General features: G+C 47.7%; 45 protein-coding genes and 1 tRNA gene. 19 read left to right on the top strand and 27 right to left on the bottom strand.

Annotated elements, in window-relative coordinates:
- Window positions 1–4 precede the first annotated feature (4 nt).
- From HMPREF3091_RS16445 to tssB, 9 genes are all read right to left on the bottom strand, one after another.
- Entirely contained in the window at window positions 5–2,254 is a 2,250-nt protein-coding gene (locus HMPREF3091_RS16445; protein ID WP_070717115.1) for an ATPase, read from the bottom strand.
- Between the two features lie 17 nt (window positions 2,255–2,271).
- Complete coding sequence (locus HMPREF3091_RS16440; protein ID WP_070717112.1) at window positions 2,272–4,800, bottom strand: type VI secretion system Vgr family protein; 2,529 nt, start codon at window positions 4,798–4,800, stop codon at window positions 2,272–2,274.
- Window positions 4,794–7,496 carry a type VI secretion system ATPase TssH gene (gene tssH / locus HMPREF3091_RS16435; RefSeq protein ID WP_070717109.1) on the bottom strand — a complete coding sequence of 901 codons (2,703 nt, stop codon included), beginning with the start codon at window positions 7,494–7,496 and terminating at the stop codon, window positions 4,794–4,796. The genes HMPREF3091_RS16440 and tssH overlap by 7 nt, the downstream gene beginning before the upstream one ends.
- 207 nt (window positions 7,497–7,703) lie before the next feature.
- Window positions 7,704–8,195, bottom strand: a complete 492-nt coding sequence (locus HMPREF3091_RS16430; protein WP_004095601.1) for an Hcp family type VI secretion system effector — start codon at window positions 8,193–8,195, stop codon at window positions 7,704–7,706.
- A gap of 88 nt (window positions 8,196–8,283) precedes the next feature.
- Window positions 8,284–9,978, bottom strand: coding sequence for an OmpA family protein (locus tag HMPREF3091_RS16425; RefSeq protein WP_070717106.1), 1,695 nt, complete (start codon window positions 9,976–9,978; stop codon window positions 8,284–8,286).
- A 12-nt stretch (window positions 9,979–9,990) separates the two neighbouring features.
- On the bottom strand, window positions 9,991–10,650 hold the full coding sequence (gene tssL, locus HMPREF3091_RS16420; RefSeq protein WP_004095603.1) for a type VI secretion system protein TssL, short form: 660 nt from the start codon (window positions 10,648–10,650) through the stop codon (window positions 9,991–9,993).
- Window positions 10,647–11,996 (bottom strand): type VI secretion system baseplate subunit TssK, encoded by a 1,350-nt coding sequence (gene tssK, locus HMPREF3091_RS16415; RefSeq protein WP_070717104.1) that lies wholly within the window; start codon window positions 11,994–11,996, stop codon window positions 10,647–10,649. The genes tssL and tssK overlap by 4 nt, the downstream gene beginning before the upstream one ends.
- A 17-nt stretch (window positions 11,997–12,013) precedes the next feature.
- Complete coding sequence (gene tssC, locus HMPREF3091_RS16410) at window positions 12,014–13,567, bottom strand: type VI secretion system contractile sheath large subunit (protein ID WP_004095605.1); 1,554 nt, start codon at window positions 13,565–13,567, stop codon at window positions 12,014–12,016.
- Window positions 13,568–13,592: 25 nt separating this feature from the next.
- Complete coding sequence (tssB, locus tag HMPREF3091_RS16405; protein ID WP_004095606.1) at window positions 13,593–14,093, bottom strand: type VI secretion system contractile sheath small subunit; 501 nt, start codon at window positions 14,091–14,093, stop codon at window positions 13,593–13,595.
- 1,216 nt (window positions 14,094–15,309) lie between these two features.
- Here tssB and HMPREF3091_RS16400 point away from each other — a divergent pair.
- On the top strand, window positions 15,310–16,050 hold the full coding sequence (locus tag HMPREF3091_RS16400) for a helix-turn-helix transcriptional regulator (protein WP_004095613.1): 741 nt from the start codon (window positions 15,310–15,312) through the stop codon (window positions 16,048–16,050).
- On the opposite strand, the gene HMPREF3091_RS16395 is transcribed toward HMPREF3091_RS16400, so the two are convergent.
- From HMPREF3091_RS16395 to HMPREF3091_RS16385, 3 genes are all read right to left on the bottom strand, one after another.
- The gene (locus HMPREF3091_RS16395) at window positions 16,031–16,681 is read right to left on the bottom strand and encodes an acyl-homoserine-lactone synthase (RefSeq protein WP_004095615.1); all 651 of its coding nucleotides are present in this window, start codon (window positions 16,679–16,681) and stop codon (window positions 16,031–16,033) included. The genes HMPREF3091_RS16400 and HMPREF3091_RS16395 overlap by 20 nt on opposite strands.
- A 520-nt stretch (window positions 16,682–17,201) precedes the next feature.
- Window positions 17,202–18,044 (bottom strand): FG-GAP repeat protein, encoded by an 843-nt coding sequence (locus HMPREF3091_RS16390; protein ID WP_139146222.1) that lies wholly within the window; start codon window positions 18,042–18,044, stop codon window positions 17,202–17,204.
- 543 nt (window positions 18,045–18,587) lie between these two features.
- A tRNA-Ser gene (locus tag HMPREF3091_RS16385) sits at window positions 18,588–18,675 on the bottom strand.
- 270 nt (window positions 18,676–18,945) lie between these two features.
- On the opposite strand from HMPREF3091_RS16385, the gene yccA reads away from it, so the two are divergent.
- Window positions 18,946–19,608: an FtsH protease modulator YccA gene (gene yccA, locus HMPREF3091_RS16380; RefSeq protein ID WP_008813056.1), complete on the top strand. Its 663-nt coding sequence runs from the start codon at window positions 18,946–18,948 to the stop codon at window positions 19,606–19,608.
- Window positions 19,609–19,780: 172 nt separating this feature from the next.
- Window positions 19,781–20,110: a sulfurtransferase TusE gene (tusE, locus tag HMPREF3091_RS16375; RefSeq protein ID WP_008813055.1), complete on the top strand. Its 330-nt coding sequence runs from the start codon at window positions 19,781–19,783 to the stop codon at window positions 20,108–20,110.
- On the opposite strand, the gene yccX is transcribed toward tusE, so the two are convergent.
- Window positions 20,111–20,389 (bottom strand): acylphosphatase, encoded by a 279-nt coding sequence (gene yccX / locus HMPREF3091_RS16370; RefSeq protein ID WP_070717098.1) that lies wholly within the window; start codon window positions 20,387–20,389, stop codon window positions 20,111–20,113.
- Window positions 20,390–20,498: 109 nt separating this feature from the next.
- Between yccX and rlmI the strand changes: the two genes are divergently transcribed.
- On the top strand, window positions 20,499–21,692 hold the full coding sequence (gene rlmI, locus HMPREF3091_RS16365) for a 23S rRNA (cytosine(1962)-C(5))-methyltransferase RlmI (protein ID WP_070717095.1): 1,194 nt from the start codon (window positions 20,499–20,501) through the stop codon (window positions 21,690–21,692).
- Between the two features lie 168 nt (window positions 21,693–21,860).
- The gene (hspQ, locus tag HMPREF3091_RS16360; RefSeq protein WP_035504032.1) at window positions 21,861–22,181 is read left to right on the top strand and encodes a heat shock protein HspQ; all 321 of its coding nucleotides are present in this window, start codon (window positions 21,861–21,863) and stop codon (window positions 22,179–22,181) included.
- Window positions 22,182–22,250: 69 nt separating this feature from the next.
- Here hspQ and HMPREF3091_RS16355 read toward each other — a convergent pair whose 3' ends face one another.
- Window positions 22,251–22,667: a CoA-binding protein gene (locus HMPREF3091_RS16355; protein WP_004095632.1), complete on the bottom strand. Its 417-nt coding sequence runs from the start codon at window positions 22,665–22,667 to the stop codon at window positions 22,251–22,253.
- Window positions 22,668–22,857: 190 nt separating this feature from the next.
- Here HMPREF3091_RS16355 and HMPREF3091_RS16350 point away from each other — a divergent pair, with 190 nt between their 5' ends.
- Both HMPREF3091_RS16350 and HMPREF3091_RS16345 read left to right on the top strand, forming a co-directional pair.
- Window positions 22,858–23,367, top strand: a complete 510-nt coding sequence (locus HMPREF3091_RS16350; protein WP_070717203.1) for a YccT family protein — start codon at window positions 22,858–22,860, stop codon at window positions 23,365–23,367.
- Window positions 23,368–23,471: 104 nt separating this feature from the next.
- The gene (locus HMPREF3091_RS16345; RefSeq protein WP_004095643.1) at window positions 23,472–23,930 is read left to right on the top strand and encodes a methylglyoxal synthase; all 459 of its coding nucleotides are present in this window, start codon (window positions 23,472–23,474) and stop codon (window positions 23,928–23,930) included.
- 94 nt (window positions 23,931–24,024) lie between these two features.
- Here HMPREF3091_RS16345 and helD read toward each other — a convergent pair whose 3' ends face one another.
- Window positions 24,025–26,079 carry a DNA helicase IV gene (gene helD / locus HMPREF3091_RS16340; RefSeq protein WP_070717093.1) on the bottom strand — a complete coding sequence of 685 codons (2,055 nt, stop codon included), beginning with the start codon at window positions 26,077–26,079 and terminating at the stop codon, window positions 24,025–24,027.
- A gap of 307 nt (window positions 26,080–26,386) precedes the next feature.
- Here helD and HMPREF3091_RS16335 point away from each other — a divergent pair, with 307 nt between their 5' ends.
- Together HMPREF3091_RS16335 and yccS are read left to right on the top strand one after the other, a co-directional pair.
- A complete protein-coding gene (locus HMPREF3091_RS16335; RefSeq protein WP_004095646.1) occupies window positions 26,387–26,833 on the top strand; it encodes a YccF domain-containing protein in 447 nt (148 codons plus the stop codon).
- Between the two features lie 11 nt (window positions 26,834–26,844).
- A complete protein-coding gene (gene yccS / locus HMPREF3091_RS16330) occupies window positions 26,845–28,980 on the top strand; it encodes a YccS family putative transporter (protein WP_070717089.1) in 2,136 nt (711 codons plus the stop codon).
- A gap of 60 nt (window positions 28,981–29,040) precedes the next feature.
- On the opposite strand, the gene HMPREF3091_RS16325 is transcribed toward yccS, so the two are convergent.
- A complete protein-coding gene (locus HMPREF3091_RS16325) occupies window positions 29,041–29,661 on the bottom strand; it encodes a TfoX/Sxy family protein (protein ID WP_004095650.1) in 621 nt (206 codons plus the stop codon).
- A gap of 222 nt (window positions 29,662–29,883) precedes the next feature.
- Between HMPREF3091_RS16325 and sulA the strand changes: the two genes are divergently transcribed.
- Both sulA and ompA read left to right on the top strand, forming a co-directional pair.
- Window positions 29,884–30,390 (top strand): SOS-induced cell division inhibitor SulA, encoded by a 507-nt coding sequence (gene sulA, locus HMPREF3091_RS16320; protein ID WP_070717087.1) that lies wholly within the window; start codon window positions 29,884–29,886, stop codon window positions 30,388–30,390.
- A 357-nt stretch (window positions 30,391–30,747) separates the two neighbouring features.
- Window positions 30,748–31,803, top strand: coding sequence for a porin OmpA (gene ompA, locus HMPREF3091_RS16315; RefSeq protein ID WP_035504036.1), 1,056 nt, complete (start codon window positions 30,748–30,750; stop codon window positions 31,801–31,803).
- A gap of 118 nt (window positions 31,804–31,921) precedes the next feature.
- Here ompA and matP read toward each other — a convergent pair whose 3' ends face one another.
- On the bottom strand, window positions 31,922–32,380 hold the full coding sequence (matP, locus tag HMPREF3091_RS16310) for a macrodomain Ter protein MatP (RefSeq protein WP_035504134.1): 459 nt from the start codon (window positions 32,378–32,380) through the stop codon (window positions 31,922–31,924).
- 208 nt (window positions 32,381–32,588) lie between these two features.
- On the opposite strand from matP, the gene HMPREF3091_RS16305 reads away from it, so the two are divergent.
- Both HMPREF3091_RS16305 and fabA read left to right on the top strand, forming a co-directional pair.
- Window positions 32,589–34,334: an AAA family ATPase gene (locus HMPREF3091_RS16305; RefSeq protein ID WP_210403566.1), complete on the top strand. Its 1,746-nt coding sequence runs from the start codon at window positions 32,589–32,591 to the stop codon at window positions 34,332–34,334.
- Window positions 34,335–34,402: 68 nt separating this feature from the next.
- Entirely contained in the window at window positions 34,403–34,921 is a 519-nt protein-coding gene (gene fabA / locus HMPREF3091_RS16300; RefSeq protein ID WP_004095655.1) for a bifunctional 3-hydroxydecanoyl-ACP dehydratase/trans-2-decenoyl-ACP isomerase, read from the top strand.
- A 74-nt stretch (window positions 34,922–34,995) separates the two neighbouring features.
- Here fabA and HMPREF3091_RS16295 read toward each other — a convergent pair whose 3' ends face one another.
- From HMPREF3091_RS16295 to rlmKL, 7 genes are all read right to left on the bottom strand, one after another.
- Window positions 34,996–35,937 carry a LysR family transcriptional regulator gene (locus tag HMPREF3091_RS16295; protein WP_004095657.1) on the bottom strand — a complete coding sequence of 314 codons (942 nt, stop codon included), beginning with the start codon at window positions 35,935–35,937 and terminating at the stop codon, window positions 34,996–34,998.
- A 318-nt stretch (window positions 35,938–36,255) separates the two neighbouring features.
- The gene (gene rmf, locus HMPREF3091_RS16290; RefSeq protein ID WP_004095659.1) at window positions 36,256–36,423 is read right to left on the bottom strand and encodes a ribosome modulation factor; all 168 of its coding nucleotides are present in this window, start codon (window positions 36,421–36,423) and stop codon (window positions 36,256–36,258) included.
- Between the two features lie 258 nt (window positions 36,424–36,681).
- Window positions 36,682–37,242 carry a membrane integrity-associated transporter subunit PqiC gene (gene pqiC / locus HMPREF3091_RS16285; RefSeq protein ID WP_070717084.1) on the bottom strand — a complete coding sequence of 187 codons (561 nt, stop codon included), beginning with the start codon at window positions 37,240–37,242 and terminating at the stop codon, window positions 36,682–36,684.
- Window positions 37,242–38,882: an intermembrane transport protein PqiB gene (pqiB, locus tag HMPREF3091_RS16280; protein ID WP_070717081.1), complete on the bottom strand. Its 1,641-nt coding sequence runs from the start codon at window positions 38,880–38,882 to the stop codon at window positions 37,242–37,244. The genes pqiC and pqiB overlap by 1 nt, the downstream gene beginning before the upstream one ends.
- Window positions 38,875–40,143, bottom strand: a complete 1,269-nt coding sequence (gene pqiA / locus HMPREF3091_RS16275; protein WP_083321448.1) for a membrane integrity-associated transporter subunit PqiA — start codon at window positions 40,141–40,143, stop codon at window positions 38,875–38,877. The genes pqiB and pqiA overlap by 8 nt, the downstream gene beginning before the upstream one ends.
- A gap of 103 nt (window positions 40,144–40,246) precedes the next feature.
- On the bottom strand, window positions 40,247–42,154 hold the full coding sequence (locus HMPREF3091_RS16270) for an ABC transporter ATP-binding protein (protein ID WP_004095666.1): 1,908 nt from the start codon (window positions 42,152–42,154) through the stop codon (window positions 40,247–40,249).
- Window positions 42,155–42,157: 3 nt separating this feature from the next.
- The gene (gene rlmKL, locus HMPREF3091_RS16265; protein WP_004095668.1) at window positions 42,158–44,284 is read right to left on the bottom strand and encodes a bifunctional 23S rRNA (guanine(2069)-N(7))-methyltransferase RlmK/23S rRNA (guanine(2445)-N(2))-methyltransferase RlmL; all 2,127 of its coding nucleotides are present in this window, start codon (window positions 44,282–44,284) and stop codon (window positions 42,158–42,160) included.
- Between the two features lie 470 nt (window positions 44,285–44,754).
- Between rlmKL and ydfZ the strand changes: the two genes are divergently transcribed.
- A complete protein-coding gene (gene ydfZ, locus HMPREF3091_RS16260; protein WP_035504135.1) occupies window positions 44,755–44,958 on the top strand; it encodes a putative selenium delivery protein YdfZ in 204 nt (67 codons plus the stop codon).
- 169 nt (window positions 44,959–45,127) lie between these two features.
- Entirely contained in the window at window positions 45,128–46,231 is a 1,104-nt protein-coding gene (locus HMPREF3091_RS16255; protein ID WP_070717078.1) for a YcbX family protein, read from the top strand.
- A gap of 99 nt (window positions 46,232–46,330) precedes the next feature.
- On the opposite strand, the gene HMPREF3091_RS16250 is transcribed toward HMPREF3091_RS16255, so the two are convergent.
- From HMPREF3091_RS16250 to pepN, 3 genes are all read right to left on the bottom strand, one after another.
- A complete protein-coding gene (locus HMPREF3091_RS16250) occupies window positions 46,331–46,879 on the bottom strand; it encodes a cell division protein ZapC (RefSeq protein WP_008813034.1) in 549 nt (182 codons plus the stop codon).
- 187 nt (window positions 46,880–47,066) lie between these two features.
- Window positions 47,067–48,077, bottom strand: a complete 1,011-nt coding sequence (gene pyrD / locus HMPREF3091_RS16245) for a quinone-dependent dihydroorotate dehydrogenase (protein ID WP_004095679.1) — start codon at window positions 48,075–48,077, stop codon at window positions 47,067–47,069.
- Window positions 48,078–48,405: 328 nt separating this feature from the next.
- Window positions 48,406–51,024 (bottom strand): aminopeptidase N, encoded by a 2,619-nt coding sequence (pepN, locus tag HMPREF3091_RS16240; RefSeq protein ID WP_004095682.1) that lies wholly within the window; start codon window positions 51,022–51,024, stop codon window positions 48,406–48,408.
- Between the two features lie 443 nt (window positions 51,025–51,467).
- On the opposite strand from pepN, the gene HMPREF3091_RS16235 reads away from it, so the two are divergent.
- The 4 genes from HMPREF3091_RS16235 to ompC all read left to right on the top strand — a co-directional run.
- Window positions 51,468–53,201, top strand: coding sequence for a GGDEF domain-containing protein (locus tag HMPREF3091_RS16235; protein WP_070717077.1), 1,734 nt, complete (start codon window positions 51,468–51,470; stop codon window positions 53,199–53,201).
- A gap of 216 nt (window positions 53,202–53,417) precedes the next feature.
- Window positions 53,418–54,623, top strand: a complete 1,206-nt coding sequence (gene pncB, locus HMPREF3091_RS16230) for a nicotinate phosphoribosyltransferase (protein WP_004095685.1) — start codon at window positions 53,418–53,420, stop codon at window positions 54,621–54,623.
- A 273-nt stretch (window positions 54,624–54,896) separates the two neighbouring features.
- Entirely contained in the window at window positions 54,897–56,297 is a 1,401-nt protein-coding gene (gene asnS / locus HMPREF3091_RS16225) for an asparagine--tRNA ligase (RefSeq protein ID WP_004095687.1), read from the top strand.
- A 329-nt stretch (window positions 56,298–56,626) separates the two neighbouring features.
- The coding region (gene ompC, locus HMPREF3091_RS16220; protein WP_246839999.1) for a porin OmpC at window positions 56,627–57,671 on the top strand (1,045 nt) is incomplete at its 3' end.

Raw genomic sequence — 57,671 nt, 5'->3', positions numbered from 1 at the left:
TCAACTAAGCTGTCATTTCTGGAAATTCACTGGATGGTGAAAACATAGCAGACTTGGAGTATAAAGGATTAATCCCATTATAGAGTCGGTACGCTTCGCTGTTATTCCATGCCAATGGATACCCCCATGCAGGGATCACTCTAAGACGTCTGTAAATCGTCTCCATTTCATGATCCCTATTCATACCTTCTTGTAGAAAATCTCTCAGGTTATTCATTTGTTTTTGAGATACCATATACTTTAATGCAGGATTCCCTACCGATAAGGAGCTTCCATCCGCGGTGCAATGACTAAACACCTCAAACCATTCTTTTTGAGTCTGAATACTTTCTAAAATTATTATTATGGCATCCTTTCTGTCACTGTAGATATCAGGAATAATCTTATTCCCTCGGTTATCAGTGTCGATATGATCTGCTATCCCATGACGAGTGAGCAGGTAAATAAGTATACCTTTAGCTTCAGGGGGATAACTAAGTAGCTTCTCTTTGCAAGAAATAATGTTTAATGCCAATTGATTTCTTTTTTTCGATTCTTTTAAACCATTCTCAATTGATTCCACAAACAATGTGAAGCTAGCATCTATCGTTTCCACTGTAGCTTCAAGATTTTTGAGCGATTTCTCTATAACAGCCTTTTTATCTGTGAACATCATGACGCACACCTTGCTAAAGGTACTAAACGCTCGCTCAGTCACCAACTCAAAAAACGCATAGTCCAATCCATACAGTTGATAAATCAGCCACCCGCCAAAATCGGACAATTTGTCATAATCCACCGCGGCCTCAAAACTGCCTTTTGCACCCACGCCCACACACAGACTGGCGGCTATTTTGAAACAAAAACGGCCATTAACAAAATCACATTTAAAAGTACCACCAATTCCAAGCCCAGCCATGCCCACTAAGCTCTCAGAGATTGAGCAGAAATCGACAAACTCAGCCGCCGCTTTAGCCTTCTCACCCGTTTTTCCCTGATACTCAGTCAAAGCTTTCGGCTGTAGCCACTGCACCCCACCAGCAAGTTTAAGTGTGGCTTTCGCGCCACCAAATATTTCGGCAGATGCTGTCAGCCCTTCATCTTCATTCTCACCTTTGCGTGCATTATGAAACTGTGCACCAGTCGCGCGACGCTGACGAAAACGAGGAAGCTGTGGCTCACGAATACCCATAACGACCTGCTTCGTTCCAATGGTTGTTACTTGTATTTGCGATTCAACCTGCGCCGAAGCGCCAGCAAAGCCAATCAGCGACGTTTCAAAATAAACCCGTAGCATCCCCATATCCAGTGGTTTTACTCTATCTTCCGCAGCATACTTCAAAGGCCACCCTATTCTATCTGGCATATAGAATTTCGCACTTACGGTACCCGAGGCAATCGAAAGCACAGAACTGTGTTCAACTTTGAAACTGAGTTTACCATCATAGGGATCCCATTCGCCGGATGCGCCCGAATTAGAGGTAAAACGAAGAAATTGAGCGCCAGCAGATACATCTATATTTGCATTTACTTCAGTTTCGTTAGCCCTCGCCAAACTAGTATTCCAGCTATCAGCCCAGTCTGTTAAGGTTTTATCTACTTTACCTATATCCTCAGCAGAGAAATATTTAATCCCAGTATTATCAGAGTCGAGTTCTTTAAGCTGATTCTTTATTTTTTGTGTATTAATTCCTTTAATATTTTTGTTACCGTCGCGAGTAAAAATGCTTTCTGATGCCGACGCTTTATCTTTACCTGTGATTTTAACTTTATGCCGCACACCTACGCCTAATTTCTCGATGTAGCCTTTCTTGACGAAAGCATAACGACTTCCTACTCCACGCTTGCTACCTGGTTTCTTTTTTGTTGCGATAGGAATGAGCTCAACTACCTCTTTATAACCGGTGCCTGTGGCTTCAAAATCACCTAACGTACTTTGCAGTGCATCCTTTTTCTCTTGCAATATTTTTTCTGCGGCAACTACTTCGTTTTCAAGATTAGCTAGCTCCGCCGACTTTTCTGGTTGTGAGTAAACCTTGCCATAGTTCTCCAACGCCGCCGAATAATTCTCGCTGGCTTTGTGGTGTTCATCCACGCAGGTCATGATTTCGCGTGCATGTTCATCTAATTGTTTTGATGCCTCTGCGGTGAGCAATATCAGCTCTTGAGTGCCGGTAATAAAATAGGTATCTACAGACTCATGTTCCACTGTAATAATGTTATTTTCTTTTTTATCCAGTTGTGCCTGAGAAACCGGCTTATTATTCTCACTCATGCTCGTTATCCTCCCTGTTATTCGAAGAACAGCTTAATGTTTTGTGGGTCAATGCCATAATGGCTCTGGGTAAACCCATTCTTATCAGTAACACCGCGTAACACGCTTCCATCGTCGGTCTCAATGCGGTATGGGATATAGGCCTTAGGCTCGCTAGTCGTTTTATCAATAACCTGAAAACCACCCTGCATTGGATATTTATATGCGGGATCTTCAACAGACATGGGTTGCAACGCTGCACTTAAGGAGGCTGTTCCACCCCAGCTAATATTGTCATTTTTGAGTTTTATTGTGCCAGGTGCACCAATCTCTATAGAGCCATCTTTAATTTTGATATAGGCACCTTTGCTGACTAAGGTGATCCCCTGAGCGGCGTTAACGACGATTTCACCACTGACGCTATTGATACTCATCATTTGATCTGACTGAAGGGTCATTGCGTCTGTTTGTGCCTGAATTGAAATTGGCCCTCGCGCAGCAAATAATTTCATCCCCATTTTTTGGGCAAACAGACTGATTGCTTCCCCCGCAGCAACGGTAAAACGTTTAAAAATACTAAAATCGATATTTTCACCCGCAGTCGTGGTGACAGTCTTACCTGCTGACATCTGAATATTTTTAGGGGTGGTATAGGCCATCCCTGCAGGGGCCGACACTAATAAACCTGAGCTGCTCAGTTGGTTAATTACGCTGCTTAACTTTTGCTGCGAGGCAATATCTGCATCCAGTGCGCCTGAAACTTTTGCACTCTGAGCAAGCGCAGTCACTAGTTCTAGTGCGCTTTGTAACTGGCCTATTGCCGCCCCCATCTCCAACACCTTCCCACCCGCCTTCGGCTGACCGTCGGCGCTGATGAAAATCCCCTTGCCCGCCCTTATCGCGCCCCAGTCGTCGGTGCGCAGTTCGAAGCCTTCGCCGCGTTGCTGTTTTTGGCTATCGACCAAATGCCCGAGGTTGAGCTGGGTTTTGCCGCCGTATTCGGTGCTGAGTTTGATGTGCTCTTTGCCACGTTCGTCGTCGAGGCGTAGTTTGTTGTTGGCGGGGGTACGCAGCACGTTGCGTTTGTAGTTTTGCAGCGTGACGTGGTCGCCGTGTTTGGAGTCGTGCAGCGCGTAGGCGATGTACGGTCGGTCAGGGTTGCCCTCTTCGAAGGCAATCGCCACTTCGGTACCCGCCAGCAACGGAGCGTGTAAGCCGTAGGTGTCACCGGCATACGGGCGCGCTTGGCGTACCCATAGGCTTTCGCAGCCGGCCTGCCATTCGTCACGGTCAAAATCAAACGACACGCGGTAGCGGCCATCTTTGTCGATGTGGCTATAGGTGTCGTTCACCACGGTGCTGGTGACGCGCGCCGGAATCGTGCCCGCCATCACCGGTTTGGCGGTGGGTTCTGGGCGGAAGCAGACGTTTTCAGAATATGGGATGGCGGTGAATTCTACTTCATAACTTTGGTCGCGACGCGCCTTACTGCTGATACCAATAATGACCGCACCTTGGCGGAACGCCTCAGGCGCGTCACCGTCAACTTTGAGCTCTTGCCCCGGCGACAGCGCCGCTGAGGTGGTGAAGCCATGTAACAGGGTCTGCTGGTTAAGATAACGTTCATGGCGTAGGCGGGCATAGAAGACACCGCTCTCCGTCTCAGGCTGCGGGCTGTTTTTATCGCCTGCCGACAGATAATTATCGGCGTAGTGATAGGCTTCGCCGTAGGTGGTTTTGTCTCCGCGGGTGACGTCAACGTCGCCGTCCATCCACGATTGAGCTTGGCGATAGTTGTAGTCTCGGGTGGTGACGCGGTTTTCCACCACCTGATGAGCGCTGGTTAAGCCCCACACTGATTCGACGCCAACGTCATTCATGCCCGACGGATTACGCAGCGGTAGGCTGGTGCCAAACTGGTAGTGTTGCTGATCGTCATAGAATTCAACAACGTCGATGTTAAGTTTGGGATCGGCCGTGAAGCGGAACCAGATGCCAATTTCAGCCAGCAGGCGGCTGATAAACTGCAGATCATTTTCCCCGTACTGCATCACCAGTTCACGTTTGGGATAGGTGTGCGCCAGCGTGAACAGGAAATCTTGCCCTTTGAAGCCGTGGCGATCTCGCAAGATCTTTTCTACAATTTCCGGCACCGAAAGGTTTTGATAAATCGCATGCTGATGGCTTTTCGCCAACAACGCTAAACGTGGTACGAGGGTGACTTCGTAGCGGCTTTCGTCCCGCGAAGTAGAAAGACGCTTAAAACTCTGGATCACCCCGTGCACCGTGCGCAGCGCCTGCATAATCGGCGGCGTCATCGACAACGCGGCACCTAAGGAGGCCAACGCATTCGGCGTAGCGTTCAGGGTGAATGTGGCGTCCTGCATCAGCATCTGCGCGGGCTGGATGTCTTTGGCCGAGCTGGTGAATTCGATGGTGTAGCGATAAGGCTGGCTGAGATGCTCTTCAGCGGTAAACGCCAACACATCTAGCGGAGCCGTGTTGTCCCAAACTTTCAGCACATGGTGGCTGTGATCGAACATCAGTTGAGCAGCAGTATTTAACATATCACCCTCGCTTCCGTCGTAACCGAGCAATCCGTATCAGCTTCACCGTTGTGTTCATCACCGAAATCCAGCGTAATACCTTCCTCGTCGTTGAAACCCAGCGTCAGACTGTTGGGTTTTCGCTGCTGAGCTAAACGCTGTAATAGCTGCTGAGAAAGCACCGGTAAGATCTGTTGATTGAGCAAGCTGTCGATGTTGCGCGCGCCGGTATCCGGCAGCAGGCAGGCCGCCACCAGCGTATCCATCAAACTCTCTTCAATATGGCAAGTCAGTCCATAGTGACGCTGAAGGCGTTTCGCCACCTGCCCTAATTTGATTGCCACAATGCGGCGGAGCGCCACGGCGTCTAGCGGGCGATAGATTAACGTTTGGAAACGCGCCAGTAAGGCAGGCTGGAAGTGATCGCGCAGGATCGGACGCAGCAGCTCGTGCAGCATGCTATCCGTGGCCTCCGGCTGCTGCTCTAACAACGCCATCAGCTCATCGCTGCCGAGGTTGGCGGTCATTAAAATCACGGTATTGCGGAAATCGATCTCGCGCCCTTCGCCGTCGCGCATAAAGCCACGGTCGAATACCTGATAGAACAGGTTTAAAACGTCGCGATGTGCCTTCTCAACTTCGTCGAGCAGCACCACGCTGTACGGGCGCTTGCGTACCGCCTCGGTCAAAATCCCGCCCTGACCATAACCCACGTAGCCCGGAGGCGAGCCTTTAAGCTGAGAAACGGTATGCGCTTCTTGGTACTCGGACATATTAATCGTGATCAGCGATTTTTCGCCGCCGAACAGGTCATCGGCCAGCGCTAATGCGCTCTCTGTTTTCCCTACACCGCTTGGGCCGACCAGCAGAAATACGCCGAGCGGGCCGTTTTCTGAGGTTAAACCGGTTTTAGCCGCTCGTAGACGTTGAGCCAAGGCACCTAACGCCGCCTGTTGGCCGATAACCCGCTCGCCGAGCTGATGCTCAAGCTGAAGCAGGCTGGTCTGTTCGTCTTTGAGCAGGCTACCTAACGGAACACCTGTCCAGTCAGCAATCACATTGGCTACGGTACGCACGTCAACGTCGAGAGAAAGCAGTGGATGGTTGCCCTGTAGTTCGCTGAGCTGTTGCTGAATCGCGGCGCGTTCGGACTGACGGCTGATGTCTTGACGCACTTCGAGCAATTGCTGAGTAAGTTCGCGCTCTTGTTGATATTGAGCATCGAGCGCCGCTTGCTGACGTTGCAATTCCACGCTGAGCTTATCAATGGCACTCAGGCGCTCAATATCTGCACCGCTGCTGAACACCAGATCCTGTTCAATCGCTTGTTTTTCCATCTCTAGCGCCGCGAGTTGTGCATTCATCTGCGTGAGCTGTTCTGGCACGGTGTCTAAGCTCATACGTACACGCGCGCTGGCGGTGTCGAGTAGATCAACGGCTTTGTCCGGCAGTTGTCGTCCGGTGATATACCGGCGCGACAGCGTGACTGCCGCTTTCACCGCAGCGTCCTGAATATGCACGCCGTGATGGGTGGCGTAGCGCTCTTTCAAGCCACGCAGCATCAGGCACGCCATCTCATCGTCGGGCTCGTCCACTTTAACCATCTGGAAACGGCGTTCTAACGCGGCGTCGCGTTCGAAATACTGTTTGTATTCAGACCACGTGGTGGCGGCAATGGTGCGTAATTCGCCGCGTGCCAGCGCCGGTTTCAGCAGGTTAGCCGCATCGGCACCACCGGCCTGATTGCCCGCACCAATGATGGTGTGCGCTTCATCGATAAACAGTAAGACAGGCTCTGGCGACTGCTGTACGGCCTCGATGACGTTTTTCAGACGCTGTTCGAACTCGCCCTTCACGCCCGCGCCCGCCTGTAACAAACCGAGATCTAATGTGCGTACGCTAACGGTTTTTAAGCTATCAGGGACGTTGCCTTCGGCAATGCGTAGCGCCAATCCTTCTACCAGTGCGGTTTTACCTACACCCGGCTCACCAACCAGAATCGGATTATTTTTGCGGCGGCGAGAAAGAATATCCACCATCTGGCGGATTTCCATATCGCGCCCAAAGACGGGATCGATGCTACCGGATCGCGCTTTTTCGGTCACATCGAGGGTAAACTTGTTGAGCACCGCCAAATGCGCTTCCTGCATCGGCGAAACACCGCTGGTGCTCGGTTCATTAGAAGCCGATTCGGTATTAGCTGCGGATGACTGTTGAGGATGTTGCAGCCCAGTTTGCAATTCAGGGCGCTCTTCTGACTGGGCGTCTAGCAGCGGTAACAAACGGGAAAGCTGTGTGGTGCTAATACTCAGCAGCGGCCAAACGGCATCCGTCGCCAGTAAGTTAGGCTTACTGATTAACGCGGCAAGCAGATGTGCGGAACGCACGGCGTCGGTATTCTCCTGCAACGATGCATCTAGCCACGCATGTTTGATCAGTTGCTGAAGTTTGTCGGAAAGCTGCGGTTTTCCCTGAATGGTATGTGGAAGACGCTCTAAATGATCCAGCAATCCCTGCCATAGGCCGTCCATATCCCATTCATAGCGGCGAGCGATCACCGTAATATCACCTTCGCCCTGCTCTAACAGCTTTAGTAGCCAGTGTTCTACCGTGATTTCCGCATGGGCACGGGTCTGGCATAAGGTTGCGGCGGCAGCCAGTGCCTGAGCACAATATGGATTTAACCGACGCAGTAAGCTTGCTGAATTATTTCCCATCACATTCTCTCTCCCATTTAAGCCCGTAGCCCTCATTAGGCACGCTACCGCCCATAGCCGTTTTCCGTGCTAGGAAACCAAGGCCCATAAGGTCATCAAATTAAATTGTTTAAATCCGTTCGTTGTTGTGCTCAGAGCCCGAACGATGCCGCTTTGGCGCTGAGCAGAAAAACGAAAAGGCAGACGGTTTCCCGCCTGCCTGAGGTATTACGCTGAAGCGCGCTCATTCCAAGAATCTGAATGGATGATGTTGCCGTCTTTGAAGGTCCAAGTGATCTTCTCGTAACGGAACTCAACCTCTTCCAGATGGTTGTGTTTCTCTTTAGAAGGATCTTTGATATCCCACATTTTTGGCGCAACTTTTACGACTTTGACGTTCTCCAGTTTGGTATTGAAGTATTCCACTTCTTGACCAGCGTCATCGATCTTGTACCATTTGATTTCGGCAGACTTCAGGGTCTGGCCGGAAGTCACGGCTTTGTACAGGTAAGGACTTGATGCATCGACTTCTTTGGTGAACACCAGAGGAGTGTGGATACGTGTACCGGTCAGTTTGCCGGTGTTGTTATCCGTTGGGATGTATAGAGAGTGTTCCAGCGCCACCATCTCGATGCTGCCTTCACGCTTTTGTACGTCTACTGAACCCTTAATGTCTGCGCCGCCGTCGTCTTTCAGCCACAGATATGCTGGAATTGCCATGTAAAACTCCTTGTTACTGGGGAGGTACTTATCCGTACTTGGGGTGCTGATAAGTACACTGTTGTAAGCCGCCGAACTTGGCGGCTGGTTAAAAATCTGATGCCTTGGCGGGCAGCTTGCAGGCTCCCGCCTCTGGCACCAGACGAATATCTACCCGACGATTAGCCGCTCGGCCCGCGTCGGTTTCATTACTGGCAATAGGCTGGCTGGCACCATAGCCTTGCACCGCAAAACAGGTCACCGGAATATCTCCCATGCTGCGCATCCAATCGCGCACCGCCTCGGCTCGCGCCTGAGATAACGCCAGATTGCGCTGGGCATTGCCGGTAGAGTCTGTGTGCCCAGCAATCACGATCAGCCAGCCCGGCTGGGCTTTTATATCCACCAGCGCCGTTACCAGCACTTTGGTCGAACCCGATTTCAGCTGCGCACTATTGGTATCAAATAGAGACAGGCTGTCTAAACGCACGGCCTTCGGTATAACGACCTTGGCTTTTTGTTCGACTTTCTCCGGCGGCGGAGGCACATAGGTGGCAATCGTCGTCAGTAGCGGTTGGCGCAAGCGCTCACCGGGGTACAGCCCGAGCCCCATCCGTAGCGGCACGCCCTGCCGATAGTGGTTATCCAACTGGATTTCGTCCTGAATCAAAACATCAACGGCCTGTTTTTTCGGGATAAAATCGGTCATACGAATAGCGTTATAGCGCTGAATATCATCACTGACCTGACGCAGTAGCTGGCGGTTATGCCATGCTGAACTCCCCAACGCAGCAATCGCGGCCAAGGTAAATAACCCAATACCGATCGCCTGCGCACGATGCAGCGGCGTAAAACCAGACTGCTGGGGCAGCAAACGGAATAGCCTGTCTGGAAACGCTAACGTTGCCGCAGACGCCGAACTCACGCCGACAACATCGGTTAACGTGGTTTTGCTTGCCAGCCATTGTTGCCAGAGCGAATGCTCCGCCATGCCTAAAGCGGAAACTGGGGATAACGCAACCGCAACGGGACGACAAGCCGCAGCCGAATGCTCTTGGCGCCTGCAGTGCGGTAAGACAAACTCAGACATCCACGCGCGCCAGCTTTTTACCGTTACCGCACACTGGAAGCGTTCAGCTTGCTGGGCTTCTCCCTCATCGCTGCGATGAGCTGCCAGCCAATCAATCAGCGAGCGCGGAGCAAAACGACCAATACCGACGCTGCACTCAGTCTCTCCCGCCACCCACTCGAACCAACACTCATCAGGAACATGAGATTTTGGCAGTGCCAAATAGCTGGTCAGCAGCACGGACGTCTGGCTGCCACACAGTTTGCTCACGCGGGATACCTGATAACAGAACTCGCGCATCTGCCCCGCCAATACCGCGGCATCAACCTGTTGCTGGGGATTAATCACTCGCATTACGCTGATTTGCTCACTCCAGCCCGCGCGTTGTGCCAGCACAGAGTCCACAAAATCGGCTAACCGTAGATCTACGGGTAAACGTAAATAACAGCCTCGCGGCGTTTCGCGCATTTGCGTGGAACCAAACAGCGCATCAAGGTTATCGCCACACACCACCACTACCGGATGCCGAAAATGTTCAGGTGGCAAATCGGTTAACACGTCAAGCACATGGGCATCAATACGCGCCGCACGCTTCCATCCGAATGCCACGATCAGTAACACCACCACAATGGTGATAATCAGCCCTAACAGCGTGAGCGGTAGCCAAAATAGACACAGTAACAGCGCGAGCAATCCGCCCCATGCCCAAAGGGCGCGCTTGTAGGTGGTACTCATGTCATCAATCCCTTATGGCTTACTGGGTAACAGCGTCGTGACCAGCGCCGTTAGATAACTGTGGAATCCCCACCAAACAGCGGCCAAAACCACCACAGCAGCGGCAACGTGAACCCAACGCGAATGCAGCCAGCGGTAGCGACGCGAAGCGGCGGCATTGACCAGCAGCGGCGCGCTTTGATCCACATCCAGCGGTTTGACGCGCTGGCTCAGTTCAGCCACCAGTTGTTGACGCTCAGGTGTCTCGTTTTCGCCATAGCGCCCACGGAATCCCAGCATCAGCACACGATGAAAACAGGTCAGCACAGCCATATTGGGCGAAGGTTCACGTAATACCTCTCGCATACGCTCATACAGCAATTCCCCTGCCTGTAAGGTGTGGAAAAAATGCGCCTGAAGTGGCATAGCGTGCCACGCCGAATAACCATCATCCTGAGGTCGTCCTAACACCGTCTCATCCAACAACGCACACTGCGCATAGCGAATGTGGTCAATCGCTTTTTGATGCATACCTGCGTCTTTCAGTACCTGCTGGGTGCGTTCAATGCTCTTGGTGCAGTGCTGCCATAAGCTTTGCCCGTGCTCTACAGGGACACCTTGGCGCAGTTGAACCACCAGCAACCAGGTATCTTGTAGCAATTCGTCTATATCAATGACTGTCTCTTTACTCATGCTCTCAGCACCGCATACAGTTCAAGTTGCACATCAGACAACGTTCCCGGTACGTAGAACGCACAAGACCCCGAAGCCAGCATCGCCGTCGCCGTTGGATGGTTGAGATCCAATGCGAAATACTGATTCTCCAAACGCAGCGGTATGGCGGCAGGTACATGGCTGAGTGGGATCAGCGGAACGCCGTTTAAGGCAACGTTAATCAGGTTATTGACGTCGTCAGGCGCACCGACTTTGCATAACAGCGGGAACTGGGTTTGAAGCAGGTGAGCCGGTAGCGCGGAGCGAACTGAAAGATAGAAATCTGCCTCTTCGCGCAGACGTGCGTCGTTCAATGCAGCCTGCCACTGATTTGGACGGACTTTTTCCAGCTCAAGCGTAATGACACGCGACGGTAGACTCGCTTCGAGCAAGGTGCTAATCAGGCTGAATAGCGGCGGGAATACCGCGCCTAAACGCGCGTGGTCATAGGCAGGAATAGCGTCCATGTCATGTTCGAGGGAAAATGTCAGCAGTGCGCCCGCAAGTTTGACCAGTTCGCGATACACCAGCTCCGGATGCAGGGCTGGATGAGCCAGAAAATCATTCAGCACAGGTTCATAGCTATTAAGCGCATTGAGCAGCCAAAACAGCGATACATCCGCCACGGCAAAATCGGCCATGCGTTGATTACTTTCTCGGCGCATTCCCATCAGGCGAGTACGTTTAGCGTGGAGCTGAGTCAGCAAACGATCCAGATAGCTAATCAGCGCGGCATGTGCGCCAAACTGCAACAGCGGCGGTACGAACTGCGGATCAACGCCCCATACGCCTTGAACATCTCGCACTAAACGCACCGCAGGACACGTGAGGTAATCGCCGTTTTCATCGCCATCCAAGCGCAGCGTAAGCGCATAGCGGGCTACAGCCATTGACTCCGTATCGTTACCCAAAATATCCTGCACTGAGGCCCAGTCCTGACGATAGCGAATCGGGCGATCGGCTTTGGCATCCGTTGGCAGGCAGTTGCCGCCGTTGGCGTGCTCAAGCGGCAGTGCCAGCAGCAGCGTGGCACTTTGTGCCGTCGCCGGCAGCACCTGCGCCAAATCCAGCGCAGGTGGCAACACGTCTGCCCTTTCGGTATCCAGCAGCGTACCGTCCTGAAAGCGGACGCAAATGCGATCCGCTTTCAGTTTGCCCAACCGTAATGCGTCCTTGTCGAACTCAGCCGCCATGATCCCCCAAGGGTGGACCAACGCGAGGCGAGCAATACACTCATTGGTGTACGCTTCCCAGCGAGCCTGCTGTTGGAACTGCTGCGGAGACAATAATGTCCCGGCAGCCCATAACGGACGGTCAATTTTCATCTTCAAATCCGTCCCGATTAAGCTTTGGCTTTAGGCATCTGCGAAACCAGAGACAGATTCACATCCATTCCTTCAACTTGGAAATGCGGTACGGCAAACAGTTTCACGCGGAAGAAACCAGGGTTATCTTCGATGTCTTCAACGGTTACCTTGGCGTCACGCAGAGGATGCGAAGCCTGCAAATCATCTGCGGGATCGGTCATTTCCGTAACCAAACCACGGATCCAGTTGTTCAACTCCAATTCAAGTAAACGACGATCTTTGGTTGTGCCGATGTTTTCGCGCTGGATCAGTTTCAGGTAATGAGCAATACGCGAGAGCAGGAAGATGTATGGCAAACGCGCATTAATACGGCTATTGGCCGTGGCATCGTGCGTTTCATACAGCGCCGGTTTTTGCGTGGAGTTGGCAGAGAAGAAGCACGCATAATCACGGTTTTTGTAATAAGAGAGTGGGATAAAGCCCAGATTAGCGAATTCAAATTCGCGAGTTTCCGGAATCATCACCTCTGATGGGATTTTAACCTGATTACCCGTCCCTAAATCGTACAGGTGGATAGGTAAATCGGTGACAGCCCCGCCCGCCTGCGGCCCGCGGATCTGCACACACCAGCCGTTGTTGATAAAGCTTTTCACCATGTTAGCGGCGAAGGCAAACGAAGCGTTGGTCCACAGATATTTCTCGTGATCCGGCCCTTTGACTTCTTCTACGTAATTAAAACTGCGCACGGGAATAGTATCTGGACCATAGGGTAAACGTCCTAACACACGCGGCATTGTTAAGCCGATATAGCGCGCATCGTCGCTTTCACGGAAAGATTTCCACTTCAGATACTCAGCACGGTCAAAGTAATTGCCAATATCTTTAATGGCAGCCACTTCTTCCATGGTGTTTTTGCCAAAGAACGCGGGGCCTACGGAACCGATAAACGGCATATGTGCCGCGGCGGCCACTTTGGAGATGTTGCGTAGCAAAGCGATATCTTGCGGGCCACGGCCAAACTCGTAGTTAGAAATCGTTGCCGCAATAGGCTCACCGCCTGGGGTATCATATTCCTGAATGTAGGTATGAGAATAAAGGCCGCTTTGCGCAATTTCTGGCGCGTCTTCGAAATCCTGTGCCAGATGATCTTTGCTCACATCTAGCAGTTCAATACGCACATTTTGGCGGAAATCTGTTTGGTCAATCAGCGACTTAACACCGCGCCATGTGGATTCCACGCGTTGAAAATCTGGATGATGCATTACCGCATCTAATTGGCTGCTAATTTGGGCATCAAGCGCTGCAATGTGGCCATCCAGCAGGGTTTTATCCAGCTTTTCCACTTTTTGTGCAGACTGTTTGAGTAAGTCTAAAAAGACGCTTACGGCAGCGGTCACTCGCTCATCAGCAGAGGCTTCTGCAAGGCCTTCATTGTTTTGGAAGGTTTCGATATCGGTCATTGAAGAGACCGGATTGAGATTAATTTTCTCAAACAACGACGCGTAAACGCCCTGCATGATTGGTGCTTCGTGTTCCAACACAGCGGTAGCATTACCTTGTGCTTTGTTTTCCTGTACAGACATCAGCATTTCCTTCTCTTATCCAAACCAGTAATTAACAGTCTTTTGGCGCCAGCGCCGCCAGTTCCGTACGAAGTTCATCGCTCAGCGCGTCATCTTTGAGGATGTTTTCGAGTTCACGGCGGAAAGTTGCGTTATCCAGTAGGTTAGATTTGAGATCGCGCAGCAGATTACGCATGGCGAGAAGAGCACGTAGCTGAGGAATTTGGCGGGCAACCTGTTCAGGCTCGAAATCTTTCATGTCATTGAAAGTGAGAGACACTGCGGTATCTGTTCCATCTGCCGCTAAAGTATCAGGGACGGCCATTTTAATACTTGGCTGGAATTCGCTGAGTACGCTGTTGAAGTTGTTTTTATTAATATCGATTTTGCTGCGTTCTGAAAGTGGACGTTGTTCTGTACCGTTGCTGTAATCGCCCATTACCAGTAATTTCAGAGGTAATTCAACTTTTTTCTGCGCCCCACCTGTATGTAAATCCAATTTGATATTTACACGAGCCTTGGGTACTTCATTTTGGAAACTTGATGAAGCCATTTACTGTCCCTTACAACTGAAAATTAAGGATAACTGCCAGTCGTGACAAACATTCCCTACCTAAAATTAAAGCACCGCAGACAGGTGGATTAATTACGAATAAACGGCGTAGTAAAAACGTTCATCGATTGGCGCTATTTGGTCTATCTCTGTATTTATTTAAACAATAAGGAAAGGTGAGTACGCAATATACTCAGGCACGAGTCTAAGAACATTTAGGCACAATTAAGAAACCCTTAACTGTTACAGAATGTAACAGTGTCGATGATTTGTGATCAAGATCATCCATTTGAAATATAAGAAATTTCCTTTAAAACAAAACCACAATCCTTGTAGGTCAATGGGTTGAGTCACAAGCGACATTAATGATTCCAGGAGTAACTCGGAAGGAAAAATCAGATATTTCCGGTGCTAAATTTAATGGCGAAATAACATTTGGCACGTACTAAGACAGTGTTTATGGGAATAAAGCACAAACCTCATATGCAAGTAACCGCTGAGTCACAATCATTCTTCAAAAGCATATAGCGTGACTAATTCATCCATATGAAAAAGGTATTTTCAAAACAAAACTCCGCCGTTAAGCATCACTAACAGCGGCAAATTGCATGTTAAAAATAGGATTTATGCCCAGATTGAATCTATATGGAAAAATTAAGCGCTATTGAGATTAGGCCTACCCTAAAACAGGGGCAAGAGTCTATAAGAAGTCATAAAATTCAGAACAAACCAAAATATATACTTAAAAATAAAAGATAAAAAAACAGACATATATATTACTCAATACATCTAATTTGATATATCTTTCTTTTAAGTAAATAAAATTTATTAAAATAAAGAATAATGAATGGAATTTTTGGGGATAAAGTAAGGCTTCTTTGGCGTTTGTCTGTGCGGCTAAACCGGAGTGCAAACTAGACATGACAAGGCCGTAAACAGGATTTCAGAGGGGAAGATTTGAAAGATTCACGTTAGTAATGCTACTATAAGGCTCCTCTGGACAGTGGTCTCTGAAAACGCACTGCCCAGAGTTTTTCCCTGGTGTTGGCTGAATTGGCTACCTGACTCTCGTGGTCAGGTTTTTTTTATCTTCAACTCACGGGACAATTATAAGTGTGTAGACAGATTCCGTAAGTTGTACTTAAGTACTGTACTCACCCTGTACTTAAGTACACCACTGCCGCCGAGACTGTAGAACAAACTTCAGGGATGCCATATGTTTTCTATTTTCAATAAAAATCAAATAATAACGGAAACGCTTCGTGATTATATCGATAGAAAACTGACCCAATTTGGTAGTCCTGAGTACGCTTACACCGTCGTCAACAAGAAAAACCCGTCAAAACTGCTTATCATCTCAAGCTATCCTGATGAATGGGTAAACCTGTACATTGCGAATAACCTGCAGCACATTGACCCCGTGATCCTGACCGCGTTTAAACGCACATCCCCTTTCGTGTGGGATGAGAACATCACGTTGATGTCTGACCTTAAGGTCTCAAAGATTTTCTCTTTATCCAAGAAATACAATATCGCCAACGGCTATACGTTCGTGTTGCACGACCATCTCAACAATCTGGCGCTACTATCGTTAATTATTGATAGCAATATGAAAGCGAACCTGGAAGAGCAGTTCTCTTCTGAGAAAGGCAACTTGCAGATGTTATTGATTGAGATTAATGAGCAAATGTATCGGCTCGTGCAGTCAGTTTCAGTAGATAAGGATAGTTCAGAGATGGGCGTAAGCAAAGCAACGTTTACAGCCAGAGAACATGAAGTACTTTACTGGGCGAGTATGGGGAAAACTTACGCGGAGATCGCCACAATCATTGGTATTTCAGTGAGGACGGTTAAATTTCACATGGGCAACGTGGTCAGTAAATTGGGTGTGAGTAACGCCCGTCAGGCGATCAGGCTGGGCGTTGAACTCGAACTGATTACACCAATGCAGTCTTAATTACCGCCACCGACATCGGCCAGTGCTCAAATTCAGGCAGTGAACAACCTTCAAATGCATTAATTTTTGTCGCCATTTTCGCCTGACTATCAGAGTCTGTAGGCAAATAGAGAAGATAAATCCTTTCCTCCTCGCTCAGATATGCCTCTTTAAGTACCCTCACCTGCCAGCCACTGCGCTTTAGTATTGTCAGCATAGCGCGGCTAACAATCGTATAAATGCCGTTTAAGTTATATTGACGAGCGTAGTTGATCATCGCCAGAAAAAGAACCTGACTAACAGGATATCTCTCCCCCAGCAAATCTCGAGCGCGACTTTTGTCGACAAAGAATCGGCTTGATTCCACTTCACCGGCTGGCAATGAGACATCATGAAAACAAGAGTGGAAGGTATGAGTAATCATATTTGGCAGTTCAAGCGGCACAAAACGAACACTGCAAATCAACTGCCCTTCATACAAGCCCAAGATATAGCGCGTGTTTGGATTATCAAACTCATCAAACTCCATACCGCGGTTGCAAACGACATCCCAACCAAGTCGATCGCTGAAAGTTTTTTTTCTCAGTCGATAAAGTTCATCCGAACGCACTCCATTTAGTTCATCATAACTGACATCAAATAGTTCAAGCATTCCATCACCTTGATTACATATTGGTAACTATTCATATTGTCTACAGTTGCTCTAAACTGCCCCGCGCCATTGTACAATTTTTCTGGATTGAATGAAGCAAAGCCATCATAGGATGAGACAAGTCTCTAGGTATTTCCATCTTTCATGTTTTCGCGTGAATAGGATTGTTATCTTCATTTTCGCCGAAGCAGTGACGTTAATTGAATAAGTGAGAAGTGAACATCCGTTGATACCTTACAGGCAATCATGTGGGCATAACGACAACCGTGCTTATCGGTTCAGCCTTCTGAGCCAAAGTGAGACTAACATTACCCCGTTAACATTTTGTCAGCTGTAGCCGACCTCTACCTCTAGGCATGTGTTTGTGTCATTTCGTTCAGGATAAGAGCTGATGTAAGTGTGAGACAGAAAACAAATCAGTCAATTGAGGACGATTTGCTTTCATTTTTATTAAATTTTTCATTACCTTATTTATATGCTTGCCTTATTAAACGAGTCCATTGCATTTAACTCTTCGCGCCTAAGAACCGTTAGGTGTCATTTCATCCTCTGTATCCTGAGCTTTGACCCACTTAATCAGTGGACCTTTTGAGCTATTGTATTTTACTTTTACCCAGTAAAAATCCTCTTGCAATTTTGCATCTAAAACATCCACTTTATCACCTTTAATCAAATAGGCCTTATGGGGACTCTTTTCATTCGGCATAGAAAATAGCTGGATTTTATTCACCTTTATAACATAATGAAAATCCCCATCCATATTTGATGCTAGCTTAGAGATAACCTTTCCACTCTCATCATAAGTTCTGTCAAAGTAATCGAATTGTAATATATTAAAATCAGAATCAATGGCGTAATTCGCTTCCTGATCTTCATACAAATAAAGCTTACCATTTTTAGTAAATTTATAAGCATCGGTAGACCACGAAGGCCCACCACGACAAGATGAATAAAATACGCCAGTGGCAAGAACGTCCCTCATATCCATGTTTGAAAACCCACCACACATGCCGAATGAATTAGGTAATATTTCTTTGTATTGGTTTTTGTCCCACAGATACACATTGGACAAATTATTAACCATTCCAGCGGGGATAGAGGTAATTATATCCGTATTACCATCACCATTAATATCGGCATCAATGTGTGATAGCACCGCCGTTTCATCGGCCACCTCTTGTCCATCTTTGGCCCCTAAGTATTGCGTTTTCCCTGATGGTAAAGTAACAAGCAGTTGGAGTGGGTGGGAAGCAGGTGACTCCTTGACGTCAACGGACACGCTATCATTTATTTTCAGTGGTTCTGCATTTGCAGCATACGATGTGAGCATGCTGGCTAATGTTAAAGGCAATATCATGTTCAAAGTATGTCACACCATTTTATTTAATGTTCTTAAGTTAAATAATTAGTTATATAAACACGTTTATATGACTACGCCAAAATGAATTAAAAATCAACCGCTGGTTGTTTTTAATCATAGAAAGATAACTAAAACCAATGGTTATTTGAATTTAATTAATATAATAAATGCCCGTCTTATGGAGTACCTATTGTACTAATGATGCTGATTGATAAAAAACGCAACTCTTAGTTTCAGACTTAAATTTAAAAACGTCTATATTATAGAAAGAAAAAAATCATAGACAAAGCCATGAAAACATTTTCAGAATTTTCACCTACTATTAATAGAGATATTTGAGGGAACACGCTACTGATGCTGCGACTGCTTTTTTGTTGACACTGAGTAATTCAATTCTTCAACAGATTAACTGCAGCTATAGGTTGCGGCTTGGCGTTTGCAACTACTTTGGGCACTGGAGAGGTTTAAGGAGATCCCCCCCTGAATAGCATATCGACAAACCGCAAAAGCAAAAAGGCCACGCTATTTAGCGTGGCCTTCGAATTTTGGCGGAGGAGTAGAGATTCGAACTCTAGGAGCTGTTACACTCGACGGTTTTCAAGACCGCTGCCTTAAACCACTCAGCCACTCCTCCGCAACGGGACGAACTATAACGGCGTTAGAATTTCTTGTAAAGCACGAGAATGCTCAAGTGATGATAAAATCACCAAACTAGCGATTGTTTGTTTTATTTTTCAACGCAATGATGAAAACATCAACGGATTCTCGTTTTGCCTGTAGATACTTTCGTGAGGTAATCAAAGTAAAGAAGGGTAAAACGCCTTTCGCGTACGTAGCCTCCTCTCTATTATTTTGCTCTAGATCAATAATTTTCCGTTGATTACTGACAAAAGAGAAAAATTCTATGGACCGTATTGTTGTTTCCAGCTCCTCTTCGCGCGACTCTTTGCTGAGCACGCATAAAGTGTTGCGCAATACTTATTTCTTGCTGGCACTGACGCTGGCATTCTCGGCGTTAACGGCCACTGCAAGCACTGTGTTGATGCTGCCAGCGCCGGGCCTGTTATTAATGCTGGTGGGTTTCTATGGTTTGATGTTCCTGACCTATCGCTTGGCCGATCGCCCTGCGGGCATTCTTGCTGTGTTCGCGCTAACCGGTTTTATGGGCTACACGCTAGGTCCGATTCTGAGCTCCTTTATTGCTAGCGGCGCAGGCGATTTGATTATGCTGGCGTTAGGCGGCACAGCGGCCGTATTCTTCTGCTGCTCGGCCTATGTACTGACCACACGCAAAGATATGTCATTCCTGTCAGGCATGATGATGGCCGGTTTCGTGATTCTGCTGGTTGCCGTTATCGCTAACCTGTTCTTACAAATCCCAGCGCTATCGCTGGCCATTAGCGCCCTGTTTATTTTGTTCTCCACCGGCGCCATTCTGTGGGAAACCAGCAACATCATTCATGGCGGCGAAACTAACTACATCCGAGCCACCGTTGGCCTGTATGTTTCTCTGTACAACCTGTTTATCAGCTTGTTGAGCATTCTCGGTTTCGCTCGTAGTAACTAATTCAGCATAGCTGGATATGTACCACCTGTTTTACCCAACGCAAATGTGCCCCGCTAACCGCGGGGCTTTCTTTTATCTAGATTACATCTAGGCGTACCAATAGCTCTTTTGCTGCCAGACCTTCCCTTGAGTTACAATAGCCACTGATTTGTCGATAAGAGATATTTGTCTAATGTTAGAATTTGCTGGCCGCCAGATTGAAACGGATGCTCAGGGCTATCTGCTTAACAGCGCTGATTGGAGCGAAGATCTCGTTCCGCTACTGGCCACAGAAGAAGGTCTTGAATTGAGCGAAGCCCATTGGGAAGTCGTACGATTCGTGCGCGAGTTTTATCTAGAATTTAATACCTCACCGGCTATCCGTATGCTGGTCAAAGCGATGACGCAAAAGTATGGCGAAGAGAAAGGAAACAGCCGTTATCTTTACCGCCTGTTTCCCAAAGGCCCGGCCAAACAAGCCACCAAGCTCGCGGGTTTACCGAAACCGGTGAAATGCATTTGATCAGTATTTGATTTTAAACTGAGTGAAATGCGCTAACGGACGCGGTTCTATGAGTACCTGATCGACTCTGGCACCGCGTGGCCCGCCCTGCTTTAGCCAATCAACCAGCTGCTGTACCACGTCAGATTCGCCTTCAGCAACAACCTCAACCCGACCGTCATCCATATTATAGGCGTAGCCACTAAGCCCTAACTCCCGAGCCTGACGCTGGGTGTTATAACGAAATCCAACACCCTGTACGCTTCCAGCCACATAAGCCGCAATACTGACTCTTGACATAATTCCCCCTCATGAAGCCTAGGTAATTTGGATATTTGCTTTTCTTGTCCCATAACCGGACAATGTCGCACCTTTTTGTCTGATTCATCATAGATCATAGAAAACTAACATGACCGCACGTTTATTTCTTGCCAAAGGACGCGAAAAGTCCTTACTCCGCCGCCATCCATGGGTATTCTCCGGTGCCGTAACCCGCGTTGAAGGGAATGCTACATCAGGAGAAACCATCGACGTTTGCGATTTTCAGGGGAAATGGCTGGCTCGCGCAGCTTTCTCTCCTCAGTCTCAAATCCGTGCGCGCGTTTGGACATTTGATCAGCAGGAAAGCGTGGATCGTGATTTCTTCATCAACCGCCTTCAAACCGCTCAGCAGTGGCGCACCTTGCTGGCCAAGCGTGATGACCTGACTGGGTATCGCCTGATCGCCGGTGAATCCGATGGTATGCCTGGCATCACCATTGACCGCTTCCAGAACTTTATCGTGCTGCAACTGTTGTCTGCTGGCGCAGAGTATCAGCGTGCCAATCTGGTTGCTGCATTGCAGCACTGCTATCCAGAATGCGCGATCTACGATCGTTCTGACGTCGCCGTACGTAAAAAAGAGGGATTACCTCTGACCCAAGGCTCCGTTGTCGGAGAAGAACCGCCTGCGCTGCTCCCTATTCGTGAGCATGGCATGCAAATTCTGGTTGATATCAAAGAAGGCCACAAAACCGGCTTTTATCTCGATCAGCGCGACAGCCGTTTAGCCGCTCGTCGTTTTGCAGCCAATGCAAAAGTACTGAATTGCTTCTCTTATACCGGCGCCTTCGCTGTTTCAGCCCTGATGGGCGGCTGTGAACATGTGATTAGCGTCGATACATCGCAGGCTGCGCTTGATGTCGCACGCCAAAACGTTGAACTCAACCAGTTAGATTTGAGTAAGGCCGAATTCGTTCGCGACGATGTATTTCAACTATTACGCAAATATCGTGATGAGGGACGTAAATTTGACCTCATTATTATGGATCCGCCAAAGTTCGTAGAGAACAAGAGCCAGCTCGCAGGTGCATGTCGCGGTTATAAAGACATCAACATGCTGGCGCTCAACCTACTAAGCAGCGGCGGTATTTTGCTAAGCTTCTCTTGTTCGGGATTGATGCCGATTGAACTGTTCCAGAAAATTTTGGCGGATGCCGCACTAGATGCTGGCCGTGATGTACAATTTATAGAGCAGTACCGTCAGGCAGCCGATCACCCTGTGATTGCGTCATACCCTGAAGGGCTGTATCTGAAAGGCTTTGCTTGCCGAGTGATCGGCTAATCCAACACCATTGAAGCTATTGGCACCGTTTGCAGCAGCTTCAAGTTTCAGGGAAAGCTTGAAACGTTTGTCTACGCCCACATATTTATACGCATGATTGGATGTTTTAAACCGTATAGTGCGGTTGATAATGAAAGGGATAGAGCGACGTTTTCTCAGGAGGTCAGTATGATTACCAGCAAATTTGGCATTGGACAGCAGGTACGCCACAAACTCTTAGGCTCTTTGGGTGTGGTAATAGATATTGACCCTGAATATTCACTTGAAGTCGCGCCAGACGCCGATGAGCTGGGGGCAAATGAACATTTGCGCCACATGCCTTGGTATCATGTCGTGATGGAAAACGAAGAGGGTGAAGCGGTGCATACCTATCTCGCAGAAGCACAGCTTGATGGGGAAAATAGCGATGCTCATCCAGAACAACCGTCGATGGATGACTTAGCAGAATCGATACGCCACCAGCTTCAGGCGCCTCGTCTGAGAAACTAGCCCCCTCATAACGAAAAAGCCCAGTTTTCTGGGCTTTTTGCTATACATCAACACAGCTCAATTAAAGCGTTATGCTTTCTCTAGACCCAAACGCGGAATATCGATTTTAGGGCAACGATCCATAACGACTTTCAGTCCCGCCTCGGTGGCTAACTTTTCAGCCTCTTCGTTAATCACGCCTAGCTGTAACCAAAGTACCTTCGCCTTAATGGCAATAGCCTCTTCTGCAACCCCGTACGCCGCTTCTGAATTTCTGAAAACATCAACCATATCAATTGGCTGTGGTATATCAGCTAAGGTAGCATACACTTTTTGCTCTAACAGTTTTTGACCGGCCAGCTTAGGGCTTACCGGAATAACCTGATACCCCTGCGCGAGTAAATAAGCCATAACGCCATAGCTTGCGCGGTGAGGCTTATCGCTGGCGCCAACTAGCGCAATACTCTTCACCTGCTGCAAGATGGTTTTAATTTCTTGTTCGGTCATGCTGAGCTCCAATGATTGCTAACAGAATATTGGGCAAGAAGTGGCCCCTAATAATGTCTTTAAGATAGACCTTAAGCGACATTTGACCATAATTGGCTAACATGTAAGTAAGTATTAATAATAAAATACTTTGACACACCATACCGGCTACTGAACAATGCTCTTCGCACAGTCTAAAATTGAGGCTTTCATGATATATCGCGTTTTACAGACAGGTGCGTTGCTATTTTTGCTCAGCCAGTCCGTTTTTGCCACCACCTTGAAATTTGGTTCAGATATTGAACTACTCGCCGTTGATGGTCAGCAGTTACCTAGCGCTCTATTCAAGAGTGCCGATAGCCTTGAGCTTAGTGGCGGAGTGCATCAAATTCTCTTTCGTGTCGAAAAAATGGTTCCAGCCGCTGGGCCAAATCAACGCATGTTTACCTCTGTTCCTTTAGTGGTGGTGTTTGACGTGCGCGACTCTACGTCGATAAACATTAAACTGCCAAAACTGAATAATGAACATGACGTTAAAGCGTTTGAGAAAAACCTCAGCTTTGACTTGCTGAATAATCGTGGGAATAACGTCGACTACAAATCGGATGTCCTCCATGTCAGCCAGCCTCTTTTAGCTAACTACGAGCAGGCCATACAACGCTATAATTCGTCAAACGCCACGGCAGCCCTTCCCGAGCTCATAAAAAAAACCTCGAAGTGATGAATTAATCATCAGGTGACGATTTTTTTTGCGTCCAGTCTGATTATGGTGAACAACCTTATTGTAATGTATGTGGATTCATATGATTCGCTAAGGGCTTAGACATGGAACTCACCACCCGCACCATTGCCAAAAAAAAACATATTGCGCTTGTTGCTCACGATCACTGTAAACAGGCGCTGCTAAGCTGGGTGCAAGCAAACCGAGAGTTACTGGCACAACATCAGCTATCAGCAACGGGCACCACCGGTAATTTGATTCAACGTGCTACCGGAATTCCAGTCAACAGCATGCTTAGCGGCCCAATGGGCGGAGACCAGCAGGTAGGTTCACTGATTTCTGAAGGAAAAATCGATATGCTGATTTTCTTCTGGGATCCTCTCAACGCCGTCCCCCACGATCCTGATGTGAAAGCGTTACTGCGCTTGGCAACCGTTTGGAATATTCCCGTGGCCAATAACCGCTCTACTGCCGATTTCCTGATTAGTTCCCCAATGTTTAACGAAGAAGTCGAGATCGCTATCCCTGACTATCAGCGCTATTTGGCCGATCGTTTGAAGTAGTATAAAGCCACAAAAGAAGACACAAAAATGGGGACCTAGGTCCCCATGAGTTTATACCCGTCACGCTTCAATTCTTGGGTATATAGGATCTATTTCATGGCTTACGCTGCACCGCTACGCCGAGTCGTTTTAGCTGGTCGACAAACACCGAAGGATTATCGGTATCCTGCAATAGCCACACCTGATGACGGGCTCGCGTTAATGCCACGTATAACAAACGGCGCTCTTCCGCGTCGGGAAAATCCTCACTTTGCGGCAGCAATACCTGCTCAATCACCGACTCTCCCGTCGTTGCAGGGAATCCATCTTTTCCATCCTGCAATCCTAAGATAATCACATAATCAGCCTGCTGCCCCTTACTGCCATGAATCGTCATAAAATCAATGGTTAGCTTAGGCCAGCGCGTTGCGGCTTTATCGAGGATTTCAGGCTTGAGATAACGATAACGCGCCAAGATCAGAATGCGTTCCTCTGTCTTAACATATCCACTGAGTTTATTGAGCAAGTCTTCCAACCGCTCCTGAGGCAGGATCGTTACCGCTTTTTTCGGGCCTTCGGACAAGCTGTTAAGCGATTTACGCAATTGATGAGGATTTTGCTGGATAAAGCCATTCGCAATTTCTCCAATCCTTCGATTGAAACGATAAGTCGTATCAAGCTCTCGCCGATCGCTGTCGCCAAAATGCTGAGTAAACGCCGTGGTGAGCGATAATTCTGCCCCGCTGAAACGGTAAATCGCCTGCCAATCATCACCGACCGCAAACAGATTAGTACGCGAATTCTGTTTACGTAACGCTTCTAGCAGACGTGCACGCTGCGGAGAGATATCTTGGAATTCATCAACCAGAATATGCTTCCACGGGCTAATAAACCGCCCTTTCTCCAGAACAGCAATTGCTTGTTGGATTAACCCAGGGAAATCTACCGCGCCTTCATCCTTCAGCGCTGACTTCCACGCTTTCAACAACGGAGACATCAGGCGAATGCGTTTTTGGAACAGATCGCGTATCTCTTCCGGCGCACCTTCAATCATCTGCGCCTGTGAACCGCCGTGCTCACGCATCAGGCCAATCCAACGCTCAAGCTTAGGCGCTAAACGCATCGCCAACTTTTTATCCTGCCAATAGTTTTCTTCTTCAACCTGCCATTCCAGATCTTCGGTCAACCACTGACGCCACCCTTTGGCCTGTGCTTTCTTTGCCGAACACTCTTGCTGCCATGCTTTGACGAGTAGTTTTTGTCTAGCCTGAGCGTCCCCTTCCAGCTTGCTGATATGGGTGGTTTTCTTGCCGCTATGATTAATGATCTGTAGCGCCAGAGCATGGAAAGTTTTCGCCTGAATATCTTCGGTATGTAAACGTTCCTGAATGCGGTCGTTCATCTCTTCGGCGGCCTTGCGGCCAAAGGCCAGTAGCAAAATCTGCTCTGGGGTAGCCTCTTTGCGCAGCAATAACCATCCAGCACGCGCCACTAGCACCGACGTTTTGCCACTGCCCGCACCCGCCAGCACCAAAACACCATTCTCACCATTCACCACGGCCTGAGCTTGAGAAGCATTCAGCGGCTGGCTTTCTACTTGTTCAAAGAAAGCGGCGTGCTCTTCAAGCATGCGTTTTGTCCATTGTTGATTACGTTCATCAACCATTCTCAAACCGTAGTTCAGCCATTTGAGGCAATAACGGTAGCGCTCGCGACAGGAATCAAACTCTTCGAGGCGCTGTTGCGGTAGCGGAATGGCCTCAAAGCAACTTTCGATCATGGTGCGAATCTCTTTCAATTCGCTGCGCTTAAGCCAACGATCTTGCGCGTTAAGACTCTCAAGTTCTTCCACTTGAGCAGCGAGTACGTCAGCGCTAATTTGCGCCATTTCCTCGCTCCAAGCCTGCCAACTCTGCTGCAGATACTGATAAAAGCGTTGAGTCTCTTGCCAGTCGGTGCCATGCAGACGCACGACTTTCTCCTCCGGCAGCTCAAACTCCAGCTCGCCCCACACAATGCCGCGCTTACAGTGGATGGCAACCAACTGATTAAAGGGAATTAAATATTCATGGCGATCGCCGCTCACCTCAACGCCCGCGTTCAAAAGCCTCACGCGATTATAAGGATGCTGAGCCAAATGCTGGCCCATTTTGGTTGCTCTCAGTTCCATTGTTTCGCCATCATTTTTCACTCTTTGATATCACTATACCCAAAATAGTTGAAGTTGCATCAAGACGACAAGTAAACAACGGGCATCGTCAAGGCTGATGCAGCTTCAAGTATGAAATAAGTTTACCTATGTTCGCACTGCATACCTAGGATCTGGGTCATTGCGTTGATCTTTATTGAAATAGGACACATAGGTTTTTACCGCTTTTATTCTACGGTTATTGCAGATGAATATCAGAGTGGCTCAAAACAAGGTAAACTCAGCGTGTTAAATATCGCTAATGGTTTCATTTAGGTGACTGAGAACTATGAGAACTGTACTAAACATCCTTAATTTCGTGCTGGGTGGTTTTTTCACCACGCTAGGCTGGTTATTAGCCACTCTCGTCAGCATCATTTTAATTTTCACCTTACCGTTAACGCGTTCCTGCTGGGAGATAACCAAGCTGTCATTAGTTCCGTTTGGTAATGAAGCGGTACACGTCGATGATTTATATCCTGACCGCAAAAACGCATTGCTTTCCACCGGTGGCACGCTGCTGAATATCGTGTGGTTTATTTTATTCGGCTGGTGGTTGTGCCTTTCGCATATTGCAGCAGGTATTGTGCAATGCGTGACGATTATTGGTATTCCCGTTGGTATTGCCAATTTTAAAATTGCGGCTATCGCCCTGTGGCCAGTGGGTCGCCGAGTGGTACCTGTCGAAGTGGCACAGCAAATGCGCGTGGCCAACGCGAGTCGTCGTTTTAAATAAAGGGTCGTAACGTGCTCTCTTTTGCACCAGGATTAAGGCGCTACGCATACAGTAGCGCTCTGTTATATAACTTTCGTATCTTTATCGCACTGGCGGGTGCAGCCGGAGTGCCTTGGTTTATCGGTGAGCCACGGCTTACGATTCCGCTTACGCTGGGCGTGGTGGCTGCGGCACTGACCGACTTAGACGACCGGCTCGTTGGTCGCTTGCGCAATTTAGCCATTACCCTCACCTGCTTTTTTATTGCCTCTGCCTCCATTGAACTGCTCTTTCCCTATCCGTGGCTGTTTGCTATCGGTCTGATGATATCGACCGTAGGGTTTATTCTGCTAGGTGCCTTGGGGCAACGCTATGCGACCATTGCGTTTGGCGCACTACTGATCGCTATTTACACCATGCTGGGCACATCGATGTATCACATCTGGTACCAGCAACCACTCCTACTGATAATCGGTGCGGTTTGGTACAACGTGCTAACGCTGATGGGGCATCTCATTTTTCCCATTCGCCCGTTGCAAGAGTCTTTGGCGCGAAGCTACAGCCAGCTAGCCGTTTATCTCGATGCCAAATCCAACCTCTTCGATCCCGATCAGGAAGGGAATTTCAATCAACCACTGATTGATGTGGCTATGGCTAACAGTAATCTGGTCACCACGCTCAACCAAACTAAAGCGTCATTGCTCACACGTTTGAAAGGTGACCGTGGCCAGCGCGGAACTCGGCGTACTCTGCACTACTATTTTGTGGCTCAGGACATTCATGAACGGGCCAGTTCGTCGCACTTCCAGTACCAGCAACTCAGCGAAATGTTTCGCTATAGTGATGTGCTGTTTCGCTTTCAGCGTCTATTAATGCTTCAAGCCCGCGCTTGTGCTCAGCTATCGCAGTCCATTTTGTTGCAGCAGAAATATCAGCATGACCTACGCTTTGAACGTGTTTTCACCCATTTGGAAGCCACATTACAGCGTATTGCTGCTCAGCATGGTCATCAGCATATTCTGGTGAAATCGCTGTTTAACCTGCTGCTGAATCTCAAAGCCATTGATGCCCAGTTGGCTAATATCGAGTCCGAACAGTCACTCGCCACCGAACGTGAAGAAGAGAATACGCTGTCAGACGATCGTATCAGCGGTTGGAACGACATGAAGCTGCGCATCAGTCGTCATCTGACGCCACAGTCAGCTCTCTTCCGCCATGCGATCCGCATGTCGATAGTGTTAGGTGTGGGTTATGGCTTTATTCAATTTACCGGCTTAAACCACGGCTACTGGATTTTGCTCACCAGCCTGTTTGTCTGTCAGCCAAACTATAACGCCACCAAGAGACGACTCGCACTTCGCGTCGTGGGCACACTCGCGGGTGTATTGCTGGGCCTACCTATCCTTTATTTTGTCCCCTCCCTCGAAGGGCAAATGGTATTGATCGTGATCAGCGGTGTTTTGTTCTTTGCATTCCGCAACGTGCAATATGCCCATGCCACTATGTTTATCACCCTACTGGTTTTGTTGTGCTTCAATCTGCTTGGGGAAGGCTTTGAGGTTGCTGGGCCAAGAGTGTTCGATACATTGGTCGGCTGTGCTATTGCTTGGGCAGCAGTGACCTTTATTTGGCCTGATTGGAAATTCCGTGCGCTGCCTGCCGTAGTGCAAAAAACGCTGAATGCTGATTGTCGCTACCTTGACGCAATTCTAGTGCAATATCATCAGGGCAAATCGAATGCTCTGGATTATCGTGTTGCACGCCGTGATGCACATAATTGCGATGCAGAACTCGCTTCTGTTATCTCAAATATGTCAGCCGAACCGAAAAACAATGCCCAAACTCAGGAATCGGCATTTCGTCTGCTTTGCCTCAACCATACCTTGCTGAGCTACATTTCAGCGCTAGGTGCGCATCGCGATCGGTTGGATAACGCAGAGGTTTTGAGCATGCTTGATGATGCCGCCTGCTACATGGATGATGCACTAAATTATGACAGCAGCATCTCGGAACGCACCGAAGCCGCCATTCAGAACCTAAAGCATCGTCTTACCGAGTACTCATCGCCCTCAGATAACACTGAACAGCTTGTGGTACAGCAAATCAGCTTAATGATGGGCGTACTGCCTGAACTGATGCAACTCAAGCAAGGGCTGATGACCAGCTGATGCCCCAGGGATACGTATGCAGGAGGCGGGATATCGCACCCTGCATACGTGCAAAGCTCGTTACTTCTTTTGCCATCGATATGTGTTGTTTTTTAGCCATTCATCAAGCGTCATACGAACCTGATAAGAAAGAGCGGCTTCATGACACTTTCGTACTGCGCCAGCCAGATCAAACAATAGTCGATTATGTAAATTGGCATTTAGCTTCTTAAGCCGGATAAACGCTTCGGTCTCACCCATACTAATCAGTTGGTCAGCGCTGGTTATCCCAATCTTGCCTAAAAGTCTTTCCATCATATTGTTAATATTTGGCAAGGTTCGTAAACCGTCACTCTCTGCTGCTTTCAATGATTTCAGCTCTATGGATTGTTGTAGCGACGCATAGGCCAGATGCCGAAGCAAAGTGGGATCGTCCCACATGTTGCATTCGACACGATAATAGCTAAGACGAACGGGGATCCCTCGTTTGGTGTAAATAAAAGCCTTCATGCCATAAGTAACAAAGCGAGATTTGAGCTCGTCATGCGCTCGCAAATAGAGCTCACCATCTGATACAACACCAAACATTGTTTTATCCAGCCACACGCCAAAACCACCAAACTGCGAGCGCAATTTCACTGCACCAAGTGAAGAGAAAACTTCATGTGCAATATCCGCTTTGTTACTAAATAATCCTTTCATGGTTATCTCCTTGTAATTACATTCACAGCATAAATATTAAGTTTATTTAGCAATAACAGTGAATTAAGAACATAGCGAATTACCGAAAAGCATCCAAACTGAAAGTGAATTTTGAGCGTTTTTCATCACAGATTTGCGAAGAGCATTGTAAAAAATAGGTTGATCTCAGCGCTCCGCCCATGTACTGTATATTCATACAGTACACACAGCGAGAACATACTTATGCGCACACACTCACTGCAGCACTACACCGATCGCCCATCATTTTTAAGCACTTCAGCTCAACAACCTGAGGGACAAGAAAATGCTTATGCAGGCGTTATCAGTGAATTAGTCTATAGCGAACATCAGCCTATGTTGTCATTGCTTTTGCTTCCATTACTGCGTCAGTTAGGTAAGCAATCTCGCTGGTTACTTTGGCTTAACCCACAGCATAAATTGAGCAAACAATGGTTAGCCGATTCTGGATTACCGGCCAGCAAGGTTATGCAACTCAACCAGATTGAACCCGTAGACTCTATTTATGCGATGGAATGTGCTCTGCGTAGTGGTAACTATAGTGTGGTATTGGGCTGGCTTCCGCCACTGACACAGAATGAACGGGCAAGATTAAGAAAAGCCGCTCAGGATGGAGAGTGTTTTGGACTGATCATGCAGCCCGATCACAACGTGGAATCCGATAACGGACAACTAAACTTGCTAAAAATTCAGTCCAAATTGTTTCATTGAGTAAATTTAAGAGAAATCTGATCAAAAATATTTTTACTCTGCTAATCAGTTAATTTTATAGCAGAAAGCCGCATCACACCTGAGTTACTACTCTTTTTTACGAAAATAACGACGTTTATTTTTTGAACAAAACGTTAAACGAAGTGTACATATACATCGTTTTTTTGTTGAGCTATATCACATCGTACTTGTAAGTTTCTAATCTCGTTGTAGACTTGTTATCGCGAAGGTTGCTCTATAACGCCAAGAAAATTGGCACAGTAATTAATCGAGCGAAAACCTAGCAAAGGATTTTAACCAAGGGCTAATTGTAGCATTCTAGCTCTTTGGCCTATTTGGATGATAACGAGGCGCAAAATGAAAAAGACAGCTATCGCATTAGCAGTGGCACTCGCTGGTTTCGCTACCGTAGCGCAAGCAGCACCTAAAGATGATACTTGGTATGTTGGTGGTAAACTGGGCTGGTCCCACTACTACGACAACAGCATCAACCATTTTGGTAGCACCAACGTACGTCCTGACCAGCTCGGTGGCGGTGCGTTCTTCGGTTACCAAGCAAACCCATACCTGGGCTTTGAAATGGGCTACGACTGGTTAGGTCGTATGGAATACCGTGGCGACAACAACGGTGCTTTCAAATCTCAAGGCGTTCAATTGGCTGCTAAACTGAGCTACCCAATTGCTGACGATCTGGACATCTACACCCGTCTGGGTGGTATGGTATGGCGTGCTGACGGTTCTGCAAACTCTGCAACCAAAGGCCGTTACATCGATAGCAACGACACCGGTGTTTCTCCACTGGCTGCAATCGGTGTTGAATACGCACTGAACAAAGACTGGGCTACCCGTCTTGACTATCAGTTCGTAAGCAACATTGGTGATGCTAACGAAACTGCTGCACGTCCAGACAACACCCTGCTGAGCGTAGGTGTTACCTACCGTTTCGGTCAGGATGAAGCTGCTCCAGCACCAGCTCCAGCTCCGGCTCCAGCACCAGTTGTTGAAACCAAGCGTTTCACTCTGAAGTCTGACGTTCTGTTCAACTTCAACAAAGCAACTCTGAAACCACAAGGCCAGCAGGCTCTGGATCAGATGTATGCTCAGTTAAGCAACCTGGATCCAAAAGATGGTTCCGTAGTTGTTCTGGGTTACACTGACCGTATCGGTTCTGAGCAGTACAACCAGAAACTGTCTGAGCAGCGCGCACAGAGCGTTGTAGATTACCTGGTATCTAAAGGTATCCCTGCAGACAAAATCTCTGCACGTGGCATGGGCAAAGCTGACCCAGTTACTGGTTCTACCTGTGACAACGTTAAAGCTCGCGCAGCTCTGATCGAGTGCTTGGCTCCAGATCGTCGCGTAGAAATCGAAGTTAAAGGCATCAAAGACGTTGTAACTCAGCCACAGGCTTAAGTTAACACGTAGTTCCTTTAATTAAAAAAGCCTCGCTAAGCGAGGCTTTTTTTTATCTGTTTATTCAACTTGTTATTCAACTTCAGCAATAATCAAATCGAAAGAATTTTGTTTATTATCACTCAGAGGTTTTTCCCAGAAACGACTGGAGATCTTTCTTCAGCGAAGACATTTTATTGGCGTACTGTTCTTTCCGCTCGGCATCTTCTATCAATTGCACAATCGTTTCAGACAGCGTGCTACCACGACGCTGAGCAAGCCCAGCTAATCGCTGCCAAACCAGATACTCCAAATCAATGGATTTTTTGCGTGTATGCATATGTTCAGCGTTAAAATGACGCTTACGACGAGCACGAATCGTTTGTTTCATCTTGTTTTGTAGATCTGGGTTCATATGTTCCCGAATCCACTCTTGAACATGCACAGGGTCATTCTCAAGCTTTAGCAGCAGCTCAACAGCCTGCTGTGCCATACTACTTTCTAGATAGCGTGTAACAGACTCACCTTCGCGGTGTTTTTTCACCAGGTATTTCCACTTCCACCCACTTTCCAGATTTTCAAGCTGTTGGTATTTCATTGAGATATCTGCCAGTGACACGGTAACTTTGTATAAGAATAACAACTTTTTCCAGATTTGCAGATATTTCATGATTTATTATTGATTGTTTTTTATACATACCGGTTTCCAAATCACTTCCTTTTAACTCTTCTACTGTTGTTTCCTGTGCAGCACGGTGGAATCTTGTATAATTGCGGTTTTCCTACTGACAATAAAATTGACGACTTTGAGCAATTATCGACTCGACTGGCAATCGCTACTGCCCGATACGACACCTTATCAATCTGTTTTCGCTGCCGCAGCACAACAGCCTGCGCTGGCATTTTCGGAATATCAGCCTCGCCTGGAAAACAGTTTGGCCCATTTCTGCCACCCGCAATCACCTTCACCTTTTATGATCCTGAAGGCGGAAGAGACTTATGAATATCTGGCGCTCATCCACCGTGCTACCGAAGAGTTGCTCCCAGAGCTAACCCTGCGCGGCAGCCAATATCATATCGATGGTATGCACGTCAGCATCATGCCTGCGGACAAACATCAGTCCAATTTTGCAGCGACCGCAACCTCTCTTTTTGCTGATTGGTATGAGGGCGAGCAGTTGTTCGGCACAGTCCGTCAGTCCAACGGAAAAATTACCCTTGAGCCAGGCATGGTTCATCACGCAAACGGCGGTGTGTTGATCCTGTCGTTGCGTACCATGCTCGCTCAGCCGTTGCTTTGGCTGCGACTGAAACAAATCGTTCTTGGGCGCAAGTTTAAGTGGTTCTCACCTGATGAGAATAAACCATTACCGGTGCATATCCCAGATATGCCAATTGACCTCAAGGTTATCTTGGTCAGCGACCGCGAAGGATTAGCTGATTTCCAAGATATGGAGCCAGATTTGTGCTTTAACTCGCTGTATGGCGAATTTGAAGCTGATATGTCACTGGTGGACACCGATGACATGCGCCGCTGGTGCTCGCTGGTCACCACCATTGCCAATGAATACCAACTTCCCGCAATTGCGGAAGATGCTTGGCCTGTTCTAGTCAATACCGCTATCCGCGCGATTGGCGATCAGGGCAATCTGCCTCTTAGCCCAACGCTTATTGCGCGTACTCTTCGCGAAGCTGCGTTGCATAGTAATGACGTCATTGATGCTCAAGCTCTTAATGAAACGTTAGCGGTGCGCCGTTGGCGAGAAGGCTATCTGGCCGAACGTATGCATGATGAAATTGAGCTTGGGCAAATATTGATCGAGACCGAAGGCGAAGTCATTGGGCAAATCAATGGGCTTTCCGTCTTGGAATATCCAGGCCATCCTCTCATGTTCGGTGAGCCCTCTCGTATCACCTGCGCAGTACATTTAGGCGATGGAGAATTTACCGACGTTGAGCGTAAGGCTGAATTGGGAGGTAATCTGCATGCTAAAGGCATGATGATTATGCAAGCCTTCCTGATTTCTGAACTGGATTTAGAACAGCAACTGCCCTTCTCCGCCTCTATTGTATTTGAGCAATCATATGGTGAAGTTGATGGCGATAGCGCATCGCTTGCAGAACTTTGTGCACTAATCAGCGCGCTGTCTCTAGCGCCAATCAATCAACAGATCGCCGTAACAGGTTCTGTTGACCAATTTGGCCATGTACAGCCCATTGGTGGCGTGAATGAAAAGATAGAAGGCTTCTTTGAGGCGTGTCAACGCCGTGGCCTTACAGGGACGCAGGGCGTGATTATCCCTGCGACTAACGTACGCCATTTATGCTTGAATGCTGAAGTTATTGAGGCTGTTAAAGCCGGAACGTTCCACCTCTGGGCTGTAGAAAATGCAGAGGATGCTTTACCTATTCTGACGGGGATTGCCTATCGCAGTGAGAGTGGGCCTAGCCTGATCGGCGCCATTCAGGAACGCATTGCAGCAATCAGCCCATTAGATAAACGTCAGTTACCTTGGCCTTTACGCTGGCTAAACTGGTTCAACCATGGCTGATCGGACTTGTTGAGCGTACACGTGTTAGCTAAGATGCACCCTTCATTAAAATAAGGCTTACAAGAATTATGGTAGATAAACGCGACTCTTATACTAAAGAAGACCTTGAAGCGTCAGGACGCGGCGAACTGTTCGGCGCAGGTGGCCCCCCACTACCATCAGGCAATATGCTGATGATGGATCGCGTCGTAAAAATGACTGAAGACGGCGGTAACTACAATAAAGGCTATGTAGAAGCTGAGCTGGATATCAATCCTGACCTGTGGTTCTTTGGCTGCCATTTCGTTGGCGATCCCGTAATGCCAGGCTGCTTGGGCTTAGATGCTATGTGGCAGCTCGTTGGGTTCTACCTCGGTTGGCTCGGCGGTGAAGGTAAAGGGCGCGCTCTGGGCGTTGGTGAAGTGAAGTTCACTGGACAAGTCTTGCCTACCGCCAAAAAAGTCACTTATCGTATCCACTTTAAGCGTGTTATCAATCGCCGCTTGATCATGGGTATGGCTGATGGTGAAGTATTAGTTGATGGTCAGGTGATTTATAACGCATCCGATCTTAAAGTGGGTCTGTTCAAAGACACCAGCGCATTCTAATCTAAAACTGTCTATGATAAAAAAGCGCAGTCTCCTGCGCTTTTTTTATTTTGATATGCATACATTAGGTCATGTTAGGGATGAACGCTTTTGTTATTCATAACAAACGTTTCTCTCACTCTCTCAACTAACTCTAATAGCGCTTTATCCTGAAGTGCTTTTTTACTGTATGACATATAGACTTCGTAAGAACCTAAATCGACGTCACATTCTAGACGTTTAAGATTATATATATTTTTAAACTTCTCATACATTGACTCAGGGAAAAAACCTACGTCATTTGTTTTTTCAATTACTGACAATGCAATAAGAGAAGATGGTGATGCAAAGGAAATAACTCGCTTACCCAAAAGGACGTCTATTTTAGATTTAAACTCATTAATTTTCTTTCTGTCTTTCATTATAGTAATACAGCGCTCATCCTTTAAACTATTCGCCGATAGGGAATCTTTCAGTCTTGGGTGATCTTTACCGCATACGGCGACAATTTTTTCTCGGAAAATCAATTCAGACTCAATCGCTGAGTTAAAGATCGGCGCAATATCAAAAATAATATCCGTCTTATGATACAACAGCGCATGCTCCACGCCGACAGCATCTTCGGGCAACAGATTATGCACAATGCGGCATTTAAGCTTAGGTAATGACATCAAATGGCTACAGATATCAGGTATCAGAACCTGAGCCAGATGAGGATCGCTCCAGATGACTAGGTTACGAATGCTGTCGCCTTTGTCTGCAAAAATGTCAATAATGCCGCTTAAGCTACCCTTGATATTTTCATGCATACTATCAGCAAAGACCGTCGCAGATATCCCCTTTCCGTATCTGATAAAAAGTGGGTCTGGGAAATACTGTCTCAGCCTCTGAATGCTTTGACTTACAGCCGGAGATGTCATACCTAAAATATCGGCAGCCTTACTTACACTTTTGTAATAGTACACGGCTTCAAAAACTGTCAATAAATTAAGGTCAAACTTCCTTAGTGACTTTAAACTATCCTGATGTTCAAACATCCCAATAACTCCAAATAGCAAATTCCATTTTTGATACTATGTGAATCACTTGATTCATTAAAAATGAAAATGTGATTCGACTTTTTTATTCGTCCATGGAATGAATTTACCACCCTATAATAATTTCATTCAAGCATACATTATCTGATAGGTTATAAAGAATAAAGCCTATTTTAATCTAGGTTTAAATATATAATCTGATACATATAAAAATATTAACTTAACGCTAAATACATTCACCAAGGTATCACTTATCGAATAAAAACCCCTGCCTAAGCAGAGGTTTTTATCACTAATATGAATTGATAGCGATGACCATCAGGCCATAACCGACCTGTCTTCCATGGCCTGCCGCCAGCCTCCCAACCAGTGCGATCTAGCATCTACAGATTGATAGGGGCAAAACTCCTTAGAGCGCCCAATGATACCAGCCTGATAGCCACGTGATTGAGCCCGTTCTAGGCGGTCGCGTTTTTGTCTCTTCATGCCTCATTTCCCTCATTTCAGTTCTGCTGGAAAGAAAACAGTAGTAGCCGTCTAGCGACTACACTTAACCAATAGACGCTTTTAGGCTGCGGGTCAATGCGCAAAATTCATACCATTGTCACAAATGTGAGCGATAAACAGGGGTGCACAAAGGTAGAAGAAAAAACAAAATTCACAATTTCCTGTTCTACATAAAAAAAACCGACTTGCCGCGTTACGACAAGTCGGAGTTTGTTTAGACTATTTTACTTCAGAGTATTACTGAACCTGACGCGCGATCTGCTGCGCCTCCTGCTGCCACCCCTGAGCTAACGTCTTCACTAATGCATCATAGCCATCCTGCTGCACTGGCAATACAAGATTGAACGCACGCTTAGTCAGCTGCCCGTTACGCATCAGGATCCATTCACCACTGATAACCGCCTTACCGTCATAACGCCCGTGGAAACCGGTGACATTGATATTCAGAGTGTCCTGAACGTTTCCTAACGGCTGAGCTGACACTATCCACCCCGGCATAGCGGCGCTCAAATTAGCCACCATCGTTTGTTGCAACTGTTGCTCCAAAGGGCTAGCCCATAGGTTATTACCCGCCGTCACAAACTGCACATCGTTGGTTTGGTACACCACGCCTAATGCACTTAAGAAATCAGCCACGTTCACACGCTCTAGCCACAGCTGATGTGCCCCGCTTTCGACGGGAGCATGAACGACCGATGTTGTTGCCGTCGGCACTGGTAGCTGATAATAATTTTTCTGTGGTTGGCTGCTACATGCACTGAGCAACAGTGCCGCTGCGCCGATCATCCAGACTTTCATTATTTCGTCCTCTTAGGCTGTGGATCTTTACCCGCTGGCGCCTCAAATACCAATGAATTGCTCTTCTCATTCAGAGTACGTAACACCGGCTGCAACTCCCTTAAGACCTGATCCAGACGCTGCATATCACCCACCATATTGTTATAGGCAGGAGATCCCGGCTGGAAGCCTTTCACGCTTCGATTCAACTCGATCAGCGTTTTCTGCATGTCGGCTGGTAGCGCTTGTGCTTCTTTACTCGAAACCAGTTTATTGAGTGCATCGAGCGTCTTCTGCGTTTCGGCCATCGTTTTCTGGCTGGCTTTCAACGTATTAGTCGCTTCGTTGATCATCGGTTCGAGCGGCAGAGCATTAATCTTATCCAATGTTGCGGTCAGTTTCTGCTGTAGCTGCGCTAAGCCACCGCTAACCGTTGGTACCACTGGCAGACCATCAATTTTACGCGGGCCTTTCCATGGTTTTGCCTGCGGATAAAAATCGAGGTCAATATACAGCGAGCCTGTCAGCAAGTTAGCTGATTTCAACGAAGCACGCAGACCTTCACCCACGCCAGAGAATAGATGCTGTTCGACGTTAAAATTGTCACCCAGTTTTTGCTGAATACGACCCGGCTCAATATTAACTAATACAGGTATTTGATAGTCAGAGTCTAACTTTTGACTTAGACCGTTCACAAAATACGGCGCTTCGGCCACAGTACCTAACCGAATACCACGGAATTCAACGGGCGCACCGACTTGTAATCCACGAATTGAATCGCTAAAGAACATCAGCACACTTTTATGCTCGGTATACAGCGACTCTTGGATACTGCGCTGATTATCAAACAAATCGAACTGTGACTGATTCGCTGCTGGTTTCCCTACAGCCCAACCTTGCGGCACATCAAAACTCACACCGCCGCTGAAAAGGGTTGTCAGCGACCCCATTTCCAAGCGCATGCCTTGAGCGGACATATCAAATGAAACACCGCTGTCGATCCAGAAGCGAACATTATCGGTCACCAAAGTATCGTATGGCGCAGAAACAAAGACCTGATAGTGAATCTGACGATTCTTAGTATCAAACTGGCTGGTTTCTACCGACCCAACACGCAAACCGCGGAACAACACCGGATCGCCAGGGCTTAGCTGCCCTGCCTGCTCGCTGTTTAATGTTACACGTATCCCTTTAGCATCCGGTGGTGCTAAAGGCGGTTGATCCAGAAGATTAAACTCTTCACGTTCATCTTTGCTGGAACCCGGCTGAAGTTCGATATAGGCACCGGACAGCAAGGTTCCAAGCCCAGAAATGCCTTCACGCCCAATCTGAGGTTTCACCACCCAAAACACGCTATCTTTACGTAGCAGTTTTTCCATGCCTGAATTCAGACGCGCCTTAACGATGACCTTGGTTAAATCATTATTCAGCGTGACGGTTTCAACAACGCCTACGTCGACGCTGCGGCTCTTGATGGCGGTTTTACCGCCTTCCAAACCTTCGGCACTGGAGGTAATCAACGTCACCTCTGGCCCTTGGTGGCTGAAATGATAAAAAATCACCCATGCACCGATCAATGCTGTCACAATCGGGACAATCCAAACCGGGGACCAGCGTTTGATTTTTTCAACCTTCGCTACGCCAGTTTCTTGCTCATTCACTTTGAGGCTCCTTGTACGTTAAGCCACGTTCCCGATCCCAGATCAACCTAGGATCAAATGTCATCGCCGAGATCATGGTAATAATAACCACCATCGCAAAAAGTAATGCACCTATATCAGGGTAGATACTCATTAACTGACCCATGTTAACCAGCGCAGAAAGCACGGCGATAACAAACACGTCAATCATTGACCAACGACCAACAAACTCCACGATCTCGTATACAAAATGCATACGCTCGCTATCGCCGCGAGTTGCATATTTGGCATCCCAGCACAGCCATGCAATCGCCAGTATTTTTAGGGTGGGAACCATGATGCTTGCAATAAAAATCACCATCGCCACGGGGTAAGAACCCTCTCCCCATAGCAAAATGACCCCAGCCATAATCGTCGACGTCAGCTTAGTGCCGAGCGCCTGTGTCACCATGATGGGTAATACGTTAGCTGGAATATAGAGCATGATGGCCGTGACCAAAAGCGACATGGTCCACTGCAGACTATTGCGTCGGCGCACATAGCCTTTCGTGTGGCAGCGTGGGCAAGAGAGTTGATCGGCAGGTAAAATGGCGGAGCAGCATGTACACGCACGTAATCCCTGCTGAATTCCCGTCACACCAACGCGTAAATTTTCAGGGTGCTTTGGTGCAGGCAAGATATCGCTCCAAAGAATGCGTTTATCAATAACCTGAAACACGCGAACCTGTAAGACGCAAAAGAGGCAATATGGCAGGAAACTGCTACCCACCCCAACATCGCCATAGGCCATCAGTTTGACGAAACTAACCAGAACCCCCGCCAAGAAAATTTCAACCATGCACCACGAACGGCACTTGAAAAGCACCTTCGCCATCATGACTTTAAGCTGAGTTGGCATCGGCACCCGCATATTCAACAGAATAACTGCGACCATGCAAAATGCAGGCACTAGCTGAACAAAAATCATAAACAGCGATGCCATGCTGGCATAATCTTCGGATACGAGAACCCTAGGAATTTCGATTAGCGTAATCGCATTCTTAATCCCAGCAACGGTCATGTTTACAAAGGGGAAAAGATTCGACAGTATCAGCATAAACAGTGCACAGAAAGCATACAGCACTGGCTGACGGCGCGGTTCTCGCCACTTGGCCACAAGGGTCGTATGACAACGCGGACAGCTCCCTTTTGTACCCTCTGGGAGCGGAGGCAGCTCTACCAACATGTCACATTGCGGGCATAATATTTTGTTTTCTGAATCTAGATGATGTCCAGAACACATACTTTTTTCCCACTTTTCATTTACCACTTAAATTACATAAAAAAGCCTGACACAACACATCACTCCGCATTCGTCAGGCTTTATTCAGTCTTAGACGGACCTATCAGGCATTCTTCATCGCCTCTAGCTCTTCCCAGCGTTCAAACGCTGATTCAAGCTGTTGTTCAGTTTCAGCCATTTTCTGCAGAACAGATTGCGTCTCTGCATGTGACTGATTAAAGAACTCAGGTTTAGCGACTTCAGCTTGCAATGCCGTTAACTCCGCTTCCAACTCTTCTAAACGTGCTGGCAGTTGTTCGAGCTCACGTAGCAAATTATAGCTCATCTTATTGCTACGCTTTTTCACCTCAGCTTTAGGCGCACTGGTTGTTCCCTGAGGCTTAGGCGCAGCAGCCTGCTGGCTGAACGATCGCATATCCGCTTTTTGCTTATGAGCATCGTAATATCCGCCCACATAGCTATTAATGACGCCATTACCTTCAAAAATCCAGCAATCGGTCACCGAGTTATCAACGAACTGACGATCATGACTCACCAGCATCACGGTGCCCTGATAACCATCAATAAGCTCTTCCAACAGTTCCAACGTTTCGATATCTAAATCATTGGTTGGTTCATCGAGGATCAACAAATTGCTAGGTTTTAAGAAGAGTCTTGCTAGCAATAGACGATTACGCTCACCGCCTGACAACGCACGCACTGGCGTTAATGCGCGTTTCGGATGGAACAAGAAGTCTTGCAAATAGCCCAGCACATGGCGTGGACGGCCATTCACCATCACTTCTTGCTTGCCTTCCGCGAGGTTATCCATGACCGTTTTATCGGGATCAAGCTCTGCACGATGCTGATCGAAATAGGCAATTTCAAGCTTAGTACCGCAACGAACCTTACCGCTGTCTGGCTGCAACTGGCCTAACATCAATTTCAACAGCGTTGTTTTGCCGCAGCCGTTTGGCCCTACCAGCGCAATTTTATCGCCGCGGTTGACCTGAACGCTGAAATCACGCACCAGCGTTTTGCCTGCCACGCTGTAGCTAACGTTCTCCATTTCAAAGACAATTTTGCCGGAACGCAGTGCTTCTTCGACCTGCATTTTGGCATTGCCCTGCACGCTTCGGCGCTCAGCATGTTCGTTACGCATGGCTTTCAATGCACGAACACGGCCTTCGTTACGCGTACGTCGCGCTTTGATACCTTGGCGGATCCAAACTTCTTCCTGAGCCAATTTGCGATCGAACTCAGCGTTTTGCATCTCTTCCACACGCAACGCTTCTTCTTTCGCCAGCAGGTAGGCGTCATAGTTACCCGGCCACGACACCAGTTTGCCGCGATCGAGATCGACAATGCGCGTTGCCATGCTGCGTATAAATGAACGGTCATGGGAAATGAAAACGATGCTGCCGGTGAATTCTTTCAGGAACTCTTCCAGCCACGTGATAGTTTCAATATCCAAGTGGTTAGTCGGTTCGTCTAACAGCAGAACATCCGGCTCGCAAACAAGCGCACGTGCCAATGCCGCTTTACGCAGCCAACCGCCTGACAATGCAGAGAGATCGGTATCCGCATTCAGACCAAGCTTGGTCAAGACATCACTAATGCGGCTATCGATGCGCCATAAGCCTTGATGATCCAAAATCTCCTGCAACGCTGAAAGCCGATTCAGGTTTTGCTCACTCGGATCCGCTTCAACTTTTTTCAGCAAATCATGATATGCCTTAAGGTGCTGCGCCTGTTCAGCAACGCCCTCAGAGACGAAATCAAACACCGTTCCGCCGATATTGCGCGGTGGATCTTGTTGCAAACGTGAAACCACTAAATCTTGTTCATAGATGATTCGCCCATCATCTAACGGCAATTCTTTGCCTAACACTTTAAGCAGCGTTGATTTGCCTGCGCCGTTACGGCCGACCAAACACACACGCTCATTTGGCTCGATATGCAATTCAGTATTATCGAGCAGTGGTGCATCACTAAAAGAAATCCATGCACCAGAAAGACTAATTAACGACATATATTACTTTTCCTCGCCGGCATGACGGATCAGCCAGCAGTTATGAATCTGACGGTTACGGGCAAAGTCTTGGGACAAGGTCTGCGCGGTAATTTCTTTCGCTTCCAGCCCCAATGCACCGAGCGCCTCAAGATCCATTTTGAATCCACGCTTGTTGTTGGAGAACATGATAGTGCCACGACGGCGCAGCATACGCTTAAGATCGCGCATGATATCAATATGATCGCGCTGCACATCGAACGTTGCTTCCATACGTTTCGAGTTAGAGAACGTCGGTGGATCGATAAAGATCACATCATATTGTTCATCGCTATTATGTAAATAAGAGAGACAGTCAGCCTGCACTAAACGGTGCTGACGCCCGGTTAAACCATTCGCCCGCAGGTTTTTCTCCGCCCATTCAAGATAGGTTCGTGACATATCGACCGTTGTCGTTGAACGAGCACCACCCAAGCCTGCATGAACGCTGGCGGTACCGGTGTAAGCAAACAGATTGAGGAAGTCTTTCCCTTCACACATTTCACCCAACATACGACGAGCAATACGATGGTCAAGGAATAGCCCCGTATCCAAATAGTCGGTAAGATTGACCCACAGCTCAGCGTTATACTCTTTAACCAGCATGAACTCTTCTTTTTGAGCCAACTTCTCATACTGACTTTTGCCTTTCTGGCGTTCGCGGGTTTTTAAAATCAAGCTGTTTGACGGTAAATTCATCACCGACTGAGTCGCATTGATCACGTCAAACAGACGCTGACGCGCTTTCTGTGCATCCACGGTTTTTGGTGGCGCGTATTCCTGAATCACCACTTTATCGGCATAGCGGTCAACGGCAACGTTATATTCTGGCAGATCGGCATCATAAACTCGGTAGCATTCAATGCCTTCTTGCTTAGCCCATTTATCTAGTTTTTTCAGATTCTTGCGTAAGCGGTTGGCATAATCCTCGGCGATCTGACCTGACGCCGTGCCCAAAGGATTTTCTGCCAACTGATAGTTTTTCTGCACACAGTCCAGAGGACCATTTTTAGCCTTAAACTGGCGCTCTGCGCGCAGTTGCAGGCAGCTAAGCAACTCTGGCGATGCGCTGAACAGAGAAAGCTGCCAGCCGCCAAATGCGCCCTTCATAATGCGACCTAACGCATTGTGCAACGCAATCAGCGCAGGCTCGCTTTCCAAACGCTCACCGTAAGGTGGATTGCTCAGCACGGTGCCCACGGGGCCTTCCGGCAATGGGTTTTTCAGATTACTCACATCAGCCACGTTGAACGTGATCAGCTCAGATACCCCCGCACGACGGGCGTTAGCTCGCGCCATTTCGATAACACGGCGGTCATTATCTGAACCAAAGAAACGTGATTGTCCTTCTTGTGCCTGTAAGCCACGACGAGCGCGTACCTGCGCTTCAGCCAGCAGCTCACGCCACAGTTCAGGGTTATGACCATTCCAAGCGGAGAACCCCCAATGCTGTCGAGTCAGCCCCGGTGCATGGTCGGAAGCCATCATCGCCGCCTCAATCAACAACGTCCCCGAACCACACATCGGATCAACCATCGGGGTGCCGACTTTCCAGCCAGAGCGCAGAATAATGGCTGATGCCAAGGTTTCCTTGAGCGGCGCTGCACCGGTCAAGTCACGGTAGCCACGCTGATGTAAACCTTCACCGCTCAGATCTAAAGCAACGCTCGCTGTTTCACGCTGTAAAAACACGTTAATGCGAATATCTGGCGTTTGTTTAGCCACGGTCGGGCGGGCATCAATTTTACGTGTGAAGCTATCCACAATCGCGTCTTTCACTTTCAACGCGCCATATTGGCTATTGCGAATTTCTTCGTTGGTTCCGGTGAAATGCACGGCGAAAGTTTTATCCACGCCAAAAATAGAAGTCCAATCAATCGCCTGCACACCGAGGTACAGATCCAGATCGCTATAGACCTTAAATTCATTCAATGGCATCAGAATGCGCGAAGCCAAACGGCTCCAGAGCAGGCTCTGATAGAGTAAACGATCATCCCCTTGAAAATGCACACCGCCTTGAACAATTTGACAGGAGTGCGCACCGAGGGCTTCGAGTTCGTTTTTTAACAGTTCTTCTAGACCGCGCGCGGTGCTGGCAAACAGAGATTTCATGTTTTCACTATCACTAAAAAGAATTTACGGAGACTAAAAGCCAGAAACAGCTTAATAATCAAATGAATATATAACCCAGTACGACACAATCGCGCACCGAGCCATACGAAAAGCACGCTTCTGACAAATATCGATCAGTAAGTTAATCGGTCATTTTAACCCGCGGAGCCGCATATTTGATACTTTTCTATCAAAAACTCTCATTCCTCACTTCATCTTTTTTACATAGCCGCCTATCAGCCGCGGTTTCACTCAGGACAAACAGCGTCAACGCTGTCGCGGGGCATAGGAAAAAGACTCATCTTCCTGAAAGTGATTTTCATTAATCGTTAACGTTTTCATGGAGATACTACGAATTATTTTTTTGATCAAAATCATTTTTTTCGCCTACCCACAATTTTAAGATCTCGTTCCGGATTCATATTTATTGATATCAGATGAATGAGGAGCCGAAAATGAACCCAGAAAGCGTGATGACTTATGATCGCAACCGTAACGCCATCAAAGTGGGTAGCCGTGTGATGGTCAGTGGCACCGGTGAAATAGGTGTAATTACTGCGATCCACGCTGATAACCTGCCATCGGCACAAATTCGCCGTGCTAAATGTGTTGATATCACCGATCTGAATGGCCGTTACGTTCCTACCGAACTGATCCGTTTGGGGATGAATTAATATTCCCTCGTGCCGATCTCGTGGCATACAGGTCGGCACCTTGCCTCTCTCCTATCCTCATCGCTGTCCCCACAAAAGAAAACGCTGCGCTATCTGTTCAACGATGAGCAGGTATCATAAAGTTGTCTGCTTTAGTTCGTTTTAAACGATGGAACGGGGTAGTGCTGAAATGATCACGTTATCAAAGCTGTATGTTCATCCGATAAAATCAATGCGTGGCCTGCAGCTTTCGCAGGCACAGGTATTGCCGAGCGGTTTGGCCTTCGACCGAGCGCTGATGGTCACAGAGACGGACGGCACTTTTATTACCGCGCGCCAAAATCCGCAAATGGTCACATTTACCCCCGCGTTGCTACCGAACGGCATTGCCCTAACAGGCCCTGACGGCGAGAGTATTTTGGTGCGATGGGAAGACTTTATTGACCTACAGCAGCCGACTGAAGTGTGGGGCAATCACTTCTCCGCGCAGGTGGCTCCTCCACAGATCAATGACTGGCTGAGTCGTTATTTTAAACGCGCTGTTCAACTGCGTTGGTTAGGAAATGAACTTAGCCGCCGAGTGAAGCACCATCCTGACATTCCTCTTACCTTTGCTGACGGCTACCCTTTCCTCCTCATCAATGAAGCCTCGTTTCAGAATTTACAGCAACGTGCGCCAAACGCGATTCGTATTGAGCAGTTTCGTCCAAATATTGTGGTGAGCGGTGCTAAGGCGTTTGATGAAGATAGCTGGCTGGTGATACGCATTGGCGAAGTCATTTTCGATCTCGTAAAACCCTGTAGCCGCTGTATTCTCACCACCGTAAGCACCGACCGCGGGCGTAAACATCCGGCGGGAGAACCCTTAAAAACACTACAATCATTTCGTACCGCAGATAATGGCGACGTTGATTTTGGTATGAATATGATCGCTCGCAGCGGTGGGATTATTCGTCAGGGAGACAGTGTGGAAATTCTTAGCGTCCGCCCTCCTCGCCTCTATTCTGCGAGTGAAGTTAACGACACATTGGCTACGCCGCAAACCAACGAAAAAAGCGTCAACATTGAGTATCAGGGACAAACTTTTGTAGGCAATAACCAGCAGATTTTGTTGGAGCAGCTTGAAGCACAAGGCATCAGAATTCCCTACTCTTGCCGAGCGGGATTATGTGGGTCTTGCAAAATAACGCTGGTCGAAGGGGAAGTCACTCCGTTAAAACAGAGCGCAATTAGCTCAAATGGCATCATACTGAGCTGCAGTTGTATTCCGAAAAGCAGTATCAAGCTTAGCTAAAGTCAGAGGGTATGTAGCCAAAATAATTCGCGTGTATTGAGACGGTAGATGCAGCTTGAAGCACGACGAGGATATGCGGGTGATTAACGCCCGCATCTATTAAACGGCATAAGCTAAAACATCTTCTGAATCGACAGATGGCTGAACAGCAATAAGCCGGTCATGCATAACCTTAATAGCATCGCCTAGCTGCATGGACTTCCCTGCCAACTGCAAATAAGGTTGGGCTAACAAACATAAGCTAGCGCTATCTCCAGCCTCAACAACCAGCAGCTTAGCCTGTTCTGCCGTATTTGAAATCTGCACGGCAACCAATTCACCTAATGCAGGCATCACCGCACAGGACTGTGGAGCAAAGTGCCAGCTTTTCGGCATCAATGGCTTAAGAAAACGCTGAGCCACTAACGCATTTAATATTAATTCTGCCCGCTGCTCTTTTTTTAGCCCGGTCTGGCGACTACGTTCTTCAAACTGGTAATAAAGTGCCGCATCGTCGACACAAAAAGAACACTCATCAAAAGCATCAGGCGTTAGCATTTTTCCAGCAAAGCGAGAGCGAAAGATCATTCCGTTGGCTAAATCCAACATCAAACGATCGTGCTCTTCATCAAAATACCAGCGCCAATTATCGCCCGGTTTTATATTCATTCTATCCCTCTTCTGCATCAGTCATCAGGATTGTGTATTCAATTCTTTCACATATCATTAAATGCGATCAAATCGTTGGCTGATTTAATCAGGTCGGCTTGATCGGACAATTATTTAGCAGAACGCTTGAAATATAGACTACCCCGGAGAAGAAATAAACCCCCGGGGCAAATAGGTAGGAAAATAATTAGATGTAGTTAACGATATCTTTAATCAATCCCGGTCCTTTAAAGATAAAACCGGAATAAATTTGTACCAAAGAAGCCCCTGCATCTATTTTCTCTCTTGCCGCAATCACCGAGTCAATTCCACCAACGCCAATGATAGGCAAACGCCCCTGCAATTCTTGAGAAAGTTGTCGGATTATTTCTGTGCTGTGTAACTGCAAAGGACGCCCGCTTAAACCACCAGCCTGTTCGCAATAGTTAAAGCCGTTAACCAATTTACGATCCAACGTGGTATTGGTGGCTATTACGCCATCAATATTATGACGCACTAAACTGTCTGCAACCTGAATCAATTCTTCATGAGAAAGATCCGGCGCGATCTTCACGGCCACAGGAACATATTTATGGTGTTTCTGTTGCAGTTCGATCTGTTTAGTTTTAATCGCTGTTAATAGATCGTCTAACGCCTCTCCATATTGAAGCGTTCTTAATCCTGGGGTGTTTGGTGAGGAGATATTTACCGCTATATAGCCCGCATAGGAGTAAACCTTTTCCATGCAGATTAAATAATCGTCTTTCCCCTGCTCAACCGGCGTATCTTTATTCTTGCCGATATTGATCCCCAGTACGCCGCCAAAATGCGATTTTTTGACGTTCTCGACCAAATTGTCAACGCCACGGTTATTAAATCCCATACGGTTAATTAAACCTTCGGCCTCAACGATACGGAATAAACGCGGCTTATCATTCCCCGCCTGAGGGCGCGGAGTCACGGTGCCCACTTCGATAAAGCCAAACCCCATCGCACCTAGGGCGTCAATGCATTCACCATCTTTGTCTAATCCCGCAGCAAGACCAAGCGGGTTTTTAAAAGATAATCCCATGCAGGTTACCGGCTTAGAAGCCACTGACTGACGAACCAGAAACTCCAATGGAGTACCCGTAATACGGCGAAGCTGCTTAAACGTAAATTCGTGCGCGCGCTCTGGATCGAGCTGGAAAAGTGCCTTTCTAACGAAGGGGTAAAGCATGGTATCTCCTGAATCCCGGTGGCAAGTCGGGGCGGTATTATCCGGTATCTTTCAACAGATTGGAATTGATTAAAAACAAAAACAACGTAATCGGCGCAAACGTTTACTCTTACTCGCTCATTTATCGATGTTTTATGCGGAAATTTTGCCATGAAACACATCCATGCTGCAGATGCAGATCGAGAGCTAGCGGTGAAGTCGATGACGATAGCAGGCTAAACAGATGCTGCGCCAGATTTGAAAACTAATTTTGAAGGCTAATAAAAATCGCCGAATACAAAAAAGCCCCGTTACTACGGGGCTTGGCGTGAGTGAATGACAGCGCTAATTATGCGTTTAACGCCTTGGTAATTTTCTCAAACAAATCGCCGGATAAATTCTCCAGACCTTTAAGCTCTTCCAATGATTTACGCATTAAAGCCTGACGACTTTCGTCATAGCGTTTTAAACGGATCAACGGTTCGATCATACGTGCCGCAACCTGTGGGTTACGCGTGTTCAAATCTTTTAAGATCTCGGTCAAGAAAGCATATCCTGAACCATCGGCGGCATGAAACGCAGATGGATTCGCCTGAGCAAATGCCCCCACCAGAGAACGAATGCGGTTTGGATTGCTCAGGGTAAATGAACGGTGTTTCAAGAGTGCTTTCACGTTATCTAGCACCAACGCCGATGGGCTCGTCGCCTGCAGCATGAACCACTTATCCATCACCAGACCATCTTGGTGCCAGCGTTCGTCGAACTCAGCCATCAAACGATCGCGGCATGGCAGTTCAGCGCCAACAGCAGCAGAAAGCGCTGCCAAAGAGTCAGTCATGTTATTGGCGTTCTCGTACTGTCGAACAACCAATTCATCGGCCATGACCACGTCTTCACCAAAGGCCAGATAGCGTAGGCATACATTACGCAGCGAGCGCTTAGCAATATCAGCGTGGTCGATACGATATTCTGGGGTGCGGTTATTGTTGTAAACCGCTAACCACTCGTCAGCCATCTCTTTTGCCAGCAGGCGAGTGATCGCCGAATGCACCGCACCGATGGCTTCAGGATCGATAATGCTGAACAGCTCTGCCATTTCATTTTCAGAAGGCAATGTCAGAATTTGTGCCGCCAATGCAGGATCGAGAGACTCATCCAGTAAAACTGCGCGGAACGCGTCAACAACGTGCATCGGCAGAGAGAGCGGCTGGTTCTGCTGGAATTTAGCCACGTTTAGGCGAACGTATTTCGCCAGCAGCATTTGCGCCGCATCCCAACGAGCAAAGTCATTGCGTGCGTGCTGCATCAGGAAACTGAGCTGCTGGTCGCTATACGGATATTCCAGTTTTACCGGCGCAGAGAATTCACGTAATAAAGAAGGGATCGGTTTATGTGGAACATTATCAAACGCAAAGCTTTGTTCTGATTCTGTCACATTCAGCACGTTACTTACCGCTTCACCGTCGATCATTAACGGGATCACATTGCCCTGCGGATCATAAAGTTCAATATCTAGCGGGATATGCAACGGCAGTTTTTCTTGCTGTTCAGAAGTCGGCGGTGTTTGCTGAGTGACATACAGGCGATATTGCTGGTGCTCAGCATCATATTCGTCGCGCACGCTCAGTTCAGGCGTGCCCGCTTGGCTATACCAACGGCGGAACAACGTGAGATCGACGCCGGAGGCGTCTTCCATCGCCTGGACAAAATCATCACAGGTCGCCGCGCTGCCGTCATGACGTTCAAAATAAAGCTTCATGCCTTTCTGGAAGTTCTCTTCGCCGAGCAAGGTATGCATCATGCGAATAACTTCAGAACCTTTTTCATACACGGTAAGCGTATAGAAGTTATTCATTTCAATAACTTTATCAGGACGGATCGGATGTGCCATCGGGCTGGCATCTTCCGCAAACTGAGCGCCACGCATTACGCGAACGTTATCAATACGGTTTACTGCACGCGAACCGAGGTCCGAACTGAATTCCTGATCGCGGAATACGGTTAAACCTTCCTTCAAGCTCAATTGGAACCAATCACGACAGGTCACACGGTTGCCTGTCCAGTTGTGGAAATATTCATGACCGATCACGGCTTCAATGCCGAGATAATCTTTATCAGTAGCGGTTTCAGCCTTAGCCAGAACATATTTAGAGTTAAAGATGTTCAGACCTTTATTCTCCATCGCTCCCATATTAAAGAAATCGACGGCGACGACCATATAGATGTCGAGGTCATACTCAAGACCAAAACGAGTTTCATCCCACTTCATGGCATTTTTTAGCGAGGTCATAGCCCAGCCAGCACGATCAAGATTGCCGCGGTCTACGTAAAGTTCTAATGCAACATCTCGCCCGCTTTGAGTGGTGAAGCTATCGCGAAGTACGTCGAAGTCCCCTGCAACCAGCGCAAACAGGTAGCATGGTTTTGGGAATGGGTCTTCCCACTGTACCCAGTGACGACCATCTTGCAATTCGCCCTGCGCAATGCGGTTACCGTTAGACAGCAAGAATGGATAACGAGCTTTGTCCGCCACGATGCGGGTACGGAAACGCGCCAACACATCAGGGCGATCCAGATAATAGGTAATATGGCGGAAACCTTCAGCTTCGCACTGGGTGCATAACGCCTCGCCAGACAGATACAGGCCCTCTAAGGCGCTGTTCTTCGCCGGATGGATTTCGTTCACAATGGTCAGCGTGAATTCGTCAGGCAGATTTTCCAGAACCAGCTGATTCTCTGACTCGCTATAGTGTTCCCAAGGAACATCGTTCACGCTAACGCTTTTCAGAGTAAGGTCTTCACCATTAAGAATTAATGGTGCCTGCGCGCTTCCCTGACGTTTAACCTGACTGACTGCGGTGACCGTCGTGGTGTCAGCATCTAAATCAAAATCGAGGGCCAGATCGGTGATGGTAAAATCTGGCGCTTTGTAATCGTGACGATACTTGGCTTGAGGTTGTTGTGTCATAAATACCCTTGTAGGCTTCGCCGATGATAGACCTAGAGATTTCAAATTGACGGGGAGAGTGGCAAACCGCGTCATCGAGAGCTAGCCGCTGACAACACATCAGCACCCTAACTAACCGTTAACTAAACTGTATCACACCGATCAAAAAACCGAAGCTCTGCTGATGAACTCGTGAACGTTCGTATATATTTCAATCAAATCAGCGTATGACCAGCTACGAAAGTGAGCTTTTTCACTGCAAAGAAACGGTGTAAAAGAGTAAGGCTAGCTGAACATAGACTACAATGGAGCGAGATTAATCTCAGACCTAAATACTTACTCTGAGTGGCTATATTCTGACATAATGATTGCAACAACAGTTTCTTGTTCATTGCGCCCGTACCCGCGGTCAGCGATTTACCTATATAAGCCCTTAGACGTTCGAATCCCAGAAAACAACGCGCATGAAGCTAAAAAATCTGATCTATATTTTTACAACGGCTCTGGTGTTCTTTTTTGGTATTTTTATCTATAGCTCACTACACAAAGCGCATGTTGACTATGCAGAAAACCAACAGAATCTGTATAAGGTCAAGCGGCTGCGCGAACTCACCGAAGTATTTCAATCTGCACTGTTAGCCCACCGCCTTAAACGCATTCGTTTTATCAGTAGCGCTATCACTGAGGATGAAATCCTCAATGCAGAAAAACAGGTGCGACGTCATGCAGCGCTCTTAGTGCTTTCGCCAACAGACAAGCCCTCAACCGTTCTCGAAAAAAAGACACATGAGATGTTTGATAAAGCTGAAGCGCTTGTTTATGGTCTTTCGGCTAATGACAATCAGGAATTATCCGCAGTCGGCCCGCTTATTCAGGCCCAACTTGATTTGAAAAGCGCATACTATATAACTGAACTTAATAAGCTTTATTTCTTATACGTCTACAACACGACGCTGTCAGACAGCCACTCCTACAAGTTTATAGAAAGCATTCGTTTGAATAACCGTTTAACGCTGACCGCAACTGAATTAATCGATCAACTGGTTGATATCAAAACCGATGACGTTAAGCGCAACCGCTCTTATATACGGTCAATTGAACTGATTGGCGTTTTAGATTCGCTACGCTCTCGGGTCGATTTTATTATTGCCACAGCGCCTGATGCGGCTCGATCCGAGGCTGCAATTGCTGATTTATCAGAAAAACTCAGTAAAAGCAGCATGCAAAAATTGACCGCCGATCTCACCAGCGTTATGCAAAGTCGCTCATCTCAGGCGTTCGATGGTTTTTACCGCTACATTATTGGTATGGATAAAGCATCCGCTGTTTTCGTCAATAGTAGCTACGATCTTGAGCTTCATGAATTACAGGCCAAGATAGACCTCAGTCGTGTCCAACTTTATGGCATGATTTCCCTTTGCTGGCTGCTGGCGCTTTTCATTGTTATGCCCATTTTGGTGTTCTCCTCAAAGATCACTTCATGGCTCACTCTTACCAACAAAAACATCATGAAACTCTCCCAAGGCGACCTGAATATTCAGCCCGATAATTCTGTCGTAAGCGGTGAGCTTTCCGCTATTTCGAATGCCATTAATCAATTACGCCAAAATCAAATCGAAAAACACCAGCTCGAATTAGAGAAACAACAGCTAATCAACGAACTTCTCGAAGCGTCTTCAACAGACCCGCTGACGAATATTTACAACCGGCGTAAGTTCTTCAATCAATGCAGCCAAATCAAGAGTGCGGAATATCCTCTCGCTTTCTGCCTGATTGATATCGATAATTTTAAAAACCTTAATGACCGATACGGCCATGACGTCGGCGATTTAGCCCTCATCGCTTTTAGCCAGTTGCTTACGCAATCACTCCCCGAAAACACGGTATATTGCCGTTACGGCGGCGAAGAGTTTGCCATTCTGCTTAAATACACCGACGTTCCCCAAGCGATGCAGGTGATCGACTCGGTACGTCTTAATACTGAGCTATTACAAATCACCATCCCGAATAAGCCTGACGTTGGATTTACCATCAGCTGTGGTTTGGCTCGTCTCGACGATTACAGGAATATCAACCACTCGATAAAACAGGCCGACGAAGCACTCTATTTCTCGAAGAAGCGCGGTAAAAATCAGGTCAGCTTTTACTCCCAAAGTGGTTTCATTAGCTTTGATGCGCAGCATAAAGATCCGAGTTAAATACGCGCGAAACGAGACATGGCTCAAGGTATGAATATTGTACAATTGCACGGTAACTTAATAGGTGCTACTGCAAATGGCACGTTTAATCCTCGACCTATCAAATGCCATATGGTGTTATGAGGCTTCAATCTCGGGATAAACTAGGTATACTCCACCGACTTTGCCGATTATCCCGAACGTGGAATATCCCTGACGAGGATGCAGTAACGCGCCATGACTCAACATGCTTCCCCGATATTAACTTCATTATTGGACACAGACGCCTATAAACTGCACATGCAGCAGGCGGTCTATCATCGTTACCGCAACCTCACTGTCGCGGCGGAATTTCGTTGCCGTGGTGACGAGTTACTGGGCAGCTATGCCGACGATATTATTCAGCAAATCGCTTTTATGAGCGATCTTGCGCTGAGTGATGAAGAATACGCTTATCTCAGTTCTCTGCCGTTTTTCAAAAAAGACTATCTGGACTGGCTGCGCGAATTTCGCTTTAACCCACAGCAGGTCGATATTCGTAATGAAGACGGCCATTTAAATATCCGCATCACTGGCCCTTGGCGTGAAGTGATTATGTGGGAAGTCCCGCTGCTTGCCGTCATTAGTGAAGTGGTTCACCGCGATCGCTCCCCTCTGGCAACGCCTGAAATGGCGGTTACACAGTTGCGTAAAAAGCTCACAGCCTTCAAAGCGCTGAGTGCCGATATCGATCTTGCTGGTTTTAAATTGATGGACTTTGGTACTCGCCGTCGTTTCTCACATAGCGTGCAGCGCGCCATCATTGAAACATTAAAGACTGATTTCCCACAGTTAGTCGGCACCAGCAACTACAAGTTTGCTCAAGAACTAAACCTTGCGCCGATGGGAACTCAGGCGCACGAATGGTTCCAGGCGCATCAGCAGATTTGTCCGGTGTTAGCCAACAGCCAGCGTGCCGCGCTGCAAGCGTGGTTAGATGAATATCCTGACCAGCTTGGAATTGCGCTAACCGACTGCATCACCATGGATGCTTTCCTGCGTGATTTTGGCCCACAGTTCGCCAATCGTTACCAAGGCCTGCGCCATGACTCCGGCGAACCGGTTGAATGGGGAGAGAAAGCCATCGCCCATTATCAGAAACTGGGTATTGACCCCATGACCAAAACCTTGGTGTTCTCTGATAATCTCGATTTAGAGAAAGCACTGGAGCTCTACCGCCATTTCCACGATCGCATCAATTTAGGTTTCGGCATCGGCACTCGGTTGACCTGCGATATACCGAATGTGAAACCGCTAAACATCGTGATCAAACTGGTTGAGTGCAACGGCAAGCCGGTCGCAAAACTGTCCGATAGCCCTGGAAAAACCATTTGCCACGATAAGGCGTTTGTTAAAGCCCTGCGCAAAGCCTTTGATCTGCCGTTGGTGAAAAAAGCCAGCTGATAGATATGCAGTTCATCTAAAAGATCGGGATAAATAGTATGAGGGCGTAGCTATCTATACGCCCTCTTTTATTATCAGTACCCGCCAACTTCCCAGAGAAAGCCAAATAATTTTTTGATTTTTTATTCAATCCCTCAATATCTCATCAAGTTCTTGCGATTTGACCGTGATTTCCTCTTGTGTCTGTTTGCGTGACAAGTAACATAGCAACATGCCCGTATTATCCGGGCAGTAGGTTATTTTTCATTCAAGATCAATAAAAGAGAGAAATCTATGAGCGTAGTGCCTGTAGTCGACGTACTGCAAGGCCGTGCCGCGGTCGACACTGAAGTTACCGTGCGCGGGTGGGTACGTACCCGGAGAGATTCTAAAGCTGGTATCTCCTTCCTCGCCGTTTATGACGGCTCCTGCTTTAATCCGTTACAGGCCGTCGTTAATAATTCTCTACCGAATTATGAAAGTGATGTTTTACGCCTGACAACCGGCTGCTCTCTTGAAGTTACGGGTAAGGTAGTTCCTTCGCCAGGCGAAGGTCAGAGCTTCGAGCTGCAAGCCACAGAAGTCAAAGTTGTGGGCTGGGTTGAAGATCCTGATACCTATCCAATGGCAGCAAAACGTCACAGCATCGAGTACCTGCGTGAGGTTGCCCATCTACGCCCGCGTACTAACCTGATCGGTGCCGTAGCACGTGTTCGCCATACTCTGGCTCAAGCAATCCATCGCTACTTCCATGAAAATGGCTATTTCTGGGTTTCTACCCCACTCATCACCGCTTCAGATACCGAAGGCGCGGGCGAAATGTTCCGTGTTTCCACTCTGGATATGGAAAACCTGCCACGTACCGATGAAGGTAAAGTTGATTTCGGCGAAGATTTCTTTGGTCGCGAAGCATTCCTGACCGTATCGGGCCAGCTGAATGGAGAAACCTACGCCTGTGCACTATCGAAGGTTTATACCTTCGGCCCGACTTTCCGTGCTGAAAACTCCAACACTAGCCGCCATCTGGCTGAATTCTGGATGGTTGAACCTGAAGTTGCGTTTGCCGACCTGAACGATATCGCGGGCGTTGCCGAAGGAATGCTGAAGTATGTCTTCCAGGCCGTATTGGATGAACGCGCAGACGACATGGAGTTCTTCGCTCAACGTGTTGATAAAGATGCGATCGATCGCCTGAAACGTTTTGTTACCTCTGACTTTGCACAGGTCGATTACACCGAAGCGGTAGATATTCTGCTTAACTGCGGCAAGACCTTCGAAAACCCAGTCTATTGGGGCGTGGATCTTTCTTCCGAGCATGAGCGCTACTTGGCTGAGCAGCACTTTAAAGCACCGGTGGTTGTTAAAAACTATCCAAAAGACATCAAAGCGTTCTATATGCGCATGAACGAAGATGGCAAAACCGTGGCGGCAATGGACGTATTGGCTCCAGGAATCGGCGAAATTATCGGCGGCTCTCAGCGTGAAGAACGTCTAGACATGCTGGATGCACGTTTGGAAGAAATGGGGCTGAATAAAGAAGACTACTGGTGGTACCGTGACCTGCGTCGTTATGGCACCGTTCCACACTCTGGCTTTGGTCTCGGATTTGAACGTTTAATCGCCTATGTCACCGGCGTACAAAACGTTCGTGACGTGATTCCATTCCCACGCACCCCACGAAACGCAACTTTCTAAATAAGTAATAAAACAACATATAAACGTTTTCATTACAAAAGAGGGGCCAGCAATGCTGGCCCCTCTCTTTTTTAAACTTAGACCCCTGTCACAAAGTTCCCTAAATTTTACAATTTGAAACACATACTTGCGTTTTGTTACGCGAATTATACTTTTGTATCATTTTCGATGTGGATTATCAGCCTAGTGAATGGAACACTGCGATGCAGACACAGGAAGACACCATACTTTCTCTTTTAGTTCCGTAAGTGATGAAATAGTTCCGCGCAGAATTAATTTAGGCAGTGGCAGGTGTCAAAAAAAAATAACTCCTTTAGAGGGTAACAATGATGAAACGCAATATTCTTGCAGTAGTGATCCCAGCGCTGTTGGCAGCTGGTGCAGCAAACGCAGCTGAAATCTATAACAAAGATGGCAACAAGCTGGATCTGTACGGTAAAGTTGACGGCCTGCACTACTTCTCTGACGACAAAAGTTCTGACGGTGATCAGTCTTACGCTCGTTTCGGCTTCAAAGGCGAAACTCAGATTTCTGATCAACTGGCTGGCTACGGTCAGTGGGAATACAACATCAAAGTTAACAACACTGAAGGCAGCGGCTCTTCTAAAAACGCAACCCGTCTGGGCTTTGCTGGTCTGAAATTCGGTGACTACGGTTCATTCGACTACGGTCGTAACTACGGCGTACTGTACGACGTAGAAGCATGGACCGATATGCTGCCGGAATTCGGTGGTGATACTTATACCATCACTGATAACTACATGACCGGTCGTGCTAACGGCGTTGCTACTTACCGTAACAACAACTTCTTCGGTCTGGTTGATGGCTGGAACTTCGCGGTTCAGTATCAGGGTAAAAACGACGGTAACAACTTCAACGAAGTTGATGACGAGTGGAACGGTAGCAAGCTGTCTAACAACTCACGCGCATTCCAGAGCCAGAACGGCGACGGTTGGGGTCTGTCAACGACTTATGACTTCGGCATGGGTATCAGTGCTGGTGCAGCATATGCGTCTTCTGACCGTACCAACGAGCAAGTTACTCGTGGCCGCGTAGTTAACGGTAACGTAGCTGGTGGCGACAAAGCTGACGCATGGACCGCTGGCCTGAAATACGATGCTAACAACGTCTACCTGGCAGCTATGTATGCAGAAACTCGCAACATGACTCCATACGGTGACGACGGTATCGCAAACAAAACTCAGAACTACGAAATCGTAGCTCAGTACCAGTTCGACTTCGGTCTGCGTCCATCTGTGTCTTACCTGCAATCTAAAGGTAAAGACCTGAACACCAACGTATCTGGTGACAAAGATCTGGTTAAATATGTTGATGTCGGCGCGACTTACTACTTCAACAAAAACATGTCTACCT

Origin of the sequence: Hafnia sp. HMSC23F03, from assembly GCF_001816025.1 — a bacterium.
Classification (GTDB): Bacteria; Pseudomonadota; Gammaproteobacteria; order Enterobacterales; family Enterobacteriaceae; genus Hafnia; species Hafnia paralvei.
This window is presented reverse-complemented; position numbering and strand designations above follow the sequence as displayed.

Coding starts and splice junctions, on each gene's coding strand:
- HMPREF3091_RS16445 (WP_070717115.1), bottom strand. CDS start 2,254: ATGAGTGAGAATAATAAGCCGGTTTCTCAGGCACAACTGGATAAAAAA.
- HMPREF3091_RS16440 (WP_070717112.1), bottom strand. CDS start 4,800: ATGTTAAATACTGCTGCTCAACTGATGTTCGATCACAGCCACCATGTG.
- tssH (WP_070717109.1), bottom strand. CDS start 7,496: ATGGGAAATAATTCAGCAAGCTTACTGCGTCGGTTAAATCCATATTGT.
- HMPREF3091_RS16430 (WP_004095601.1), bottom strand. CDS start 8,195: ATGGCAATTCCAGCATATCTGTGGCTGAAAGACGACGGCGGCGCAGAC.
- HMPREF3091_RS16425 (WP_070717106.1), bottom strand. CDS start 9,978: ATGAGTACCACCTACAAGCGCGCCCTTTGGGCATGGGGCGGATTGCTC.
- tssL (WP_004095603.1), bottom strand. CDS start 10,650: ATGAGTAAAGAGACAGTCATTGATATAGACGAATTGCTACAAGATACC.
- tssK (WP_070717104.1), bottom strand. CDS start 11,996: ATGAAAATTGACCGTCCGTTATGGGCTGCCGGGACATTATTGTCTCCG.
- tssC (WP_004095605.1), bottom strand. CDS start 13,567: ATGCTGATGTCTGTACAGGAAAACAAAGCACAAGGTAATGCTACCGCT.
- tssB (WP_004095606.1), bottom strand. CDS start 14,093: ATGGCTTCATCAAGTTTCCAAAATGAAGTACCCAAGGCTCGTGTAAAT.
- HMPREF3091_RS16400 (WP_004095613.1), top strand. CDS start 15,310: ATGTTTTCTATTTTCAATAAAAATCAAATAATAACGGAAACGCTTCGT.
- HMPREF3091_RS16395 (WP_004095615.1), bottom strand. CDS start 16,681: ATGCTTGAACTATTTGATGTCAGTTATGATGAACTAAATGGAGTGCGT.
- yccA (WP_008813056.1), top strand. CDS start 18,946: ATGGACCGTATTGTTGTTTCCAGCTCCTCTTCGCGCGACTCTTTGCTG.
- tusE (WP_008813055.1), top strand. CDS start 19,781: ATGTTAGAATTTGCTGGCCGCCAGATTGAAACGGATGCTCAGGGCTAT.
- yccX (WP_070717098.1), bottom strand. CDS start 20,389: ATGTCAAGAGTCAGTATTGCGGCTTATGTGGCTGGAAGCGTACAGGGT.
- rlmI (WP_070717095.1), top strand. CDS start 20,499: ATGACCGCACGTTTATTTCTTGCCAAAGGACGCGAAAAGTCCTTACTC.
- hspQ (WP_035504032.1), top strand. CDS start 21,861: ATGATTACCAGCAAATTTGGCATTGGACAGCAGGTACGCCACAAACTC.
- HMPREF3091_RS16355 (WP_004095632.1), bottom strand. CDS start 22,667: ATGACCGAACAAGAAATTAAAACCATCTTGCAGCAGGTGAAGAGTATT.
- HMPREF3091_RS16350 (WP_070717203.1), top strand. CDS start 22,858: ATGATATATCGCGTTTTACAGACAGGTGCGTTGCTATTTTTGCTCAGC.
- HMPREF3091_RS16345 (WP_004095643.1), top strand. CDS start 23,472: ATGGAACTCACCACCCGCACCATTGCCAAAAAAAAACATATTGCGCTT.
- helD (WP_070717093.1), bottom strand. CDS start 26,079: ATGGAACTGAGAGCAACCAAAATGGGCCAGCATTTGGCTCAGCATCCT.
- HMPREF3091_RS16335 (WP_004095646.1), top strand. CDS start 26,387: ATGAGAACTGTACTAAACATCCTTAATTTCGTGCTGGGTGGTTTTTTC.
- HMPREF3091_RS16325 (WP_004095650.1), bottom strand. CDS start 29,661: ATGAAAGGATTATTTAGTAACAAAGCGGATATTGCACATGAAGTTTTC.
- sulA (WP_070717087.1), top strand. CDS start 29,884: ATGCGCACACACTCACTGCAGCACTACACCGATCGCCCATCATTTTTA.
- ompA (WP_035504036.1), top strand. CDS start 30,748: ATGAAAAAGACAGCTATCGCATTAGCAGTGGCACTCGCTGGTTTCGCT.
- matP (WP_035504134.1), bottom strand. CDS start 32,380: ATGAAATACCAACAGCTTGAAAATCTGGAAAGTGGGTGGAAGTGGAAA.
- fabA (WP_004095655.1), top strand. CDS start 34,403: ATGGTAGATAAACGCGACTCTTATACTAAAGAAGACCTTGAAGCGTCA.
- HMPREF3091_RS16295 (WP_004095657.1), bottom strand. CDS start 35,937: ATGTTTGAACATCAGGATAGTTTAAAGTCACTAAGGAAGTTTGACCTT.
- rmf (WP_004095659.1), bottom strand. CDS start 36,423: ATGAAGAGACAAAAACGCGACCGCCTAGAACGGGCTCAATCACGTGGC.
- pqiC (WP_070717084.1), bottom strand. CDS start 37,242: ATGAAAGTCTGGATGATCGGCGCAGCGGCACTGTTGCTCAGTGCATGT.
- pqiA (WP_083321448.1), bottom strand. CDS start 40,143: ATGTGTTCTGGACATCATCTAGATTCAGAAAACAAAATATTATGCCCG.
- HMPREF3091_RS16270 (WP_004095666.1), bottom strand. CDS start 42,154: ATGTCGTTAATTAGTCTTTCTGGTGCATGGATTTCTTTTAGTGATGCA.
- rlmKL (WP_004095668.1), bottom strand. CDS start 44,284: ATGAAATCTCTGTTTGCCAGCACCGCGCGCGGTCTAGAAGAACTGTTA.
- HMPREF3091_RS16255 (WP_070717078.1), top strand. CDS start 45,128: ATGATCACGTTATCAAAGCTGTATGTTCATCCGATAAAATCAATGCGT.
- HMPREF3091_RS16250 (WP_008813034.1), bottom strand. CDS start 46,879: ATGAATATAAAACCGGGCGATAATTGGCGCTGGTATTTTGATGAAGAG.
- pyrD (WP_004095679.1), bottom strand. CDS start 48,077: ATGCTTTACCCCTTCGTTAGAAAGGCACTTTTCCAGCTCGATCCAGAG.
- pepN (WP_004095682.1), bottom strand. CDS start 51,024: ATGACACAACAACCTCAAGCCAAGTATCGTCACGATTACAAAGCGCCA.
- HMPREF3091_RS16235 (WP_070717077.1), top strand. CDS start 51,468: ATGAAGCTAAAAAATCTGATCTATATTTTTACAACGGCTCTGGTGTTC.
- pncB (WP_004095685.1), top strand. CDS start 53,418: ATGACTCAACATGCTTCCCCGATATTAACTTCATTATTGGACACAGAC.
- asnS (WP_004095687.1), top strand. CDS start 54,897: ATGAGCGTAGTGCCTGTAGTCGACGTACTGCAAGGCCGTGCCGCGGTC.